The organism is Streptomyces sp. NPDC027663, from assembly GCF_055566415.1.
On sequence record NZ_JBVHSK010000003.1, the window covers coordinates 110,863 to 168,533 of the forward strand.

Below are 57,671 nucleotides of genomic sequence, written 5' to 3' on the forward strand. Positions count from 1 at the left end.
GTCAGCGCGGCGGTGGTGGCCTTGCTGGTGACCGTCCAGGCGGCGAGGGTACGGGTCACCCGGTCGGCCGGTGTCCGCTCGAGCCGCTCGGCGGCGAACACGGGGGTGTACACGCCGGCGCAGGTGATCAGGCCCAGTTCGACCACCATCACGAGCAGCAGTCCGGGCACGCCGGGGCGGACGAAGGCCAGCCCGACCGGCCAGCAGGCGCGCAGCACGCCGGCCGTGCGCAGCACCCGGTCCCTGCCGTGGCGGGCGGCCAGCGGGCGGGCCAGCCGGGAGCCGAGCAGGCCGCCCAGGCAGGGCACGGCGAAGGCGAGGCCGTACTGCCAGGGTGCGAGGCCGAGCGGGCCGAGCATGAGCACCGCGAGCAGCGGTGAGGTGGCCATGATCAGGCTGTTGACCAGGACGTGGTTGAGGAACAGCGGACGCAGGGCCGGGCTGGTGAGGATGTGCCGCCAGCCCTCCAGGAGGTCGCCGGCGCGGGGTGCCGTGGTCCGCTCGGGGCGGGGTTCGTGCGAGCCGATCGCCCGGATGCCCAGGGCGGACAGCAGATAGCTGACGGCGTCGGCGGCCACCGTCGTGACCGGTCCGAACAGGCCGACCGCGGCGCCGCCGAGCGGCGGTCCCAGCACGGTGGCGGTCCAGGTCGTGGACTCGAAGCGGCTGGTGGCGGTGAGCAGCCCGGAGGACGGCACGAGCGCCTTGAGGTGGGCGCCGGAGGCGGCGGTGAAGGCGATGTCGGCCGTCGCGACGAGCACGGCGACGGCCAGCAGCTGCCCGAAGCCGAGCGTGCCGAGCGCGTAGGCGGCGGGCAGCGTCAGCAGCGCGGCACAGCGCACGAGGTCGGCCGTGATCATCACGGGCCGCTTGCGCCGGAACTCCATCCAGGGCCCCAGCGGTACGGCGGCCATCGCTCCCGCGGCCACCGAGGCGGAGGAGAGCAGTGCCACCTCGGCGGAGCCGGCGTGCAGCACGAGGACGGCGATCAGCTGGAAGGCGTCGAAGGCGAGCCAGGTGCCGAAGGTGCTGGCAGCGTACGCGGCCCACAGCCGGCCGAAGTCCCGGCCCAGCTTCATGCACGTCCTCCCGTCGACCCGGGACATCCAATCCGGCGGGCCGGGCCCGGAGCAAACAACCGGCCCGGCGGCAGCCACAACCATCGGTTGTACCGTGGGAAGGCGGATCTCCAGGCCGTCGCCCCTGCGGGCAGCGACGGCGGGCAGCGGCCGTTCCAGTGGGCCGCGGCCGTCCCCGGCGTCACCCGGCAGCAGCCGCGTTCGGGCCGGTCCGCGGCCCGCCCAGGTCAGCGGACCGGGCCGTGCGTGGCGCCTTTCCTGGGGGGTCCCGCTGAGCCATCATGATCCGCCGTCAGCCGTTTGCCGTCGGCGAAGAGGTGAGGCGTATGGCCAAGCTCCGTATGGGTGAAGGGATTCTCCGCCGCAAACCCATCGAGCACATCGAGGAGACGGAGGTCGGCGAGGGACCCCAGCTGGACAGGTCGCTGGGGCTCTGGCAGCTCACGGCCATCGGCGTGGGCGGCATCATCGGTGCCGGCATCTTCACGCTGGCCGGCACCGTGGCCAACGGGACGGCCGGGCCCGCGGTGCTGGTGTCGTTCCTGATCGCCGGTGTCGCGAGTGCCTGCGCGGCTCTGTCGTACGCGGAGTTCGCGGGGCTGATCCCGAAGGCGGGTTCGGCGTACACGTACGGCTACGCGGTGCTCGGTGAGTTCGCGGGCTGGTTCATCGGCTGGGACCTGCTGCTGGAGTACACGGCGATCGTGGCCGTCGTGGCCATCGGCATCTCCGGCTACTTCAGCTTCCTGGTCCAGGAGACGGGCGCGGACCTGCCGGCCTGGATGCTGGGCGCACCCGGCACCGGCGGCGGCCACCGGATCGACCTGTTCGCGGCGGTGCTGTGCCTGCTGATCGCCTGGCTGCTGAACCTGGGCATCCGCAGCGCGGCCCGGTTCGAGACGTTCGTGGTGGCGCTGAAGGTGCTGGTGGTGCTGCTGGTGATCGGTGTGGGTGTGTTCCACATCACCTCGGCGAACTACCACCCGTTCTTCCCGTTCGGTGTCGGCGGGGCGTTCACCGGCGCGGCGACCGTGTTCTTCGCGGTGTTCGGCTACGACGCGATGTCGACGGCGGCCGAGGAGTCGAAGGACGCGCAGCGGCACATGCCGAAGGCGATCATCTACTCGCTGGCGATCTCGATGGTGCTGTACGTGGCGGCGTGCCTGGTGCTGACGGGCATGCAGAACTACAAGGACATCGACCCGGAGAGCGGCTTCTCCACGGCGTTCAAGTCGGTGGGCCTGAGCGGGCTGGCCGACGTGATCGCGGTGGGCGCGATCATCGGCATCCTGACCGTGATGTTCACCTTCATGCTGGGCGTGACTCGGGTCTGGTTCTCGATGTCCCGTGACGGACTGCTGCCCATCTGGTTCGCCAAGACTCACCCGACGCGGCACGTGCCGACCCGGGTGACCTGGATCGTCGGCGCGGCCTCGGCCCTCATCGCCGGTTTCCTCCCGATCGGTGAGGCGGCCGAGCTGACCAACATCGGCATCCTGCTGGCGTTCGTGGTGGTGTGCGTGGCGGTGATCGTGCTGCGCTACCGGCAGCCCGAGCTGCCGCGCACCTTCCGTACCCCGTGGATGCCGTTCGTGCCGGCGCTCGGTGTCGTCTTCTCGGTCTGGCTGATCACGTTCCTGCAGTGGCAGACCTGGGTGCGGTTCGCCGTGTGGTTCGCGATCGGCTGTGCGGTCTACTTCGGCTACTCGTACCGGCGCTCCGCCCTGGCCGGACGGCCGCCCGCCGGGTGACCGGCGGCTGATCACTCACCCATGGCCAGCCCGTCCTGGGCGGCACCCCGGCTGAGCACCACGTCCTTGATGCGGTCGCGGACCGCTTCCAGTTCGGCGCCCTGGGCGATGGCCCGGTTGAGGTCGACGACGCGGCCGGCGTCCAGGTCGTACAGCTGCGGGATGAACTCGGCCTTGGTGACCCGCCAGCCCTCGCCCGGCCGGAGCGGCGGGGCGAAGGTGAAGCGGCCGAGGGTGGACTGGTTGCCGCGCGGGTCCTGGGCGCCCTCGCCGTTGTACATCTCGCCGGCGATCTGGTCGCCCATGCCGTAGACCACCCAGGTGCCGTTGACCTTCTCGTACGCCTGCGGGATGTGGGCGTGGGTGCCGAGGATCAGGTCGATGTCCGGGTGCCCGTCGGTGGCCGAGGCGGTGAGCCGCTGGGCGAGGGTGAGCTGGAGCCGGTCGGGCTCGTCCTGCCATTCGGTGCCCCAGTGCACGGAGACCACGACCACGTCGGCGCCGGCCTGCCGGGCGGCGCGGGCGTCGGCGATCATCCGGTCCGGATCGATCAGGTTGACCGCCCAGGGCTGTCCGGGCGGCAGCGGGATGTTGTTGGTGCCGAACGTGTACGACAGGTGGGCGACCTTGGCGGAGCCCGCCCGGTGGACCGTGACCGAGCGGGCCTCGGTCTCGTCACGGGCGGTCCCCGCGTGCCGGAGCCCTGCCCGGTCCATGGCGTCCAGGGTGCGCCGGATGCCGGCGGCGCCGTCGTCCAGGGAGTGGTTGGAGGCGGTGGAGCAGCCGTCGTAGCCGGTGGCGACGAGGCCCCGGGCGATCTCCGGCGGGGATTTGAAGAGGGGGTAGCCGGCGTACTCGCCTTCGGCGCCGAAGACGGTCTCCATGTGACACAGCGCCAGATCGGCGTGGGAGACCACCGGTTCGACGCCGGCGAGCATGGGGCGGAAGTCGAAACCGTTGCCGCCCGCGTCGAACCCGGCCCGCTCGATGACCGAGGTGTGCGGCAGGACGTCCCCGGAGGCGACCAGGGTGAAGCCGCGGGCCGCGGTGGGCGCCGGCTGCCCCTGCGGAGCGGCCTCCTGCCGGTTGTGGTTCTGGCAGGCGGCCGCGGCCGTGAGGACGGCGGTCAGTGCCAGCGCCACCTGCTGTCTGCGTCCGATCATCAACTCACCCCAGAATTTGTCGTATCTACCGACAAAGCCGTGACGGGCATATGGGTATGAATATGACGAGCCGGATAAACAGACTGGGCGCCGTGATTAGCCCGTCCGGTGTCCTGCTTACCACTCGGCCGACCGTTCGCCGACCCGATCGACCGTCCGCCGCAGGGGCGGGTACGCCCTCTGTCCGCCCGCCGCGTCCTGCGCTGCCATACGGGCATGACGGCCGGAACCACACTCACCCACGGGACGACGACCGCCGAGCACGAGCTGGCCGCGCTCCAGCGTGAGCACGGCGGGTTTCTCCTCGCCCTGCTGCTCAGGCTCTGCGACGGGGACCGGCAGCGCGCCGAGGACCTGGCCCAGGAGACCCTGGTGCGCGCCTGGCGGCATCCGGAGGCGCTGCACGCCGACGGCTTCGACTCCGTACGGCCCTGGCTGCTCACCGTGGCCCGGCGGCTCGCGATCGACGCCCGGCGGGCCCGGCAGGCCCGGCCGCCCGAGGTCGGCGACGGGGTGCCCGAGAACGCGCGGGTGATCGCCGACCACGCCGAACGGGCCGCCGCGGTGCTCGACGTCCGGGAGGCTGTGAAGACACTCACGCCGGAACACCGTGACGTACTGGTACTCGTGTATTTCCTCGGGGCCAGTGTGACGGAAGCGGCGCAGACCCTGGGGATTCCACCCGGTACCGTGAAATCCCGTGCGTACTACGCACTGCGCGCCATGCGCCGGGTCCTTCCGGGTTATGCAGCCGACCTGCGGTGAAACCGGAAGTCTGGTCAAACCTCGGTAAAGCGCCTTGCTGTGGCCCCCGTTCGGGCAATGGGCTGTCCTCATCCGCGTTCCGGGCGGGCGAGGGCTGCGGCCCGACAGGACCCGGGCGACGCGCACGCACCGGAGGAAGGGCAGGAAAGGATGCTGCACAGAGGTCACGAGAGCACCGACGGCACCGACGGCGGTGAACTGGCCGTCCCCATGGCCTGGTTGTACGCCGAGTACATCGCCGACGAGCTGCTGCGCACCGGCGATCTGATGCCGCCGACGTCCTTCGAGTTCCGGGCCGGCCGGGACGCGCTGGCGCTGACCGTCTTCCTGTCCGACACCGACGGGGAACTCTCCGGCATCCGGGTGATCTCGCAGCTGGAGAACTGGCTGTCACTGACCGCCTACGACCAGCCGTGGCAGGACTGGGTGCGCGAACGCATGGCCGAGCTGACCGAGTGCGCGGCCGCCTCCGGGGCCCCCTCCCCCGACCTGGCGCTGGCGGCGGACGCCTGGCGCTGGCTGGAGGAGACCGAGCTGCTCGCGCCGGACCTGGACGCGGTGCCGGGTGGCGGCGCGGTGTACGGCGAGGACGACGGGCCGAAGGTGTGGACCCCGGCCTGGCGGCTCGGGCTGCCCCTCGGGCATCTCGCGATCCACCTCTTCTGAACCTTCCGGAATTCACACCAATCCGCGGGCCGGGCCGCTCCGAATCTCTTGTCCGTGATTCTGTGTGCGGCTTGAGTGATTCGGCCGTCGGCTGCGTACGGGTGGGAGCAAGGAGTAACCCTTCCCCCACCCTTCGGCACGAGGATTCGGCATGAGGTCCCTGGAAAGGCATCGCGACGTCGGCGCGTACGCGCTCGGCGTGCTGGACGAGGCGGAGGCCTTCCGCTTCGAGGACCACCTCATGGAGTGCCCTCGGTGCGCGGCACACGTGACCGAATTCGGGCCCACGACCCGGCAGTTGATGCTGTACCGCCGGGCCACACCGCGCTTCGTGCACCCCATGGCACAGCCCGGCCCCCGGCTGCTGGACCGGCTGCTCGGCGAGCTGGCGCGCCGGCACCGGGCGCGGCGCCGCAGGCTGCTGTACGGCCTGGCCGCCTCGGTGGTGCTGGCCGTCGCCGGCCCGGCGGTCGTGGCCTTCAGCGGCCACGCCCAGTCGACGACGGCGCAGGTCACCGCTGCCACCGATCCGGACACCGGGGTGTGGGCGCAGGTCACCTCGGCGGACGAGGACTGGGGCAGCGATCTGCGCCTGGAGATCAAGGACGGCTCCGGGGCGCACAACTGCCGGCTGGTCGCGGTCGGCCGGGACGGGACGGAACAGGTCGTCGCCGGCTGGACCAACTCCGGCGACGGCACCCGGCCCACCACCGCGATGGGCTCGGCCGCGATGCACCCCGGCCAGATCGACCGGTACGAGGTCCGCACGGAGGACGGAAAGCGGCTGGTCACAGTAGAGGCACGGTAACCGCACCAGGACTTGACCATGGATTCACATTAGGTAAGCCTTGCCTATGTTTTCTCCGTGAGTCCCCTAGGAGCAGTCCGTGTCCGCGCGCCCAGAGCCTTCCCTGTCCGCCTCGACGGCCTCCGCGTCGCGGCTGGGCCTGTACGACACCTGGTGGACGGTGGCAGCGGCGGCACTGGGCATGTGTCTGAGTCTCACGGCCTGTGCCTGGATCTCCCTGCATCTGCGCGTGGACGACACCCTGCACACCGCGGCGCTCTTCGTCCACCTCGCCTCCCTCGTGCTGGGCTTCGGGGCCGTGCTGTCCGCCGACTACCACGCCCTGCTCTGGCTGACCGGCCGGTGCACGCTGGCGGACGCCCTGACCGGCACCAACCGGCTGCACGTGCCGATCTGGGCCGGGCTCGCCGGGCTCGTGGCCAGCGGAGCCCTGCTCCACCCCGACCTCGGCTCCACCCTCACCCGGACCAAGCTCGCCCTGGTGCTCGCGCTCACCCTCAACGGCCTGCAGGCCGGTCTGCTCACCCGGCGTATGCAGGCCCGGCGTGACGACTCCGTCCCGCCGCGCCTGCTCGTCTGGGGCGCCGGTACCGCTCTCGTGTCCCAGGTGTGCTGGTGGGGCGCGGTGGTCATCGGTTTCCGCAACAGCCAGCGCTGATCCGCGGCGCCCGGCCGGGTCTCACTTCAGCAGCCGGGACAGCCTGCGGTCGGCCAGGGGTCTGCCGCCCGTCTGGCAGGTGGGGCAGTACTGCAGCGAGGAGTCGCTGAAGGAGACCTCACGGACGGTGTCGCCGCACACCGGGCAGGGTTCGCCGGTGCGGCCGTGGACGCGCATACCGCTCTTCTTCTCCGCCTTCAGCCGCCCGGCGGCCACTCCCCGGGAACGCTCGACCGCCTCGGCGAGCGTGCTGCGCAGCGCCTCGTACAGGTGGTGGGTCTCCTCGGCGCTCAGGGATGCCGCGAGCTTGAACGGGGACATCTTCGCCGCGTGCAGGATCTCGTCGCTGTAGGCGTTGCCGACGCCCGCGATCAGGGACTGGTCGCGCAGCGCGCCCTTGATCCGGCGTCTTTCGCCCTGCAGCAGGGCGGTGAAGCGGGCCTCGTCGAAGTCGGCGGCGAGCGGGTCCGGGCCGAGGCGGGCGATGCCGGGAACCTCCTGCGGGTCCCGGACGACGTACACGGCGAGACGTTTTTGGGTGCCGGCCTCGGTGAGGTCGAAGCCCTCGCCGGTCTCCAGCGCCACACGCAGCGCGAGCGGGCCCTTGCCGGGCTTCGGCGGGCCGTCCGGCAGGCGGTCCTTCCACTGCAGCCAGCCCGCCCGGGCCAGATGGGTCACGAGGTGCAGTCCGGTGTCCAGCTCCATGTCCAGGAACTTGCCGTACCGGCGCACGGCCGTCACCTCGCCGCCCTCGACGGCGGTGACAGGGGGGTCGTACGTCTTCAGGACACTGACGGCGACCGGCAGCACCCGCACCACCCGGCGGCCGGCCAGGTGCTCGGTGAGGAAGTCCGTCAGCGCTTCTACCTCGGGCAGTTCCGGCATACGTACAGAGTGCCACCCGGCACCGACAACGCCCCGCGTTCCGTCCGGGCCGGCCCTAAGGCGCCCGGAACTCGCACCACACCGCCTTGCCGCCGCCCCGTGCCTCCACTCCCCAGTTGTCGGCGAGCCGTTCCACGAGGAGCAGGCCGCGCCCGGAGACGCCGTCCTCCCCCGCCTCACGGCGGCGCGGCAGGGCGCTGGAGGAGTCCTCGACCTCGATGCGCAGTCTGCGGTCGTGGCCGTGCAGGGCCCGCAGGGTGACGATCGCGGAGCCCTCGGTGTGCATCAGGGCGTTGGTGATCAGCTCGTCGGCGACCAGTTCGATCTCGTCGGCACGGTCCCGGGCGCCCCACGCGCGGACCGCGGCGCCGATCATGTGCCGGGCCTGGGTGAGGGCCTCCGGGTCGCCGGGTGCCACGTGCTGCTGCAGCCGGCTGCCGGCCCGCGCGGCCTCCGGGACGCGACGGCGCAGCAGGAGCAGGGCCACGTCGTCGTCGCCGCCCTGCTCCTCGGCCGCCTGGATCAGCCGGTCGGCGAGGTCGCGCACCTCTTCGGGGCCACCGCAGATGAGGGCCGTGAGGCTGCGCATGCCGTCGTCCAGGTCGGCACCGGGCTGCTCGACCAGACCGTCGGTGCACAGCAGCAGGGTGTGGCCGGGATCCAGTTCGAGGGTGGCGACGGGGTATTCCAGCCGCCCGAACTCGGCGGACAGGCCGAGCGGCAGGCCGCCCTCGACGGGGACCCGGCGGCAGCTGCCGTCGCCGTGCCGGACCAGCGGGTCGATGTGGCCGGCGCGGACCACCTGGACGACTCCGGTGGACAGGTCGGCCTCGGCGTACAGGCAGGTGGCGAACCGGTCGGTGTCGAGTTCGTGCAGGAAGACGGAGGCGCGGGCCATGACGGTGGCCGGGGTGTGGCCCTCCGCGGCGTAGGCGCGCAGCACGATCCGCAGCTGTCCCATGACGGCCGCGGCATGCGTGTCGTGTCCCTGTACGTCGCCGATGACCGCGCCGACCCGGCCGCCGGGCAGCGGGATCAGGTCGTACCAGTCGCCGCCGATGTCCCGGCCCAGGGCGGCCGAACGGTAGCGCACGGCGATGTCGGCGCCGCGGACGCTGGGGATGGTGCGCGGCAGCATGGCCTGCTGGAGGCCCTTGGCGAGGTCCTTCTCCTGTTCGTAGAGCATGGCCCGCTGCAGGCTCTGCGCGATGGTGCTGCCGAGCGCGACCAGGACGGCGCGTTCCTCCGCCGAGAAGCCGCGCCGGTCGTCGTAGAGGAGGCCCATCGCGCCGATCGGGCGGGCCTGGGCGATCAGCGGCAGGTAGGCGGCCGAAATGATGTGCAGGTCGGTGAGGTGCGGCCAGAGGATCGGGTAGCCCTCGGCGAACTCCTCCGGGGACTCGATGAACCGGGGGCTGAGGGTGCGCACGACCTCGCTCATCGGGTAGGGCTCGTCGATGCGCGTGACCCGGGTTCCGGGGACGAAGCTGCCGACGGGGCCCTCGGCGATCAGCCGGATCCGGCCCGCCTCGACCAGGCCCATGACCAGGCTGGCCGCGCCGAGATGGCGGACGCCGTGGGCGTCCTTGAGGACGTCGATGACGTCCTGGGTGCTGCGGGCATGGGCGAGGGCGGCCGTGATGACCTGCACGACGCTGGTCTGCTGCCGGAAGGCCTCGTCCTGGGCGGCCCGGAGGCTGCGGGCCGCGCTGTCGGCGAGTTCCTCGGTGGCGTCACGGACGATGCCGACGACCCGGCGCGGGCGGCCCGACCCGTCGCGCCGGATGTAGCCCTGGGTGTGCGTCCAGCGCGGGGTTCCGTCGCGGCAGCGGATGCGGAAGTAGGTGCCGTAGTTCTCGCTGCCGTCCTTGATCGCCCGGGCGACCACCGCGTCGAGCCGGGCGGCCTCGGGAGGCGGCACTCGCAGGGCCAGGGATTCGGGCCGGCCGTCGTACTCCTCGGGGAGGAGGTCGAACACCTCGAAGGCCTGGGCGTCCATGTGGAAGAGACCGGCGTCCAGGTCCCAGTCGAAACTGCCCATGTGGTTGAGCGCGAGGATCGGGTCCGGATGGGCGGGCCAGTCCTCCGGGAGTGACAGGGCGCTCGCTCCCCGATCGGCCATGGGGCCACCTTGCCAGCATTTGCCTGATTCTTCGACCTGATCGACGGCGCTTTCCCCGGGCGGAGCCGCCGGAGTGCCGCACCGGGCACATCCGCAGCGCTCTCTTCACCTCACTGTGGGTGATGAGACCCTATGGTGGGTATCGCACACGTCCGGCTGGCAACTCGGGGACCGTCGTGACGAGGACGGCACCGAGGTAGCCGCACAGGAGGGCGCGCACAGCCGTGGAGTGGTTCACCGCACCCGACTACTGGCTGAGCCGGCTGGTGTTCCAGCGGGCCCTGGCCGCGTTGTACCTGTTCGCGTTCCTGACGGCGGCCCTGCAGTTCCGGGCACTGCTGGGCGAGCGCGGCATGCTGCCGATCCCCCGCTTCACCGCCCGGGTGCGGTTCCGGCGGGCTCCGAGCCTGTTCCAGCTGCACTACTCGGACCGCTTCTTCGCGGCCTGTGCCTGGGCGGGCTGCGCGGTGTCGGCGGCCCTGCTCGCCGGGGCCGACTCGGCGCTGCCGCTGTGGGCGGGGATCCTGCTGTGGCTGGTGCCGTGGGCGCTGTATCTGTCGATCGTGAACGTGGGGCAGACGTGGTACGCGTTCGGCTGGGAGTCACTGCTGCTGGAGACGGGGTTCCTGGCCGCGTTCCTCGGCAACGACGAGGTGGCGCCGCCGGTCGTCGTGCTGTTCCTGCTGCGCTGGATCCTGTTCCGGGTCGAGTTCGGCGCCGGGCTGATCAAGCTGCGGGGCGACGCCTGCTGGCGCAAGCTGACCTGTCTGTACTACCACCACGAGACCCAGCCGATGCCGGGGCCGCTGAGCTGGTTCTTCCACCGTCTGCCGAAGCCGCTGCACCGGGTGGAGGTGGCCGCCAACCACGTCACCCAGCTGGTCGTACCGGCCTTGCTGTTCACCCCGCAGCCGATCGCCTCGGCCGCCGCCGCCCTGATGATCGTCACCCAGCTGTGGCTGGTGCTCTCCGGCAACTTCTCCTGGCTGAACTGGATCACCGTCGTGCTGGCCCTGTCCGCGCTGCAGCTGCCCACGTCGGCGCCCTCCGTGCCGTCGGCGCCGCTGTGGTACGAGGTGGTGGTGCTCACGGTGGCCGCGCTGCTGCTCTTCCTGAGCTACCACCCGGTGCTGAACATGCTCTCCCGCCGCCAGGTCATGAACCGCTCCTTCGACCCGCTGCACCTGGTCAACACCTACGGCGCGTTCGGCAGCGTCAGCCGCGTCCGGTACGAGGTGGTGGTCGAGGGCACGCTCGACGACACCGCGCGCGAGGACTCCGACTGGCGGGAGTACGCGTTCAAGGGCAAGCCCGGCGATCCCCGGCACTGGCCCCGCCAGTACGCCCCGTACCACCTGCGCCTGGACTGGCTGATGTGGTTCGCGGCGCTGTCGCCCGCCTACGCCGGGGAGTGGTTCGGCGGTCTGGTGGAACGCCTCCTGGAGAACGACCGCGACACGCTGAAGCTCCTCCGCCGCTCCCCGTTCCCGCCGGACACGCCGCCGCGCTATGTGCGGGCACGGCTGTTCCGGTACCGGTACACGAGCTGGCGGGAGTGGCGGGAGACGGGGGCGTGCTGGGAGCGGACGTACGTCCGGGAGTATCTGCCGCCCACCCGGCTGGCGGGGGCGGTGCGGAGGTCGTGAGCGGCTTCGGCCCGTGGTGTGCGGAGACGGACTACGGGTTCTGCCGCTGGTCCGCGGGAGCGGGGTGGGACCGGGTCCGGTGGCGGCCGCGGAACTCGGCCAGCAGTTCGTCGGTGACCTCGGCCCCGGCGCCGACGGCCGCGTGCACCTCGCGGAAGTAGTCCTCGTAGCCGGCCGGGGTGTAGAGGCACAGGGCGCGGGCCGGTGCCTCGCCGGCGTTGCGGTAGCCGTGCGGGGTGCCCCGGGTGGCGGCGAGCAGGTCACCGGGACCGGCCGTCACCTCGCCGTCTCCGTCGTGCAGCGTCAACTCGCCTTCCAGGACGTAGAAGTACTCGTCGTGTCCGTCGTGCACGTGCGGCCGGGCCCCGATGACGCCGGGGGCGAGGGTGAACTCCTCGAAGGCGAAGTGTCCGCCCGTGTGCTCGCTGGTGAGCCGGAAGAAGTGCGCGACGCCGGCCACGTCGATGAGTTCACCGTCCTGGGCGCGACGCAGCAACGGCCGTGCGGGTGCGGTGGTCTGATGATCGGTCATGCTGCCATTGTGAACGGTCCACAGGGCGCAGACGGTGGTGCGGCGCCGGAGCCGGTCCTGGTCCCGGACGGTCCGGTCCCGTCGCCGCCGCCCCCGGACCACGGCTCCGGGCGGCAGCCGGCCGGGCGCTCCCGCCGGCCGGCCGGGCGCTCCCGGCAGCCGCGCGCTCAGCGCCTGCGCAGCCGCAGCGTCCTCAGCTCGAACGGCCGCAGCCGTACGGTGATCCGTCCGCCGTCGCACACCGGCGGCTCCGCATCGCCGTCCGGCCGCTCCAGCAGGTCCGTCGCCGTGACGTCCGCGACGTCGAATCCGGCCGTCAGGGTCGCCCGGGCCCGCCCGCCGTGTGCCTCGTGGAACCGGACGACCACGTCCCCGCTGCCGTCGTCGGCGAGCTTCACGGCCGTCACCACGACCGCGTCGTCGTCCACCGTGACCAGTGGGGCGACCTCGCGGGCGCCGGTGGTGTGCCGTTCCGGCAGGTTGATCCGCCAGCCCTCGCGAACCGCGTCGGCCACCGAGGCACCAAGGACCAGGGCGTGCCGGAAGCGGTGGACGCCCTGGTCGGTCTCCGGGTCGGGGAAGCGCGGGGCGCGCAGCAACGACACCCGGACCGTCGTGGTCGTACCGCGGTCGCCGTCCGTGCGCACCGTGCGGGTCACGTCGTGGCCGTACGTCGAGTCGTTGACGACCGCCACGCCCCAGCCGGGCTCCTCCAGATGGACGAAGCGGTGGTTGCAGGCCTCGAACTTGGCCGCCTCCCAGGAGGTGTTGGTGTGGGTGGGGCGGAAGGCGTGCCCGAACTGGGTCTCGGACGCGTACCGTTCGGCGTGCAGGTCGAGCGGGAAGGCCAGCTTCAGGAACTTCTCCGTCTCGTGCCAGTCGGCCTCGGTGTCGATGGCCAGCCGCCGCTCCCCCGGCGGCAGCGACAGCACCTGGGTGACCCGCGACGAGCCGAAGGCCCGGACGACCCGCACCGACGTACCGTCCTCACCGGCCGTGACCGACTCGGCGTCGGTGAGGTCGGTGACGGTGTTGCGGTAGAAGGAGTCGACGTCCCAGGCGTCCCACATGTTCGGGAAGTCCGGGTGGAGCTGGAGCAGGTTCGCGGCACCGCCGGGGGCGATGGTCTCCCGGTCGGCGACGGGGTCGTAGGCGGAGACGACGAGACCGCGGGCATCGACGGTGATCCGGAGCAGGCCGTTGTCCAGCGTGAATCCGCCGTCCTCGCGGGCCGCGACCGCGGTGTGGCCGGCCGCGGCCGGGGTGGCGGCACCGCCTGCCGGGACGCCGTGGCGGGCGTGCGGGGCCGCGTTGAAGACCAGCGGGGTCGTGCCCTGGCCGGCGAGCGCACGCTGGGCGCCCTCGATGATCGCGGTGAGTTCGGCGGCCAGACGCTCGTACGTCGCCCGGGCCTCGCGGTGCACCCAGGCGATGGACGAGCCGGGCAGGATGTCGTGGAACTGGTGCAGCAGGACCGTCTTCCAGATGCGGTCCAGCTCCTCGTACGGGTAGCGGAATCCGGTACGCACGGCCGCGGTGGCCGCCCACAGTTCGGCCTCGCGCAGCAGGTGTTCGCTGCGCCGGTTGCCCTGCTTGGTCTTTGCCTGGCTGGTGAGGGTGGCGCGGTGCAGTTCGAGGTACAGCTCGCCGACCCAGACGGGCGGTTCGGGGTACTCGGCCTCGGCCTTCTGGAAGAAGGCGCGCGGGGTCTCCCACACGACGGTGGCGGAGCCTTCGAGGTCACGCAGCCGGGCCGCCTTGGCGACCATCTCCCGGGTGGTGCCGCCGCCTCCGTCGCCCCAGCCAGAGGGCGCGAGCGAGTGCCGGGCCCGGCCCTTGTCCCGGAAGTTCCTCGCCGCGTGGGCGATCTCGCTGCCCTTCATGGAGCAGTTGTAGGTGTCCACGGGCGGGAAGTGCGTGAAGACCCGGGTGCCGTCGATGCCCTCCCAGTGGAAGGTGTGGTGCGGGAACCTGTTGGTCTGCGACCACGAGATCTTCTGGGTGAGCAGCCACTTGGAGCCGGCCGCCCTGATGATCTGCGGCAGGCCCGCGGCGAAGCCGAAGGTGTCCGGCAGCCAGGCCTCCTCGTTGTCGATGCCGAACTCGTCGAGGAAGAACCGCTTTCCGTGCACGAACTGCCGGGCCATCGCTTCCGATCCGGGCATGTTGGTGTCCGACTCCACCCACATCCCGCCGGCCGGCACGAACCGCCCGTCGGCCACCGCCTTCTTGACCCGCGCCCACACCTCGGGCCGGTGCTCCTTCACCCAGGCCCACTGCTGCGCCTGGGACATGGCGAACACGAACTCCGGTTCGTCCTCGATGAGGGCGGTCATGTTGGACGTCGTACGGGCCACCTTGCGCACGGTCTCACGCAGCGGCCACAGCCACGCCGAGTCGATGTGCGCGTGTCCGACGGCGCTGATCCGGTGCGCGGACGGCACCGCCGGGGCGGCGAGCACGTCACTGAGCCGGGCCCGGGACCGGCCGGCCGTGCCGCACACGTCCTGGAGATCCACGGCGTCCAGGGCCCGTTCGACGGCGCGCAGGATGTCGTGGCGGCGAGCCGAGTCCGCGGGCAGCTCGGCCATCAGCTCGCCGAGCACCTCCAGGTCCAGCACCAGCTGCCACACGGTCTCGTCGAAGACGGCGAGGTCCATGCGGGTGAGCGTGTACTGCGGTTCCCGCCCGGCGGTGTCCTTGTCGCCGAGCGAGGTGGGGCGGAAGGGATGGTAGTCGAGGATGACCGGGTTGGAGGCGGCCTCGATGTGCAGGCGCACCTCCTCACCGCCCGCGACGGGCGCGCCGATGCGCACCCACTGGTTGCGCGGGTTGAGGCCCTTCACCGGGGTGCCGTCGGGCCGGTAGACCAGGCCCTCGCACTGGAAGCCGGGCATGTTCTCGTCGAAGCCGAGGTCGAGCAGCGCCTCGACGGTCTTCCCGGCCCATGCCTCGGGGACGGTCCCGGTCACCCGGAACCAGCTGGTGCCCCAGGGAGCACCCCACCGGGCGCCCACCGTGATCGGCTCGGGCTCGGCGGCGAGCCCTTCCGCGACGGGCACGGGTTCGCCGGGCGCGTGCCACACCGCGACCTCCAGCGGCACGGACTCGGGGTACACGGCAGGGCGGATGCGCTCGTCGAGGACGCGCCTGAGGCGGGCTTCCACCAGAGTGCGGTCGTCATGCATGCGGGGTGCTCCGTTGCTGTGTCGGAATCGGGACCGGGCGGATCGTTACCAGGGGTGCGTGACGGCGGCGGGGGCCGACGAGGTGTACAGCTCCCCTACCGCGCGCACTTCGAACCGTGCCGCCTGCTCGCCCTGCTCGGGCTGGAGGCCGGTGAGGAAGTACGCCCGCTGGCAGGTGGCCCCCAGGAAGCGGCGGGTGCCGTCGGCGAGCAGTCGGTGCAGGGTGTAGTGGCGGACGGTGCCGGGGGCGGCGTTCCAGGCGAGGCGGAGGTCGCCGCCGTTCGCCGCGGTGACGCGGGGGCCGGAAGGGGCGGACGGTGTGGTGACCGCGTTCCGGACGGCGATCGCGCCCAGCCGCCAGCGCACCGGCCCTTCGGTGGCGGTGAGCCGGACGCCGAGGGCGCGGACAGTGCCGGCGAGGCCGGTGAGCGGGAGGGTCACGGTCTGCCAGCCGTTGATCGGCTTGATGTCGGCCGAGTTCACGGCCAGATACGTGTACGGCGGCGTCGCCCCGGGCGCGCCCGGTTCCGCCGTTGCCACCGCCAGCTCGACGTCCACACCCCCAGCGTCGGTCCGATACGTCAGCTCGACAACCGTGCCCGCACCGATCGGCAGCCGGGTCGCGTAGAGATCCACCACGGCCGGCTGATCCAGTCCACCCGCCACCAGCACACTGCTCCCGCCCCGCCAGGCGTCGGCGAAGTCGAAGGAGACCGCCGGCCGCTCCCCCGCCGTCCGCACCACCCACCGCCGCGACGGCAGCCGGTCCTGCAGCCCGAGGTGGTTCCAGGGCACGTCCGAGGCGACGGCCCCCGCCTCGTACCAGCGCAGCCCGTGCCCGGTGTTGAACACGCTCGCGAACGGCACCGAGGCCACCGTCGACCGGTCCGCCACGGACACCGCGGGCGCCCGCCACGGGTCGCTCGCGTCGGGCCGCGACGGGTCCAGTGACCGCCCGGTCCAGAACCGGTCGTCGGCCGCGTGGAAGTCCTCGGGGGCGCGCCGGCCGGCGGGGAGGTGGTTGCGGGTCCACTCGGGCCGGTAGAAGCCGACCGACGTGACATGCGGTTTCCCGGTCGGCACGATCGCGTCCCAGTTCACGTACGTACCGGAGCCGTTCGACTCGACGTCCACGCCGGCCCACAGCTCGTACCGGCTGCGCCCCAGCTGCTGTGCCCTCGTGCCGGAAGAGGCGAGCGTGGCCGCGCTCCAGCGGAAGTCCACGAACATGTCGTCGGCGGTCTGGAAGAACGCCTGGTTCTGGCTGTTCAGGGCGCCCTGCCAGCTGACCGTGCCGTTCACGGTCATCGCGTCGTACCAGGTCACCCGCTGCCCCTGCGCCGCCGCGAGCGCCTTCAGCTCCTTGAGGAAGCCCAGCATGGCCGTGCCGAGTGCGCTGTTCCCGCCGCTCGTCTCGGCGTTGACGAACCAGCCGTCGAAGCCGTACGCGGCGGCGACGGCGACGAGTCGGGCGGCGAGCGGATAGTGCCCGGAGGCGTCCTTCTGCACCAGTTCGCGGGTCCACTGGAGCTGTCCGCCGTACGCCACCGGTGGCAGGAAGATGTTGCCGAGGACGGGGACGCCGTGCCGGTGGGCCGCGTCCACGACCGGCGCGTTGGGCGCGAGGATCAGGCCCTCGCCGGCAGAGCCGCCCCAGAACACCAGCTCGTCCAGGTACGCCCAGTGGGTCAGGGCGTAGTAGTCGGCGGTGGCCGAGCCCTGGGCGGGGTTGGCGGACGTGGGTCCGAAGGAGACGAGGGCCTGGATGCGGGCCTGGCCGGAGCGGGCGGTGGTGTTGGCGGGGGCCGGGGTGAAGCGGGGGGCGAGCGGCACGGAGGCGGCGTTGAAGGCGAGGTCGGGGTCGTCGGCCGCGCGCCAGGCCTTCAGGCTGCGCCAGGTGATGCCGGGGCCGGGGCTGCCGGACGGGAACGAGTCCGGGTACCAGTACGAGGCGTACGGCGGGGTCGCGGCGGCGGCTCGCGGGGCCGCCGCCGCGGGAAGCGACGGGGCGAGGGCCGCCGCGGTGGCGGCGATCAGGACGGTGCGTCTGGTGGGGTTCACGAGCGGGTGCCTCCTTGGGGGGTGGGGAGTACCTGGCCGGGAGTGACGACGTCGGTGATGCCGCGCGCGGCGAGGTGTTCCTTGTCGTCGGCGCGGGTGTCGAGCACGGTGGTGGGGCGGGCGCCGTCGGCGACGAGCCGGAAGAAGGCGTCGAAGACCTGGCCGCCGGGTGCGCAGCGCGAGCGGTGGGCGGGGCCGGCGGGAACGACGAGGGCGGTGCCGCGCACGGGCGGGGTACGGCGGGCCCCGCGGGCCGCGTCGGCGAGGACACGGGCGATGTCCTTCGGCTGCCGTTCGCCGGTCAGCAGGCCGAGGGAGTATTCGAGTTCGGGGAAGTCGGCGAGGGTGCGCGAGACGTCGTAGGAGCACCACCAGGTGATGCCCCACAGGTCCGGGCAGTCCAGCACGTTTCCGATCGTCGCCTCGGCGAAGGCGGCGGCGTGCTCGGCCGGCACCAGCGGCGCGGGCGCGCCGACCTCCTGGAGCCACACCGGCCGGTGCGGCTCGTCCGCCCAGGCCTTGCTCAGTTCGACCAGGTAGGCGGCGTGGTGCTCGGTGGGCACGGAGGTACGGCCGTGGCGCTGGGCGGTGCCGTTGAACACCCAGGAGTGCACGGCGGTGAGGTCGCCGAGCCGGGCGGAGTGCCCGGGGGTGAAGGGCTGGTCGTGCTGGTACCAGGCGGCGTCGTAGGAGGCGTGCAGGTGCGGCCGGCCGGGGGCGCCCTCGGCGCAGGCGGCGAGCATCCGGGTGAGCCACCGCTCGGCCTCCTCGGCGGTGATCCGGTCGGGGTCCGGGTGGGGGGCGGCGGCGAACTGGTTGACCTCGTTGCCGACGGTCATGCCGAGGAAATTGGGCCGGTCGGTGAGGGCGGCGGCGAGGGTGCGCAGATAGGCGGCCTGGCCGGCGATGACGTCCGGGTCGGTGAAGAGGTTGCGGCGGTGCCAGGTGCGGGTCCAGGCGGGCAGGTGGTCGAAGCTGCTCAAGTGGCCCTGCAGCCCGTCCACGCTGACGTCGAGGCCGCGTTCGGCGGCTGCGTCGGCGAGCGCCACGAGCTGCTCGACCGCGCGCGGGCGGATCAGGGTGCGGTTGGGCTGGAAGTACGGCCACAGCGGGAAGACACGGATGTGGTCGAGGCCGAGCGCGGCGATCGCGTCGAGGTCGGCGCGCACGAGGTCGAGGTCGAAGTCGAGCCAGTGGTGGAACCACCCTTCGCTCGGGGTGTAGTTGACGCCGAAGCGCACGGCAGGAGGCATGGGTGTCCTTGCGGAGGCGGTTGACGTGGTTCAGCCCTTGACGGCGCCCTCACCGACCCCGCGGAAGAAGTACCGCTGCAGGCAGGCGAAGAGGACGATGAGCGGTGCCACGGCGATCACGGTGCCGGCGGCGACGAGGCGTTCGTCGCCCGCGAAGGTGCCGTGCAGATAGTTGAGGCCGATGGTCAGGGTGAACTTGGACGGGTCGCTGAGCACGATCAGCGGCCACAGGAAGTCGTCCCAGGCGCCCATGAAGGCGAAGACGGCGACGACGGCGAGGGTGCCCTTCACCGACGGCAGGGCGATCCGCCAGAACCGCTGCCAGACGTCGGCGCCGTCGACGTAGGCGGCCTCCTCGATCTCGTAGGGCAGGTTGCGGAAGGCGTTGCGCATCAGCAGCACGTTCATCGCGCCGATCGCGCCGGGCAGGACGACACCGATCAGCGTGTTGTTCAGGCCGAGTTCACGCATGGTGGTGAACTGGGCGATGACGATGCCCTCGACGGGCACGAGCATCGCCAGCACGAAGACGAGCGTGGTCACGCGCCGGCCGCGGTAGCGCAGCCGGGCCAGGGCGTATCCGGCGAGGGCTGAACCGACGCAGTTGGTGACAACGCTGGCGGAGGCGACCTTCAGGGAGTTGAGGGCGTAGTCCCAGACCGGGATCGTGTCGGCGACCCGGCTGTAGTTGTGCAGGGTGGGGTGGCCGGGCAGGAACGTGGGCGGTGAGCTGTAGATGTCCTCGGTGGGGCCCTTGAGCGAGGTGGACAGCTGCCAGAGGAACGGGCCGACGGTCAGGGCGAGTACGGCGAGGAGCAGCAGGTAGCGCAGGGCCAGCTCGCCGATGCGGATGCGGCGGCCGTGTCCGTCGGTGACGCGCGGCGCCCGCTCCGCGGTGGCCGGCCGCTCGGTCCGTGCCTTCTCCAGGACGCTCACGGCTCCTCCTTCCGGTCGGCGCGCAGCACGAGCAGCATCAGGACGACGGTGACGGCGAACACGACGACGGAGAGGGCGGAGGCGTAGCCGACGCGGCCGGTGAGGCCGGTGCCGGTGCGCTGCACGAGCATCACGAGGGTGGTGTCCTCGCCGGCCGGGCCGCCGCTCGGGCCGGCCATCAGGTACACCTCGGAGAACACCTTGAAGGCGGCGACCGAGGAGAGCGCGGCGACCAGCACCATCGTGGACCGTACGGCGGGGACGGTGACCGAGAGGAAGCGGCGCACCGGCCCGGCGCCGTCCACGGCGGCGGCCTCGTGCAGTTCGCGCGGCACGTTCGCCAGCGCGGCCAGGTAGATGATCATGTAGTAGCCGAGGCCCTTCCACACCGTGACCGCCATGGCGCTCAGCAGGAGCAGCCACTGGTCACTGAGGAACCCGACCCGGCCGGCCCCCACGGTCTCCAGCAGCGAGTTCACCAGGCCGCGTTCGTCCAGCAGCCACACCCAGATCAGTCCTACGACCACGATCGAGGCGACGACGGGGGTGTAGAAGGCCGACCTGAAGAACGTGATGCCTGGAATGTTCTTCTGCACCAGCAGCGCGAGCAGCAGCGGCAGCACGACCAGCGCCGGCACGACCCCGAGGACGTACAGGGAGCTGTTGCGCAGTCCGGTCCAGAACATGTCGTCGTGGAGGAGTTCGCGGAAGTTGGCGAGGCCCACGAAGTGTCCGGGCACCAGGGTGCGGCGGTCGGTGAAGGAGTTCACCAGGGTGGAGACGAAGGGGTGGAGCACGAAGGCGCCGGTGACCAGCAGTCCTGGTGCGGCGAACAGCCAGGGGCTGAACCCACGCTGGCGTCTGATGCGCAGGGGCGTGGTCATGACGGGTCAGCCCTGCCGGAGCAGCCGGTCGGCAGCCTCGACAGCGTTGTCGAGGGCTTCCTCCGGGCTCTCCTTGCCCTGGAGCGCCTTGGCGACCTCGTTGCGCAGCGCGGTCTTCATCTGGTCGCTGAACAGCACGGGCGTGTAGTTGACGGCGTTCTTCAGCGACTTGGCGGCGGCGATCCGCACCCGGGTCTCGTCGGTGCCGTCCTCCTTGGTGAAGTACGGGTCGTCGAGGGATCCGGCGGTGCTCGGGAAGATGGCGACCTTCTTGGCGAAGGACATCTGGTGCTGCGCGTCGGTGACGAAGTGCGCGAAGGCGACGGCGGCCGGGGCGTGCCTGGTGCGGGAGTTGACCATCACGCCCATGACGTACATGTTGACGTGCCCGGTGCTGGTGATCTGGTCGGTGATGCCGATGTTCTTGTACAGGCCGGGTGCGTTCTTCTTGAAGTTGCCGAGGTCCAGGGCGCTGCCGGGGTTCATCGCGACGGCACCGGTGAGGAACTTCTTGCCGGAGGACTCCGGGGTGGCGGTCAGCGCCTGTGCATCGAGGGCCCTGGCGTCGTACAACTGCTTGTACCTGGTGAGCAGTTCGACCCCCTTGTCGTCGTTGAAGGCGAACCCGGTGCCCTCCTTGTTCATGAGCGGGACGCCGTAGCGGCCGAAGTCCTCGATGGTGGGCACGTTGGCGAGGGTGGCGACCTCGCCGTCGCTCTTGCGCGCCATCGTCATGGCGTCGGCGAAAAGATCGCCGTACGTCTTCGGCGGCTGCTCGGGGTCGAGCCCGGCCTTCGTGAACAGGGCCTTGTTGTAGAAGAGCGGGCCGGTGTTCAGGTACCAGGGGAAGGCGTACGTGCCGCTCATGCCCGGTACCCGGTGGCTGGCCCAAGCGCCTTGCAGGTACTCCGGCTTGTACGTGGCGGCGGCCTTGTCGAGATCGAGGGCGAGGCCGGCCTTGGCGAGCGGGGCGACGAGGTCCGGGGAGACGTTGACGACGTCGGGCAGGGTGCCGCCGCCGGCGTCGGCGCTGAGCTTGTCGGGGTAGCCCTCGGCGGGCTGGTCGACCCATTTGACGTGCGTGCCGGGGTACTTCTGCTCGAAGTCGGCGATCAGGCCCTCGAAGTACGCCTTGAAATCGGCGCGCAGGTTCCAGGTCTGGAAGGTGATGTCACCCTCGACCTTTCCGGAGGCGTCGGCCGTGCCGCCGTCGCCGTCTCCCGAACCGCAGGCACTCAGCGGAAGGATCAGGGCGACGGCAGCGGCGGCGAGGGTTCTGCGGGACATGGGCACGGACACGGCTCCCTTGCTGTGTCGGGCTGTCGGTGGCGCCGAAGACCTTGCCCCCGCCGTTCGGAGGAAGTCAATGCATGCGTCCGAGCTAAAGAAATCCAGCCTTCATCAGTGCAGGTCAGACGTGTTTGGCCGAGAGCTTGCGGTCAATTGCTAATGCGCTTTAGGGTCTTGACACTCAAGCGCATTAGCGAGCACCCTTCCGAAGGGGAAGAATCGTGCCGACCAAACGGTCCCCCGCTCGCCGGCCCACGATGAAGGACATCGCCCGGCGGGCCGGAGTCTCCGAGAGCGCCGTCTCCTTCGCGCTCAACGGCCGCCCCGGCGTCTCCGAGGCCACCCGCGCCCGGGTCCGCCGGGTCGCCGAACAGCTCGGCTGGCGGCCCAGCACGGCCGCCCGGGCCCTGTCCGGCGAGGGCGTGGCGACGGTCGGCTTCGTCCTCGCCCGCCCCGCCCACACCCTCGGCGTCGACTCGTTCTTCCTGCAGCTCGTCTCCGGCATCCAGGAGGTACTGGCCGAGCGGCACCTCGGCCTGCTGTTCCAGATGGCGCAGGACGTGACCGACGAGTGCGCGGTGTACCGGCGCTGGTGGGCGGAGCACCGGGTGGACGGCGTCCTCGTCGCCGACCCGCGCGCCGAGGACCCGCGCCCCGGCCTGCTGGACGAACTCGGCCTGCCCGCCGTGGTGATCGGCGGCGCACCGGACGAACGGCACCCCGGGCCGTCCACCGTGTGGGCGGACGACGCGGGCGCGATGGCCTCGGTGGTGGACGAGCTGACGGCCCTCGGCCATCGCCGGATCGTCCACATCGCCGGACCGGCCGACCTGGTCCACACCCGGCGCCGTATCGCCACGCTCCGCGCGGAGGCGGAGCGGCGCGGCCTGACCGAGGTCCGCTCGGTGACCACGGACTACTCCGACACCGAGGGCGCCGCGGTGACCCGCCGGGTACTCGGTGGTCCGCATCCTCCGACGGCCCTCATCTACGACAACGACGTGATGACCGTGGCCGGCGTGGCCGCGGCGGCCGAACTGGGCGTCCGCGTCCCCCGGGACGTGTCGGTGGTCTCCTGGGAGGACTCGGCGCTGTGCCGCATGGTCACACCCCAGCTGTCCGCCCTGTCCCGCGACAGCGCCGAGTTCGGCCGCACGGCGGCCCGGGAACTGCTGGCCCTGCTGGACGGCGGCCCCGCCCGGACCGTACGGGTGCCGGTCCCCCGCCTGATCGAGCGCGACAGCACCGGCGCCGTGCGGTCCGGATGACGGCCGCCTTGCCGTTCTCCGGAGCGAAAGATGACGCATCGGGAGAAATGCGCATCCAGGTTGAAGGAAGCGTGAAGGACACATCATCCTTCCTTCATGTCTCTCGCACCTTCAGCCGTCGCCCCGTCCCGCCTGACCGAGTACGCCCTGGACTGGGCGTTGGTGGACGTGGAGACCTCCGGTCTGGTGCCGCGCCGCGACCGGGTGCTCTCCGTCGCCGTGGTGACGCTCGGGCCGGACGGTGAACAGACCGGGGAGTTCTCGACCCTGCTGAATCCGGGCTGCGATCCGGGTCCCGTGCACGTGCACGGGCTGACGGCCGAGCGACTGCACGGGGCGCCGACGTTCGACCAGGTGGCCGGGCACATCGGTGACATGCTCCGGGACCGGGTGCTGGTCGCGCACAACGCCCAGTTCGACTACGACTTCCTCGCGCACGAGTTCGCCCGCGCGGGGGTCCGGCTGCCCGTCGCCCGGCGGCTGTGCACCCTGGCGTTGAACCGGCGCGTCGATCCGCCCACCGAGGACCTCAGGCTCGGCACGCTCGCGGCGCACTACGGCGTGCGGCAGCTCAAGGCGCACGACGCGCTGGACGACACCCGGGTACTGACCGGCGTGCTGCGGGCGTCGCTGCGCGAGGCGGCACGGCTCGACGTTCCGTTGCCGCTGGTGGCCTGCCCTCCCCGGCAGGATCCGCGGTTCGAGCCGAAGCCGCCGAAGACGCCGTGCGCCTTCCGCAACCCGGGACGGCTCGCGACGGGCGCGCCCCTGGTCCAGGGCATGAAGATCGCCGTCACCGGTGAGACCCGCACCTCGCGTGCCGAGCTGGCCGGACGGGCCGTCGCCGCCGGGCTGAACATGATGACCTCCGTCAGCCGCCACACCAGCGCGCTGGTCACCAACGACACGTCGTCCGGGTCCGCCAAGGCCCGCCGGGCACTGGCCGAGGGCGTGCCGGTTCTCGACGAGGACGCCTTCCTGCGACTGCTCGGCGACGTACGCCCCGGCACGCCGCACGAGACGGCCGGGCCCGCGTCGACCGCGAGCAGGCCCACCGCCACGGAACCGGCGCCCGCACCCACCGCCACGGCACCCGCACACGCACACGCGACGCCCGAACCCCGTGTCGCGACCGCTCCCGCGCTGCCGGCGGTACCGGCACCCCGCACGCCCGCACCGACGCCCGCGTCCTCTCCCACACCCGCTCCCACCGAGAGCGCGGACGGACCGAAGCCGGGCGGGTGCTCCGCGAGGCCGCGTGGGCTCCTGGCCGGGCGGCGCGTGCTCGTGCTCGGCGGTACGCATCCGGAAGCGGTGGCCGGCCGGGTCCGTGTCGTCGAACTCGGCGGGGCCGCGGCGATCAACCTGTCCGCGAGCGTCACGGACGTCGTCCTGCTCGACGGGGGCGAGCGTGACCGCCGCATGGCGCGGATCGGCTCCCTCTGTCTGCCCACCCACGCGGCCGACTGGCTCGACGCCCCCGTCATCACCCCGCTGCCGCGCCCCGCCGGCAACGGCGGCGCGCTGGTGCTGCCCCGCGGCGGTGTGCTCGACCTGCCGTACCGCCCCGGGCAGTCCGGCGGTGGCCGGTGGACCGTGACCGCGAGCTGGGCTCAGCAGTCGACGTGCGAGATCGACGTGGTCGCCTTCGTCCTGGACGAGGACGACCAGGTCTCCTTCGACGAGGACTTCGTCTTCTACGGCGCCCCCGAGAACCCCGGCGGCACGGTACGGCTCCTGAGCGACGGCCCGACGGAGCAGACCATCAGCGTCGACCTCGCCGCGCTCGCGCCCTCGGCACGCAAGGTCGTCGTCGCGGCGGCGGTCGACGGCGACGCCACGTTCGGGGAGGTGGGCGCGGTCCAGATCAGTGCGGGGCCGGGCACCAGCTCGGCGTCCCTGGTGCAGGCCACCCTGGATGCCGCGACCACGGAGCGCACGATGATCCTCGCCGAGGTCTACCGCCGCGGGCCCCTCTGGCGCCTGCGCGCCGTCGGGCAGGGGTACGACGACGGACTCGGCGCCCTGGCCGGCCGCTACGGCGTCGACGTCACGGACTGAACGCCCGGGCACCGCACCGGCCTCCGGCCACCGCAGGACCCGGCCGCCCTGGGCCGGACCTCCTCCGGCTGCTCCTGCTCCGGCTGCTCGTACTCCTGCTGTTCCTGGTCCTGCTCTTCCTGCTCCGGCTGCTCGCACTCCCGCTGTTCCTGCTGCTCCTGCTCCGTCGTGAGACTCCACCTCGAGCACCCATGGGAGGGCAGGACTGCGGTGCCTCCGAATCGTCGGACGACCTGTGATGACGGGGCTGGTGCCATCACCCGGCCGGGTGAAAGCGACTGCGCGAGGTCGCCCTGTCGGTCGGATGACCCGCCGGGCCGCCTCCGCCCTCTCGACGTGCGGTCCCCCGAACGGGCAGAGTTCTCCGTACGTGCCGTCCGTACCGACGAGTAACGAGGAGCGCCCGTGAGCAGCTGGGTCGGCCGGAGTGCCGCCGAGATCGCCGCCGCCGTCCGAGAGAAGCGGGTCACTCCACGGGAGGTGGTGGCCGGGCACCTCGCGCGGATCGAGCGGCTCGACGGCCGTATCGGCGCGTTCCGCAAGGTGCGGGCGGAGGCGGCCCTCGCCGAGGCCGACGAACTGGGCGCCCGTACCGACCTGACCGAACTCCCGCTCGCGGGCGTGCCGTTGGCGGTCAAGGACAATCTTGCGGTACGCGGCGAGTCGCACCGCAGCGGCTCGGCGGCCACCGCGGACACGCCGGCCGCCGAGGACCACGTCACGGTGGCTAGGCTGCGGGCGGCCGGTGCGGTGGTCGTCGGCCTGACGAACGTGCCCGAGCTGTGCGTCTTCGGCACCACGGAGGGCCCGTACGGCACCGCCCGCAACCCGTGGGACCCCAGCCGCACGGCGGGCGGGTCCTCCGGCGGCAGCGCGGCGGCGGTGGCCGCGGGCCTGGTGCCGCTGGCGCTCGGCAACGACGGTATGGGCTCGCTGCGCATCCCGGCTGCGAACTGCGGACTGGTCACGCTGAAGCCCGGGTACGGGGTGGTGCCGGCGGGGATCGGCAACGGCGACTGGTTCGGCATGTCGGAGAACGGCCCGCTGGCCACGACCGTCGAGGATCTTCGGCTGATGCTGGCGGTCCTGGCGGACACGGAGTTCGTACGACAGGAGGAGCGGACGCCCCGGAAGATCGCCGTAGCCTTGCGCAGCCCCGTCGCCGGGGTGAGCGTGAGCCGGCCGTACACGACCGCGGTCCGGCAGGCGGCCGGCGTGCTGGCGCGGGCCGGGCACCAGGTGCGGCGGGCCGAGCCGCCGTACCCGCTCTCTCTCAGCGTGACCTCGCTGCAGCACTGGACGGCTGGTACGGCGGTGGATGCCGAGGGCCTGGACCCGGCGCGGCTCGCACGGCGAACCCGGGTGCATGCGGGCGTGGGGCGGCGGTTCGTCCGCGCGGTGCGCACCGGTGACAGCCGCGAGCGGCTGCGCGAGCGGCTGACGCCCTTCTTCACCGAGCACGACGTGCTGCTCACCCCGGCGCTGGCCCGCCGCTCGCCGCAGGCGGGGCCGTGGCACGAGCGCGGCTGGCTGCGCAACGTCCTTGCCAACACGGCCTATTCGCCGTTCACCCCGCCCTGGAACCTGACGGGCTGGCCCGCGATGTCCGTCCCCTCGGGCACCCTGCCCTCGGGCGCGCCCTGCGCGGTGCAACTCGTGGGCCGCCCGGGCACGGAGGCGGTTCTGCTGGGCCTGGCGGAGGAGTTGGAGGGGCTGCTTCCGTGGCAGCGGACGGCACCGGTGGCGGACCGGCCGTAGCGCGGGGCCGGTGGGCCGCGGCCGGGGCCATGCTGTCGGGGTCCAGGACGCAGGTCTCGGCGGCGGTGACGAGGCGATGCCGGAAAGGCCGGGTCCGCGGCCGGTTGGCGGCCGCGCTCTCTTGGATCGGCATGAGCGTGAGTCCGTCACGCCCATGCGTGGCGATCGCGACGGTCCGGCCCGGGGGTCAGTCCACGCTCGGCAGGATGTGGGGCTCGGCGAGGTCGTCCTCGTATCCTGCGAGGCGGATGGGGGCGGACCGGGCCCACACCTCGAGGCTGCCGAGCTCTCCCGGCCGGCGGCCTCCGCGCTCCGCACGTTCCTTGGGGCGCTGTTCGCGATTCGTCTTCTCCGGTGTCACCGCGCACTCCTTATGTGTCGGTCACCCTCGGGGCGTACCGGACAGTCTGCGCTCCGGCGCTCGACGCCCGCTCGGGTCTGGGTCAGGCCAGTCGGACGCGGTGGCGCCGGCACTTCATGGCAGAGCAGGCCGTTGTCGACCGGCTCGCCCCAGGACGGACGGTGGGTGTGGGTGGGACCCCGGTGCTGCTGCCCGTCCGCTCCAGATTAACCAAATGAGCGGGCATCCGCTCGATAGGGAGTGCAAACATGGTGTAAGCAATACGCTTCACCCTCCCCCTCAATACCCCCCAATATGGGGCTCTTTACGATGAATCGCATCACTCGCGCGGCCCGGCGATTCACCCACTCGGCCTACGAAGGCGAACGCCTCTGCGAGTCGGGCCCCGCCCGCCGGCCGGACCCGGCGCAATTCAGGTGCCGTTGGCCGGGCGGAAAGCTCGCCATGATCTGCTGGCGCGGCAACGGCTGTCTCGCGGAAGGACTGACGCATGGAGCTGCGCAGCGTCGAGGAGCTGATGGATCTGCTGTACGCCGGTCGGCACCAGCATGCGCTGCGGACCGCGGCGCTGCTGCGCCGCGGTCGCCCCGCCGACAAGGAGCTCCAGGTGGCGGGCCTGGTGCACGGCATCGGGCCGGTGCTGTGCCCGGGCGACCAGGCGGCGCAGGCCCGGAGCACGGCGGAGGCGGTGCGCTCCCTGCTCGGCGAGCGGGTCTTCCGGCTGGTGCGCGGCGACGCTGGCCCCGCCGACGACGATGTGCTGAGGTTGCGCCAGGCCGACGAGGAGGGCCGGACGGCGGGATTCGACGCCGGCGTACTGGAGGACTGGCGCACGGTGCTGGAACTGGTGGCGGCCCGGCACGCGCGGCTCGGCGCCGTCGACTGACGTGGCGCCGTCGGCCGAGGACCGGGCCGCGCGCGTCACGCGGGCCGCGTCACCACCTGCCGGGCACGTAGTCCTTCAGGAAGACGCCGTACACGTCCTCGCCGGCCTCGCCGCGCACCACGGGGTCGTAGACGCGCGCGGCGCCGTCGACCAGGTCGAGGGGAGCGTGGAAGCCGGCCTCGGCGAGGCGCAGCTTGTCGAAGTGGGGCCGCTCGTCGGTGATCCAGCCGGTGTCGACGGAGGTCATGAGGATGCCGTCGGTCCGGAACATCTCCTCGGCGCTGGTCCGCGTCACCATGTTGATCGCGGCCTTGGCGGCGTTGGTGTTCGGGTGGCCCGCACCCTTGTAGCCGCGGTCGAAGACGCCTTCCATGGCGGAGACGTTCACGACGTACGCGCGTCCGCTCGGCGCCTTCTTCGCGGCATCGGCCATGGCCTGGCGGAGCTTGCTGATCAGGATGAACGGCGCCGTGTAGTTGCACAGCTGGGTCTCGAGGAGTTCCACCGGGGAGATCTGCTCGATGGTCTGCACCCAGGTGTTGGTGTCGACGACGTCGGGGAGCAGGCCGCCCGCGTCGATCGCGGTGCCGTCGAGGTGCCGGGCGACGCTCGCGTTGCCCGCGACCAGGGCGAGGTCGGCGACCTTCTGTGCATCCAGACCGCTGGTGCCGAGGGGCAGCGCGGCGAGACCGTCCACCGCACCGGAGTTGAAGGCGCCGATGACGTGGTGGGCGGGGAGTTCACCGGCGGGCAGCGGAGCGGTCTCGCCCTCGACCAGGGCGGCGTAGGCGGAGGGCAGACGACGCACGGTCTGCGTGGCGTTGTTGATGAGGATGTCGAGCGGCCCGGCCTCGGCCACCTGCTCGGCGAGGGCCACCGCCTGGGCGGGGTCGCGCAGGTCGATGCCGACGACCTCCAGGCGGTGCATCCAGTCCGCCGAGTCGTCCATGGCCTTGAAACGACGGATGGCGTCCTTGGGGAACCGGGTGGTGATCGTCGTGTGGGCGCCGTCCCGCAGCAGCCGGAGCGCGATGTACATGCCGATCTTGGCCCGGCCGCCGGTGAGCAGCGCACGCTTGCCGGCGAGGTCGGCGCGGGCGTCCCGCTTGGCGCGGTTGACGCGGGCGCAGTCCGGACAGAGCTGGTGGTAGAAGTAGTCGACTTCCACGTACCGCGTCTTGCAGGTGTAGCAGGAACGCGGGCGCTGGAGTATGCCCGCGAGACGGCCGGCCTCGATCTTCGAGGAGGGCAGGATGCCCTCGGTCTCGTCGTCGATGCGCTCGGCGGAGCCGGTGGCGGTGGCCTCGGTGACGGCGCGGTCGTGCGCGGTCTTGGCGGCCCGGCGCTCCTGGCGGCGGCGCTGCTTGACCACACGGTAGATGTGCGAGGTGGCCCTGCGTACCTTGATCGCGTCGGGGTGGTCGACCTCGATCCGGTCCAGTTCCTCGAGCACGCTCAGGCACACGGCCAGCCGCTCCGGGTCGATGCCGGGCCCGTAGACCATCTCGTCCACGGAGGCGTCCGTGGGGACGTCCATGGGGACCTCCATGGACGCAGACCCGTCCTCTGTCACCGTCATCGCGCTGCCGCTTCCCTGATCACCCGCGCAGCGCTCCGACTCGCGCCCGCCCTCGAACGCGGAATTTTACGGACCACACGGGCCTGCGGCCAAACCCGTTCGGCCCCGTCACAGAACGCGACAGACATCACCGTGCCCGCCGGCCACACCGGCCACGCCCGCCCCACAGGTATCCGAACCACGAGGCACAGGCCCGGTGCTCAGTGGCCGCACACCGTGAGCAGCGTCTCCACCTCGTCCGACACCGCCCGTGCGAACACGTCCAGGTCCGGCACCGCCTTCGCGTCGGCGACCAGCCCGTAGTGCACGTGCCCGCGGTACGTCGAGATCGCGACCGCCAGCGCCTGTCCGGGCGCGAGCGGGGCCAGCGGATACACCTCGGTCAGCTCGTGGCCGCCGAGCCGGAGACCGAGGCCGGGCAGCGGCACGCTCGTGACGAGGATGTCGAACCACAGCCGGGCGGCCTGACCGAGCAGCGGCCCGCCGAGCCGGTGCCCGAGGGCCGGGACGTGGTCGGCGAGCAGGGCGACCGCCCCCGCGCCCCGGTCGGGTCCCGCGTCCTTGTTGCGGACCATGGCCGTGCGCACGGTGTCCAGGCGCCCGAGTGGATCGGGCTCGTCCACCGGGAGCCTCATCAGATACCCGGAGAGCCGGTTGCCCTGCGGGTGCGCGGTGCGCGGGCGGCGCCGGGAGACGGGGATCAGGGCGCGGGGCGCGACGCCCTTGCTGCCGTCGCCGCGCTCGTCGAGCCAGCGCCGAAGGGCACCGGCGACGACGGCGATGAGGACGTCGTTCACGGTGCCGCCGACGCTCTTGCGCACGCGGTGGACGTCGTCGATGTCGACGACGACGCCGGCGGTGCGACGGGTGCCGCTGGGCGCGGAGGCCAGTGCGGTGGACGGCCGCATGCCGAGGGTGGACCGGGCGAGCGAGGTGCCGATGTCCAGGGCCCGGCCCACGTCGGACAGTGCGCCCCTGACCAGGCCGGGGACCAGCGCGGGCAGCCGGCGCACGTCGGACAGCAGGCCGCGCGGCGGCTCGATGACGCGCGGCGCGCGCTCCGGCAGGTCCACGGGGTCGAGGACGCCGGCGGCGAGCTTGAGGGCGCGCAGTCCGTCGGCGAGGGCGTGGTGGAACTTGAACAGCACCGCGAAGGACATGCCGTCCTCGCCGGGCAGCACATGTGCCTCCCACGGCGGCCGGCCGCGCTCCAGCGGACGCTCCATCAGCCGTCCGGCCTCGGCGTGGAAGTCGGCGGTCGGGGCGTGCAGCCGTACGTGGTCGAGCGGGTCGAAGTCCGGGGCGGTCTCGCGCAGGGCGCCGCCGAAGGCGAGCGGCTGCCAGACGTCGCGGATGCGCAGGCGCAGGCCGGGCACGGCGGCGGCGCGGGCGGCGAGCAGGTCGGCGGCGTGGGCCCCTGCGGTGGGCGAGTGCGCGGCGAAGACACCGAGCGCGCCGAGGTGCATCGGGTGGCGGTCGGACTCCATGTTCCAGAACGCCAGGTCGAGAGGAGCGAGCAGGTCGGAAGTCAAGGGCTTGCCTCACGCGTCGACGACGGGTGGACCATCAGCAGTCAAACCCCGCCAGGCGATTACGGTCAAGTATGATCAGGCTACGCTCAGTTAACAGCAGATTACGTCCCGCCCCCTCCGGGAGGGGCGGGACACAGGACAGAGCCGGATCACCTCAGAACGGGCGGCGCCGCCTCGGGTGACGTACCCCACCCTGACGGGCGCGGGCCGACCGTGAAGGCGAGGGACCGCAGGGAGCGCAGCGCACGGGTCGTCAGGTAGGTCCGGTCGTGCCGGGTCCCGTCCGTGCGCACGGCCTGGACGTAGCGGTCGGTGGCCGTGGTGCCGGGGGCGGTCACCGTGAGCCGGCCGCTGGGCCAGTGGCTGCGGTCCAGGATCAGGTCGACGCGGTCGAAAACAGGGGTGGTGAGGCCCCAGGTGTCGTAGCCGGGCTGGACCGGGAAGAGGCCGATGGACGACAGGACGTTCCAGGCGGACATCGTGCCGAGGTCGTCGTTGCCGGTCATGCCGGTGGGCGTGTCCGTGAACAGGGTCAGCGCCGCGTGCACCACGTCGGTGGTCTTCCAGGGCTGGCCGGTGGACAGGTAGGTGTACGGCGCGATCAGGTCGGGCTCGTTCATCGGGTTGTACTGGGCGGCGTTGTAGTACCCGTACGGGTCGCCGTGCACCCACACCTCGCGGGCGGTCTTCGCGGGGTCGGCGAGCAGCCGGTCGTACGCGAAGAAGGCGTCCAGGCGGTCGTTGGCCGCGCGCGTGCCGCCGATCAGGCCGACCATGCCGGGCACGTCCTGCGGGACGAGCCACTGGTACTGCCAGGCCGTGCCCTCGTGGAAGCCGACGCCGCGGGCCGGGTCGGCCGGGCCGGTGAAGGCGCCGGCGGTGTCGCGGGCCCGGAAGAAGCCGGTGCCGGGGTCGAAGACGTTGCGGTAGTTGCGCGAGCGGGCGGCATAGCGCGCCGCGTCGTCGTCGTGCCCGAGGCCGCGGGCCATCTGGGCGAGCATGGCATCGGCGAGGGCGTACTCCAGGGTGACGGAGGCACCGAAGCGGTAGTCGGTGTCGCCCATCTTGGCGTACGGGCGGCCCTTGATGTACGGGGCGAAGCCCTGCGCGACGTACTCGGCGTTGGCCTCCCGGCCGATGCCCGGGTGCGCGGCGGGCGGGATCCCGTCGGCGTTCTTCTTCAGCGCCCGGTAGGCCCGCTCCTCGAAACCCTTGAGGAGGCCCATCTGGTAGGCGGTGGTCAGGAACGGGGTGACCGGGTCGCCGGTCATGATGTTCGTCTCGACCGGGCCGTAGCCCCATCGGGGCAGCCAGCCGCCGTCCTCGTCGATCGCGACGACCGACCGGGCCATGTCCCGTGCCTCGCGCGGAGCGAGCAGCGCGAGCAGCTGGGCCTGCGTGCGGTAGGTGTCCCACAGCGACCAGTTCTGGTAGTACGTGAAGCCCTCGGCGCGGTGGGTGCGCCGGTCCCAGCCGAAGTAGCGGCCGTCGGCGTCGCTGCCGATGTTGGGCGCGAGGTACGACCGGTACAGCGAGGAGTAGAAGGTCCGGCGGAGCGCGGGCGTGCCGCCCTGCACCCGGACGCTTCCGAGCCGGTGCTCCCACTGCTCGCGGGCGCGGTGGCGTACGGCGTCGAAGGACCGGCCGCCCTCGGCACGCAGGTTGGCCGCGGCGCCGCGCGAGTCCACGTACGACAGTGCGGTGGTGGCCTCGACCGTACGGTCCTTCGTGGTGTCGAAGCGGACGTAGGCGCCGCCGTGTCCGCTGCGGGCGCCGGGGGTGACGGCCGGGCCGTCCCAGGTGCCGTGGGCGGCGAAGGGCCGGCTGAAGCGGGTGATGGCGTAGACGGTGTAGGGGCCGGTGTCCCGGCAGAAGCCGTGGCCGGTGATCTCGGTGCGGACGGTGCGGTCGTCGAGGATCTCGATCGTGCTGCCGACGGCCTTGTGCAGCGACTGGGCCGCGTTCAGCAGGACGTTGGCCTTGTCGGTGGCCGGGAAGGTGTAGCGCTGCACGCCGGTGCGGGCGGTCGCGGTGAGTTCGGCGCGGATGCCGGAGGCGAGGCCGACGCGGTAGTAGCCGGGGCTCGCCTCCTCGTCCTCGTGCGAGAAGGCGGCCGCGTACTGGGCGTAGTCCGTCTGTGTGACGTCACCGGTGGTGGGCAGGACGGGCAGGTCGCCGCCGATGCGGCAGCCGACGCCCGAGAGGTGGACCAGCGAGAAGCCGCGGATGCGGTTCTGCGTGTAGTCGTAGCCGGTGCTGTGCCCGGTGTCCGGGGAGAGCTGCACCATGCCGAAGGGCACGGCCGCGCCGGGAAAGGTGTTGCCCTCGTTCTGGCTCCCGATGAAGGGGTTGACCAGGTCGGTGAGGTGGCCGTCGGTCCGCTCGGCGGCCCGTGCGACGGGGGTGGCGATCAGCGCGGACGCTGCCAGCACCCCGGCCAGGCACAGCCGTGTGCCACGGGTCCCTCTCATCTCGGATGACCTCCGAAGGTTCGACATCGTTGCCTGCATCGTGAAGGGCGAACGGTGTGAACCCGGGCATTCCAGGTCGCCGGCGTGGAACGCGTCGCGGCGGGAGGCCGGCTGACGGCGTGTCCGTCAGGACACCCGCTGTCCCTTCCCGAGCGCGATGACGCCGCCTTCGGAGACGGTGTACAACTCGGCGTCACGGTCCGGGTTGACACCGATCGTCGCCCCCGGCGGGACCTCGACGTTCTTGTCCAGGACGGCGCCGCGGACCACCGCGCCCCGGCCGATGCGGACGTTGTCGTGCAGGACCGAGCCCTGGACGACCGCGCCCTGGTCCACGCGGACGCCCGGGGAGAGCACCGACCGGCTGACCTGGCCGCGGATCAGGCAGCCCGCGCTGATGATGGACTCGCTCGCGATGCCGCCGGCGTTGAAGCGGGCCGGCGAGAGCTGGTTGGAGTGGGTGTAGACGGGCCACTGGCGGTTGTAGAGGTTGAAGGCGGGGCGCTCGGCGATCAGGTCCATGTGGGCCTGGTGATAGGCGTCCAGGGTGCCCACGTCCCGCCAGTAGCCCTGGTCGCGGGTGGTCTCGCCGGGCACGTGGTTGTCGCTGAAGTCGTACAGCCGGGCCTCGCCGCGCGCGGTCAGCTGGGGCAGGATCGAACCGCCCATGTCGTGCACGGACTGCTCGTCCTCGGCGTCCCGCTGCAGCGCCTCGATGAGGGCCTTGGTGCTGAAGATGTAGTTACCCATCGAGGCGAACACGCACGCTGGGTCGTCCGGCAGGCCCGGGGGGTCCGCGGGCTTCTCCAGGAAACGCTCGACGGTACGGCCGTCCGGGCCCGGCGTGATCACCCCGAAGGCGGAGGACTCCGCGCGTGGCACCCGGATGCCGGCCACCGTCACCCCCGCTCCGCCCTCGATGTGCTGCCGCAGCATCTGCCGCGGGTCCATGCGGTAGACGTGGTCGGCGCCGAACACCGCCACGTAGTCGGGCTGTTCGTCGTACACGAGGTTCAGGGACTGAAGGATCGCGTCGGCGCTGCCCAGGTACCAGCGCGGTCCGAGGCGCTGCTGTGCCGGGACCGGGGTGACGTAGTTGCCGAGCAGGCTGGACATCCGCCAGGTGGTCGTGATGTGCCGGTCCAGCGAGTGCGACTTGTACTGGGTCAGTACGCAGATGCGCAGCACGTCGGCGTTGACGAGGTTGGACAGGACGAAGTCGACGAGGCGGTACGTGCCGCCGAAGGTGACCGCGGGTTTGGCACGGTCCGCGGTGAGCGGCATCAGACGCTTGCCCTCGCCTCCCGCCAGGACGATCCCGAGAACCGACGGCCCTCCCCCAAGAGCCCGACTCCGCTCGCTCAGGGGGTACCCCCATCGACGCATGGCCGCTCCCCTCACCCCGGTAGAACCATGGCTGCCCCGAGCGGGGCGGACTAAGCCTGCTTGAGGATCTCCTCGTACAGCCCGGCCGTGCGGCGGGCCACCGCGTCCCAGCCGAACTCGCCGACGGCACGGGCCCGTCCGGCCTCCCCCATCCGCCGGGCCGTCTCCGGATCACCGAGCACGGTGTCCAGGGCCGCGGCGAGGCGCGCCGCGAAGGCGTCGGGGTCGTCGTCCGCATCGACCAGCAGCCCGGTACGGCCGTCCGCGACGACCTCCGGGATGCCGCCCACCCGGGAGGCCACCACCGGCGTGCCGCAGGCCATGGCCTCCAGGTTGACGATGCCGAGCGGCTCGTAGACCGACGGGCACACGAACACGGCTGCCCGTGTGAGGAGCTGGATCACCTCCGGGCGCGGCAGCATCTGCGGTATCCAGAACACACCCGCCCGCACCCGGCTCAGTTGTTCGAACAGTGCGCGGAACTCCCGGTCCGTCTCCGGGGTGTCGGGCGCGCCCGCGCACAGCACGACCTGGGCTCCGGGGTCGATGTCCCGTACCGCGTGCAGCAGATGGGGCACGCCCTTCTGCCGGGTGATCCGGCCGACGAACAGGACGTACGGGCGGGCGGGGTCGATGCCGTGCCGGGTGAGCGCGTCCGTGCCGTGGTCGGGCCGGTAGAGCCGGGTGTCGATGCCGTTGTGCACGACGTGGACCCGGGCCGGGTCCAGTGCCGGGTAGCAGCCGAGTATGTCCTCGCGCATGGCGCCCGAGACGGCGATCACCGCGTCGGCGGCCTCGATCGCGGTGCGCTCCGCCCAGCTCGACAGCGCGTATCCGCCGCGCAGTTGCTCCGCCTTCCAGGGCCGCAGCGGCTCCAGCGAGTGCGCGGTCAGCACGTGCGGGACGCCGTACAGGAGCTTGGCGAAGTGCCCGGCGAGATTGGCGTACCAGGTGTGGGAGTGCACGAGTTCGCGGCCTTCGAGGGCGGCGGCGACGGACAGGTCCACGGAGAAGGTGCGCAGGGCGTCGTTGGAGCCGTCGAGGACGGGCCAGGGGCGGTGGCGTACGACACCGACGCCGCGGCCCTCGCCCCAGCAGTGCACCTCCAGGTCCACCAGTGAGGTCAGCTCCCGGGCGAGGAACTCCACGTGGACACCGGCGCCGCCGTACACGTCCGGGGGGTACTCCCGGGTCAGCAGTCCCACACGCACCTGGCAACCCCCTGGTTCCGGCGGCAGGTTCATCTCATGGTCACTCAGATGGGGCCCGCGGGGAAGAGCGCGGCGGCCGGGCGAAGCAGCAGTCGCCGCAGAGTCCGCCGCCGGGGACGCGGTAGTACAGGCAGCAGCTGCGGCGGCGGAAGGACGTTCCGGTGCGGATGCCGGTGGTGCGCAGCAGGGGGTGGTCGAAGAGTTCGCCGGTGAGGATGCGGGTGCGGGCCGCGACCTCGGGACGTCCCTGGGTGCGGGCCCAGCGGCTCAGCTCCCGGGCGGTCGCGGCGAGCGCGGAGCCGGCGTTGCCCCACAACAGACCCGCCGCGACGCCGTACCGGGCGCGCAGGGCGGCCGTCAGCGGCTCCAGGTGGGCGTGCAGCACGGTGCCGGCCATGGCGTCCGCGGTGCCGGGCAGCGGACGCAGCTCGGTGAGCCACAGGTCGTCGGGGGCCGGGGCGAGGGCGTCCCAGCGCAGCAGGCGCGGGTCCAGGTCGGGCACCTTCCCGTACAGGACGGCGCAGCCCAGCGCCGCCGACCACAGCCGGGCGGCCAGGCCCTGCTGGGCGATGGAGGCGGCGACCCGCGGCTCGGCGGTCCGCAGGCGTTCCGCGACCGTGGCGACGCGCACGTTCACCGCATCGCGGAAGACCTCCGCCGGCAGGCCTTCGCGGCACTCGTCCGTGACGCCGCGGTAGGTCTGTTCGAGGGTCGGCGGCCGCCGCGGGCCGGAGCCGCCGTCCGTGTCCTGCGGCACGGACGGCCCGGTGCGCAGGACGAAGAAGCCGCCGAGCGGGCGGAGTGCGGCGAGTTCGGGGTCGAGGTCCACGACAGGTACTCGTACCAGGCGCGTTCCGGCGGTGTTTGCGCGGGGCTCCACCCTGTGTCGCCCGCCCAGGGGATGATCGCCCGGCCGGTGTACTCCATCGGCAGTAGGACGCAATGCGTGCTCAGGAACGACGACGGGAAGGCCGCGGACGGGCAGAGTGTTCGCCATGGAAGCCGATCGTCCGCCGCGCCGGGCCCAGGACGCCCGTCGCACGTCGAGGAGACAGCGATGAGCGCCCTGGCGTTGTCCGTGCTCCTGTCGTTCGTCTCCGCCTTCGCGTACGCCGGCGGAGCGATCGTGCAGGAGCAGGTCGCCGTGTCCTCCTCCGACAGCGCGTACCTGCCGGTGCGCCGCCCGGGCTGGTGGGGCGCGCTCGCGCTCAACGGTCTGGGCGGTGTGCTGCACGTCGTGGCGCTGGCCTACGGACCGCTCAGCCTCGTCCAGCCGCTCGGTGCGCTGACCATCGTGTTCGCGCTGCCCATGGCGGCGCTGTTCGTCGGCCGCAGGTCCGGTGTGACCGCCTGGCGCGGCGCCCTGATGTCCACGGTGGGTCTCGCCGGTCTGCTCTCCCTGGTCGGCTCCGCCGACGCGCACTCCCTCGCCCCGGCTCAGCGGGTCGCCGTCGCCCTGGTCACCGGCGGGGCCGTGGTGGCGCTGCTGTGCGCGGGCCTCGCCGCACACCGGCATCCGGCGGTGCGCAGTGTGCTGCTCGCCGTCGCGTCCGGCATAGCGTTCGGCATGTCCTCGGTGTTCACCAAGACCGTCGCCGTCGACTGGACCAAGGGCATCGGCCTCGCCGAGCTGCCCTCGCTCGCGGTGATCGGGCTGTTCTCGGTCGCCGGCGTCCTGCTGTCCCAGGCCTCCTACCGGGGCGGCGGCCTCGCGGCCCCGCTGGCCACCCTGACGGTGGTCAACCCGGTGCTGGCCGCCGCGGTCGGCATTCTCATGTTCGGCGAGACGTTCCGCCACGGCACCACGGGCTCCGTGCTCGCCCTGGCCTGCGGAGTGGTGGCGGCAGGCGGCCTGATCATGCTGACGACGGAGCGGCTGGAGCCGACGACCGCGGATCCGACGGCAGGAGTGCCGACGGGCGACTCGGCCAAGGCCGAGGCGGCGATGGCCGAGGCGGCGATGGTTCTGGTGCCGTCGGCCACGGGTGCAAGGGCAGGGATGCCGACGAGCGAGGAGACCACCATCGAGGCAGCCATGGCCGAGGCGGCCATGGTCCTGGTGCCGTCGGCCACGGGTGCGAGGGCAGGAGTGCCGGCGGGCGAGGCGACGTCGGTCGGAACGGCTGTCTTGCCGGATGCCGCAGGCGTGTTCCTTCCCCTGCCGCGGCGCAGCGAGGACCTGGGCGCCGGGGCGGACCTGGCCGGGCGTGGCGAGACCGCCGCCGGTTCCGGCCTGCGCGGACTGCTGGTGCCGAGCCAGGGCGGCGGGGCCGAGCCGCCGGCCTGCGGTGCGTCTTCCGCCTCGTACACCGCGTTGCCCGTGGGCGCTCCCGGTGCGCTGCCGGTCCTCGACCGGCAGCGCACCGGCGTCAGATCCTGACGCCGCCGGCCCGCAGATAGGCGAGCGGGTCGATGTCCGAGCCGAATCCGGGCCCCGTCCGCACCTCGAAGTGCAGATGCGGGCCCGTGACGTTCCCGGTGGAGCCGGAGCGGCCGAGGCGCTGGCCCACGGTGACGTTCTGGCCGATCCGGACGGAGATGGCCGACAGATGCGCGTACTGCGTGTAGCGGCCGTCGGCATGCCGCAGGACCACCTGGTAGCCGTACGAGCCGCCCCAGCCCGCGGCCACCACCTGCCCGCCGGCCGCCGCCTTCACGGAGGTGCCGGTCGGTACGAGGAAGTCGACGCCCGTGTGGTAGCCCTTCGACCAGTGCGCCCCCGCCACGTGGTAGCCGGTGCCGACGGAAGCCGTCACCGGGGCGACCAGCTTGTGCGTCGCGGGTGTGGTGTGGTGGGTGGTGGGGTGCTCCGAAGGGGTCTTCTGCTTCGGTGATTTGGGCTTCTTCGGTGACTGGGGCGGCACGGGCCTGGTGGGGGTGCCACCGATGCTGAGCCGCTGCCCGGGCATGATCAGGTCCGGGTCGGCACCGATGGTGGCGCGGTTGCCGGCGTAGAGCGCGCGCCAGCCGCCCGGCACATGCTGGTCACCGGCGATGCCCGACAGGGTGTCGCCGTGCACGACCGTGTACATCTCGGCCCGGCCCGCGCGGGATTGCGGGGTGGTCTGCGGCTGCACGTCCTCGACGTAACCGGACTTCGGCGTGGCGGACTTCCTGGTGGTGGTCTGCGCCGGGCGTGCCGATCCGGAATCCGGGTGCACGTCGGGGCTCCCGCCGCCACGGGCCAACCCGGCCCGCACCGAGCACACCGGCCAGGCGCCCGGTCCCTGTCCGTCCAGGACCTTCTCGGCGACCGCTATCTGCTGGTCCCGGGTGGCCAGGTCGGCGCGCGGGGCGTACCGGGTGCCGCCGTACGCCTCCCAGGTGGACAGGGTGAACTGCAGCCCGCCGTAGTAGCCGTTGCCGGTGTTGATGCTCCAGTTGCCGCTGGACTCGCAGGCGGCGACCTTGTTCCAGGTGGCCGCGTCGGCTGCGTTCGCGGTGCCGGCGGCGACCAGCGGGATCGCGAGGCCGGCGCCGCCCGCCGTGACGGTGAGTGAGGCGCGGTTGATCCTGTTCGGCTGGTACCGGCGGTGCCGGCCGCGTACGGCCATGTGCGGAATCCCCTCGGCATGCGTCAGGAGGGGCAAAAGTAAGCGCAGCGAACAGGCCATGACAAGACACGTATTCGGACTGCGCGTGCGGCCAAGTGGCCGGGAACGGACCCTCCTTGAGCCGGTGGGCCGGTGAGTGAGGCAGATGCCGCCCTCGCTGCGTACACATGCGTGGCGGGTCGGATGTGCGCTCGCCGTAGCGGCACGTCAGGATGGGCAGGGGCCCGTACTGACGGAGCCGTAGTCACGAAGCAGCTAGGGAGCAGGCGGTATGAGCACTTCAGCGCAGATCGGCGTCACCGGGCTCGCGGTCATGGGCCGCAACCTTGCCCGGAACTTCGCGCGCAACGGCTACACGGTCGCCGTGCACAACCGTACGGTGTCGCGGGCGCAGGCGCTGGTGGAGGAGTTCGGGGACGAGGGCGACTTCGTCCTGGCAGAGACCGCCAAGGAATTCGTCGCGGCCCTGGAGCGCCCGCGCCGCCTGGTGATCATGGTCAAGGCCGGCGATCCGACGGACGCGGTGATCCAGGAGTTCGCACCGCTCCTCGAGCCCGGTGACATGATCATCGATGGTGGCAACGCGCACTTCGCGGACACCCGGCGCCGGGAGCGGGAGCTGCGTGAGCGGGGCATCCACTTCGTCGGTACCGGCATCTCCGGCGGCGAGGAGGGCGCGCTGCACGGGCCGAGCATCATGCCGGGTGGCTCGAAGGAGTCGTACGAGTCGCTGGGCCCGATGCTGGAGAAGATCTCGGCGAAGGCCAAGGACGGCGCACCGTGCGTGACGCACGTGGGCCCGGACGGGGCCGGGCACTTCGTGAAGATGGTGCACAACGGCATCGAGTACGCCGACATGCAGCTGATCGGCGAGGCCTACCAGTTGCTGCGCGACGTGGCCGGGTACTCCCCCGCCCAGATCGCGGACATCTTCCGCACCTGGAACACCGGCCGGCTGGACTCGTACCTGATCGAGATCACCGCCGAGGTGCTGTCCCACGTGGACGCGGCCAGCGGCAAGCCGTTCGTGGACGTGGTGGTCGACCAGGCCGAGCAGAAGGGCACCGGCCGCTGGACCGTGCAGATCGCGCTCGACCTGGGTGTTCCCGTGTCCGGCATCGCCGAGGCCGTCTTCGCGCGCTCCCTGTCCGGGCACGCGGCCCTGCGGGAGGCCTCGCGAGGACTGGCCGGACCGACACCGGCCGCGCTGAGCGAGTCGGAGGCCGGGGCCTTCGCGGACCGGGTGGAGCAGGCGCTGTACGCGTCCAAGATCGTGTCGTACACCCAGGGCTTCCACGAGATCGCCGCGGGCAGCGAGGAGTACGACTGGGACATCGACCTCGGCAAGGTCTCCTCCATCTGGCGCGGCGGCTGCATCATCCGCGCGGCCTTCCTGGACCGCATCCGCGCCGCGTACGACGCCCGCGCCGACCTGACCAGCCTGCTCTCGGACGAGACCTTCGCGCAGGAGATCGCCGCCGCGCAGGACGACTGGCGAGAGGTCGTGATCGCCGCGACGCGGCAGGGGGTGCCGACGCCCGGGTTCGCGGCGGCGCTGGCGTACTACGACGCGCTGCGCGCGGAGCGGCTGCCTGCGGCGCTCACGCAGGGACAGCGGGACTTCTTCGGGGCGCACACGTACCGGCGGGTCGACCGGGACGGTGCGTTCCACACGCTGTGGGGCGGGGACCGTTCGGAGGTCTCCGCGTAGTCGGAGTGCGGTCGGAGTGTGGCCGGAGTGATATCCGGGGGCGGTCGCCTGGCGAACGCCCCCGCGGTGTGTGCGGGGCCTGGCCGTCCGGCGGCCGTAGCCGGAATGCGTCCGGGAGTCTGCTCGTCCGGCGGCCGTAGCCGGGATGCGTCCGGGAGTCTGCTCGTCCGGCGGTCGTAGCCGGGGATGCGCCCAGGAGGCCGGTCCCCTGGCGACCATAACCCCGGTTCGCCGGGGCCTGGGCGCCTGGCGGGCGGTGCGCCGGGGGGCCTGCTCGCCCACCGATCCAGTCCGCCCGGGCGGTGTGCGGGTGCGGGCCCGTTATGGCTTGTCGCGCAGTTCCCCGCGCCCCTGAAGAGCGGGCGCTTCGCGCCCTGCTCTTCAGGTGAGGGGTGCCCTCTTCAGGTGAGGGGTGGGCCTGGCTCCGGGTTCGGTACGGGCTCCGGGCCCGGGGGGATCGGGGACGGGGACGGTTCCGGCGGGCCCGGGGCGGGCGGGGCCGGGGGCGGGGTCGGGTCCGGGCCCGGCGCGGGCGGGGCCGGGTCGGGGCCCGGCGGTGGTGGGGTGGGCTGGGGGCCCGGTTCCGGGGGCGGGACCGGGCTGGGATACGGGTCCGGCGGGGTCGGGCCGGGACCGGGTGCCGGGCCGGGCGGGGCGGGGTCAGGATACGGGTTCGTCATGAGTGTCCTCCGGCAGTTACGGGTCGTCGCCACTGGACTACTCCCCCGCGTACCCGACCGCCGCGCGGCCACTCACCCGACGGCAGCACCGCACGGGTCCAGCCGCGTACCCGACCGCTGCCACTCACCCGACGGCGCACCCCGCGGATCCGGCCGGGTCGCAGGGAACCCGCTGCCCGACCGCGCGGGTTCGACCGGGCCCGCCGGGGACCCGATGCCCGACCGCTCGGGTCCTGCCGGGTCGACGGGAACCCGATGCCCGACCGCTCGGTCAGAACCGGTCCGGGTGGGCGCGCAGCCAGTCCTTGGCGGCCGACAGCAGGTCCGGATCGGCCGGCGGGGCGGTCTCGGGGTGGCGTTCGGCCCACTTGGCGACGTACGGGCACAGCGGGGCCACCGGCACGCCCTCGCCCTCGGCGAGGGCGTACAGCTCGCGGGCGAGGGAACCGGCGATGCCCTTGCCCTCGTGGGCGGGCTCGACGATCGTGTGGACGGGGACCAGGGCGCGCGCGGGCGACTCCAGCACGAAGTACTCGATGTGCCCGACGACTTCACCGTCGCCGACGGCCTCCAGGCGCCCCGCCGCCCGGTCGTCGCGGATCTCGATCTCGCTCATGGGCACGCACGCTCCTGGTCCTGCTCCGCCGGTCAGGCCGTCGCGACGGCCTGCGGGCTGCGCTGCTGGTCGGAACCGGGCACCGGCTCGGACGGGTCGGCACCGAGGGACACGATCCGGTTGTCCGCATCGACGTGCACGACCCGGGGCCGCAGCTCGCGTGCCTCGGCATCGGTGACCTGAGCGTAGCTGATGATGATCACCAGGTCGCCGGGGTGGACGAGATGGGCCGCCGCACCGTTGATCCCGATGACCCCGGATCCGCGTTCGCCCTCGATGACGTACGTCTCCAGACGGGCGCCGTTGGTGATGTCGACGATGTGCACCAGTTCCCCGGGCAGCAGGTCGGCGGCGTCGAGCAGGTCGGCGTCGATGGTCACCGATCCCACGTAGTGCAGGTCGGCCTGGGTGACCGTGGCGCGGTGGATCTTGGACTTGAACATTGTACGAAGCACGGAGAAGCTCCCGGTTTGTCTGCTCCCTGCCTGCTTCTGCAGGTCAAGGGCGGTCTTCGGAGGCTACATCGTTTCGCATGTGTGGTCAGCTGTCGCCGGGTGTTCGAGGACTCACACTGACCCGTTGCTGACCTTTCTCATGCCGCGCCAGAAGCAGGAGAAGTGCGTCACGGGATCTCGGTGCCCATTCCTTCCAGTCGATACCGAAGGGGATCTGATCCGGCACCAGGCAGCGGTACAAGGCTCCCTCGCGCGAGCTTCGGGTGCAGTGCGACGGACGCCGACGCTGACCTCCGGCCGGCGCCAGGCGCCGCCCGCCCGGAAACCGAAGCGGCGGGGCCCCTGCGTTCGGGGTCGGCCGCAGGCGTCCCCCAGCAGGATGGTCGCGGAAGGACAAGGCGAGAGCCGGCCTGGTCAGGTCATGTTCCCTGTCACGGGGTACGGCACGAACGTGCTGGTGTTCTGATCGATCCGGAGCGGATGGCCAAGGGGTGGCGCGGCACGTTGGGGACAGTCGAGGCGTTCACAGACGCGGCACCCCATGCCGATGGGGGTGGCGGCGGAGGCGTTGGTGAGGTCGAGGCCCTCGGAGTAGACGAGACGGTGGGCGTGGCGGATCTCGCAGCCGAGGCCGATGGCGAAGGTCTTGCCGGGTTCGCCCCAGCCACCGCGGTGCCGGGTGACGGCTCGCGCGGTCCACAGGTAGCGCTGCCCGTCGGGCATTTCGGCGATCTGTACGTGGATGCGGCCGGGGGCGGCGAACGCCTCGTAGATGTTCCAGAGCGGGCAGGTGCCGCCGGCGCGGGAGAAGTGGAAGCCGGTCGCTGACTGGCGCTTGGACATGTTGCCGGCGCGGTCGACGCGGACGAAGGAGAAGGGCACGCCGCGCAGCCGGGGGCGCTGGAGGGTGCTCAGGCGGTGGCAGACGGTCTCGTAGCCGAGCCCGTAGCGGTCGGTGAGGCGTTCGATGTCGTAGCGCACCTCTTCGGCTGCCGCGTGGAATGCGCCGTACGGCAGGATCAGGGCCGCCGCGAAGTAGTTGGCGATGCCGATGCGGGCCAGGTGGTGGGCCGGTGAGCCGGATGCGAAGTCCTCGGCGGCCTGACGGTCCAGTTCGTCGCCGTACTCGAGCAGCGCGAGGTGAGTCGCCATGCGGAAGGCTCGCTGGCCGGGACGCAGGCGACTGGACAGGCGGAGGGTGCGGCTCGCCTCGTCGTAGCGGTGCAGGTGGTCGCCGGTGTCGGCCGAGAGGTGGATGCCGTGGGCCTTGGCCAGGCGGTTCGTCAGGGCCTGTACGACCTCGCCGGGCCGGATGCCGACCTCCTCGGCCAACTGCTCGGCCGCGAGGTCGGTGTCGTGGAGGTAGTTCTGGCGGCGGTAGAAGAAGTCCCGGATCTCCTCGTGGGGTGAGTGGGGCGTCTCCCCTGCCGTGTCGCGGCCGTCGGCTGTCCCGGTGAGCCGCTCGGTCAGGAGTTGGTTGCGGCGGCCGAGGTCGAGGAGGACCTGCGCGACCTCGGGCAGGCGCGAGGCCAGTTCGGCGAGGTCGGACGGGGAGATGCGGGCGGTGGCGATTTCTCGTGTCAGCGCCTCGCGCAGGTCGGCGACGAGGCGGGTCGTGTCGCGTTCGGAGAAGAAGCCCGGGTCGACGCCGAACGTCTCTGTCAGCCGGAGCAGTACGGGCACGGTGAGCGGGCGGGAGTCGTGCTCCATCTGGTTGAGGTAGCTCGGGGAGATGCCCAGGACGCGGGCGAGTTCGGCCTGGCTCATGCGGCGCTCCTCTCGCAGCCGCCGCAGGCGCGCTCCCGCGTAGGTCTTGCTCACCGTGTGATCCTCCGTGGCCGGGTGACCGCGAGTGTAGGCCAGGTCCGGCCCCACGACGCCCTTCGCAAGGTTGGCAAAAGGCGGCGGGAAGATTCGCAGAAGTTGGCAGACGTCCACGGTTGTTGGCACTCAGTGCCAGTGCCAGAGTTTCAGTGCGGCCCGCCGGACCCGGCAGACACCGCCCGGAACCGGGGCCCGATTCATCGCCCTGACATCGGAGATCCCGGCAGTGGCGGCGTCCGGCACCGGCAGCATTGCTCACTGTCGCCCTTCGAGGTGACGGCGGGCCGCATCTGAACGAGACGACACACAGTGCCATCCCCACCTCGAGCAGCACGGGCTTGGCAGACGCCACAGATCGAGGAGACGTGACAGTCATGGCAGAGGCAAGGACGCAGGCGGCCGAGGAACTCGCGCGGCGCTGGGCCACCGACCCCCGGTGGCAGGGCATCGAACGCACCTACAGCGCCGAGGACGTCGTCCGGCTCTCCGGCAGCGTCCGTGAGGAGCACACCCTGGCCCGGCGCGGCGCCGAGCGGCTGTGGCGCCAGTTGCACGAGCGGGACTACGTCCACGCACTCGGCGCGCTCACCGGCGGCCAGGCCGTCCAGCAGGTCAAAGCGGGCCTTCAGGCCATCTACCTGTCCGGCTGGCAGGTCGCCGCCGACGCCAACCAGGCCGGCCACACCTACCCCGACCAGAGCCTCTACCCTGCCAACTCCGTTCCCCAGGTGGTCCGTCGGATCAACAACGCACTGCTGCGCGCCGACCAGATCGCCACCGCCGAGGACGCGGGCGACACGACGGACTGGCTGGCGCCGGTCGTCGCCGACGCGGAGGCCGGGTTCGGCGGTCCGCTGAACGCCTTCGAGCTGACCAAGGCGATGATCGCGGCGGGCGCCGCCGGCATCCACTACGAGGACCAGCTCGCCTCGGAGAAGAAGTGCGGCCACCTCGGCGGCAAGGTTTTGGTGCCGACCTCGCAGCACATCCGCACCCTGAACGCGGCCCGCCTCGCGGCCGACATCGCCGACGTGCCCACGGTCGTCATCGCCCGCACCGACGCGCTCGCCGCCAACCTGCTCACCAGCGACGTCGACGAGCGCGACGCCGAGTTCGTCACCGGCGAGCGGACGGCCGAGGGCTTCTACCGAGTGCGCAACGGCATGGCGCCGGTCATCGCCCGCGGTCTGGCCTACGCCCCGTACGCCGACCTGATCTGGGTGGAGACGGGTACGCCCGACCTGGCGCAGGCCCGCGAGTTCGCCGAGGCGATCCACGCGCAGTACCCCGACCAGATGCTCGCCTACAACTGCTCCCCGTCCTTCAACTGGAAGGCCGCGCTGGACGACGACCAGATCGCCAAGTTCCAGCGCGAACTGGGTGCGATGGGCTACCGGTTCCAGTTCATCACGCTGGCCGGCTTCCACTCCCTCAACCACGGCATGTTCGACCTCGCCCGCGGCTACGCCGAGCACGGCATGACCGCCTATGTCGACCTGCAGGAGCGGGAGTTCGCAGCGCAGGCGCAGGGCTTCACCGCCGTGAAGCACCAGCGCGAGGTCGGCACCGGCTACTTCGACCTGGTCTCCACCGCGGTCAACCCGGCCTCCTCCACGACCGCCCTGGCCGGCTCCACGGAGGAGGAGCAGTTCCACTAGGCCGGCCCTTCGGCACCTGCCGGTCCGTTGCGGGCGAGCGGGGGTCGTACGACCGTCCCCGTCCGGTCCCCGCTCCCGCTCCCGCGGCCGCCCTGCCCCGCCCCACAGGAGAAGCGATGTCCACCAGTGCTCCGACCCACCACGTCCGCGTCCTCGCGCCCTTGGGCGACCGGCACGACGAGATCCTCACGCCCGCCGCCCTGGACTTCGTCGGCCGTCTGACCGCAGCCTTCGGGACACGCCGGCTGGACCTGATGAGAGAACGCCGCCGGCAGGTCCTGCGACTGGCATCGGGCTCCCCGCTCGACTTCCCGATGGTCACCTCCGCCATCCGTGCCGACCCGACCTGGCGCGTCGCACCACCCGCCCCCGGGCTGACCGACCGCCGCGTCGAGATCACCGGCCCACCGGACCGCCGGATGACTGTCAACGCCCTCAACTCCGCCGCCAAGGTCTGGATGGCCGACTTCGAGGACGCCACCGCACCCACCTGGGACAACGTGATCGGCGGCCAGCTCAACCTGCTCGACGCCATCGAGCGCCGCATCGGCTTCACCACACCTGAGGGCAAGGAGTACCGGCTCGGCGACCGGCTCGCCACCATCGTGGTCCGGCCGCGCGGCTGGCACCTCGACGAGGAGCACCTGGAGTACGACGGACGTCCCGTGCCCGCCGCGCTGGCCGACTTCGGCCTGTACTTCTTCCACTGCGCCCAGCGGCAGATCGACGCCGGGTACGGCCCGTACTTCTACCTGCCCAAGCTGGAGAACCGCTACGAAGCCCGGTTGTGGAACGACATCTTCGTCACCGCCCAGGAACTCCTCGGCATCCCCCGCGGCACCATCCGCGCCACCGTCCTCATCGAGACGATCACCGCCGCGTTCGAGATGGAGGAGATCCTCTACGAGCTGCGCGAACACAGCGCGGGCCTCAACGCGGGCCGCTGGGACTACCTGTTCAGCCTGATCAAGACATTCGGCCACCGCACCGACTTCCTGCTGCCCGACCGTGCCGAGGTCACGATGACCGCCCCCTTCCTGCGCGCCTACACCGAACTGCTCGTGCGCACGTGCCACAAGCGCGGCGCCCACGCCATCGGCGGCATGGCCGCACAGGTGCCCGGCAAAAACCCGGCCGCCCACGCGGCGGCACTCGCCAAGGTCCGGCTGGACAAGGAGCGCGAGGCAGAAGACGGCTTCGACGGCTCCTGGGTCGCCCACCCCGAACTCGTCCCCGTCTGCCGCCAGGTCTTCGACGGCGTCCTCGGCGAACGGCCCCACCAGATCGACCGGACCCGGGACGACGTGGAGGTGACGGCGGCCGATCTGCTGTCGATACGCCGCATCAGCAGCCCTCCGACCCCCGAGGGCGTCCGCACCAATATCGCCGTCGCCCTGCGCTACTTCGCCGCCTGGCTGCGCGGACAGGGCGCCGTGGCCCTGTACGGCCTGATGGAGGACGCGGCGACCGCCGAAATCGCCCGCGTGCAGATCTGGCAGTGGCTGCGGCACCGGGTGATCGACCGGGAGACGGTTCTCGCACTGCTCGAAGACGAGGTCGCCGCGCTCGGCTCGGAGTATCCCTGGGCGCCGGTCGAGGAGATCCGCGCACTCTTCGAACGAAGCGCGCTGGCCGGTGAGTTGCCGCTCTTCTTCACCCCGGACGCCTACACCCGCCACCTCGTGCGCCGGACGGAGGCCGGGGCATGAGCGGGGACATCCGGCGCGTCGGCGTCGTCGGCGGCGGTCAGATGGGAGCCGGCATCGCCGAGGTCTGCGCACGGGCCGGGCTCGACACCGTGGTGTGCGAGGTGGACGCGGTGGCGGCCCGGGCCGCGCGGGGCAGGGTGGCGGCATCGCTCGACCGGGCCGTACAGCGTGGCAAGCTGGCGAAGGCCGCCGCGCAGGACGCCTTCGCCCGGCTCGTCTTCACCGGGGATCTGGAGGACCTGGCCGACCGGCAGCTCGTCGTCGAAGCCGTAGTGGAGAACCCGGACGTCAAATTGGAGGTGTTCACCGCCCTCGACAAGATCGTCGAGGATCCTGCCGCTGTTCTCGCCACCAACACCTCCTCCCTCCCGGTCATGCGACTCGGCATGGCCACGAGCCGCGCGGACAAGGTCGTAGGACTGCACTTCTTCAACCCCGTCCCCGTGCTGCCGCTCGTGGAGGTCGTGACCTCGCTGCACACATCGGCCGCAACGGCCTCCACGGTCGAGGACTTCACAGTTCGCGTGCTCGGCAAGACCGTCATCCGGTCCCAGGACCGGGCCGGCTTCGTCGTCAACGCGCTTCTCATCCCGTACCTGCTGTCCGCGATACGGATGGCGGAGTCCGGCTTCGCCACGGCCGCCGGCATCGACACGGGCATGGAACTGGGCTGCGCTCACCCGATGGGCCCGCTGAAGCTGGCGGACCTGATCGGCCTGGACACCGTCGCCTCGATCGCCGAGTCGCTGTACGACGAGTTCCGCGAACCGCTCTACGCGCCGCCGCCGCTGCTCCAGCGGATGGTCGAGGCGGGACTGCTCGGCCGGAAGACCGGCCGGGGGTTCCACTCCTACGACCAGGTCCGAGGACCTGGTACAGCGCGGGCTGAGGGGCCCGCGCCGCCGCGGGGGTGAGGGTTCCCGCGCGGCACGACAGGGGAAGGGCGGGAAGCGCGGGTGCGACGCTTCCCGCCCTGTGGCCTGCCCGGCCCGACGCGTCCCGCCTCACCGTCCGGATGACGGACGTCCCGCTCCCCTCTCACACGGCGACCCCGTAGGCCGGCCGGTGCAGCGGGGTCCCACCGTCCGCCAGGCGGGATGCGTCGCAAGAGCGATGCGAAGGCACTCACCGGCCTCCTCGCCGGCGTGCAGGCTCTCACAGAATGCTCGGCGGCATGGTGCGGAGCGCCCCTGTCATCGGACGGGGCCCAGGACAGCTGTGTAGTTCTCTCCGCCATAGAGGGACTCGTAGCGGATCTTGAGCGTGAGCCGACGATTGATCAGGTCCTCGACTTCGGCGTGACTTTGCGGGTCGTAGCTCGCCACACTCAACAAGTACTGCTCATAGTCGGTGGCGATGACCTCTCCTTGGTTGAAGGTCACAGCGGATGGGCGCACCGACAGGGGGCCTCGAACGCGGTCGACACTGGGTGCGTTCCAGGCGCCGAGCACTTCGTCATCGACGGTGAGCGTGCTGTCGACGATGACCGCCGGCCCGAGTCCGGAATTGGTGAGCCGGATCCCTGCCCTGCCTCCCGGCGGCCAGCCACGGTGCAGTTGGAGTATCGGGCGCACCGAGTGGCGGTTGTGTTGCCGGATGGCATGCGTCTGGTAGACCGAGACGATCAGCGACGCGACGGCGATCACGACCGCGCATATCGCGGTGACGGTTTCTGCGTTCATCCCATCCCCCTGGTGAAGTCTGATCGCTCGGACGGTATCCGACCCGATCATCCTGTCCCGGCCCGGCCTTCATCGGTCGGTCGGGGCATGAGGGCGTCTCCGTGGGTCGTGTCGGACGAACTGCGGGAGCGGATCGAACCGCTGCTGCCGAGGAAGGAGCGGCGCTTCCTTGGCGGTGGCGTAGCGCTCGGCCGCATACCGTCAGTTGACGACCAGCCACATCGCCTCGATCTTCGCTCGTGATCCGCCGTACAGTCCTTGACGGAGTGACGGGCCGGGCTGAGGTGGGGGAGATTGTGCCATCACCGTGGACCGGGCCAGCCGCACCGCCTGCTTCCGGGGTGGCACACTCCTGCCCCGTGGCTGACATAACAACTCAAGTGGTGCCGGTGGCCTCCGCGCTTGCGGCAGTCGCCCTGACACTCGCAGGCAACATGTACGTGGAGCGCAGCAAGTGGCGGCGGGCTCGGTACGCCGAGCAGGAAGCCAGGTCGCTCCAGTCGTACACCGACCTGCTGCAGGCGGCCACGGACATCGCACGTACGCTCCGGCAGACGGCTGAGCAGCTGGACGAGGGTCGCGAGGTCGACATGCAGGAGGTTGTCGCGGTTGTCGACGGCCACATAGGCCAAGTGCGGCGGCAGGGGACAGTCGTGCGCCTGGTGGGGCCGCGTAGCGCCTTCGACCTCGTCAAGTCGTTGGAGGACCAGGTCGCCCCCGTCTACCGGCTGCTCGCTGAGGTCGCGCGGTCGCGCGACAGTTCTGCTCTGGTCGAGCCCGCCCGGCGGTTGATGAGGACCCGGGACGCGATCACCGATCATTTGAGGGAGGTCGGAGGGCTCACCTGACCCGACCCATCGGACAGGATCTGAGCCGGGGTCACTGAGCAGCGCGGCGATCTCTCCGGGAATGCGGGCGTCGGCGCTGAGACGAGGAGACGCCGGCCGTCGTGGAGGGCGGCGGCAAGGCGGGCGCTTGCAAGGTTGCGCTGGAAGTTCTCGCCGGTGAAGCGCGGGTTGCCGCGCCGGAAGTCGTCCTCGTCGAACTGCTCGGTGGAACGCACGGTGCCCGTCAGGAAACCGCGTCCCAGCGGGGAGAACGGCACCAGCCCGATGTGCAGCTCGCGCAGGACCGGCAGGATGCGCTCCTCGATGCCGCGCGTCCACAGCGAGTACTCGGACTGCACCGCGGTGACCGGCTGGACGGCGTGGGCGCGGCGGATCGTGTCCGGGCCTGCCTCGGACAGGCCGAACGCGCGGACCTTGCCCTCGGTGATCAGCTCGCCGACGGCACCGGCGGTCTCCTCGATCGGCGTGTCCGGGTCCACCCGGTGCTGGTAGTACAGGTCGCTGTGGTCGGTGCCCAGCCGCTTCAGGGAGCCCTCGACGGTCGTGCGGATGTTGGCCGGGCCGGAGTCCAGGTTCCACGCGCCGTCGCCGCCGTGGGAGACCAGGCCGAACTTGGTGGCCAGCACCACCTTGTCCCGGCGGCCCTTCAGTGCCCGGCCCAGCAGTTGCGCAGACCCGCCGGCAAGACCTTCCACCACCCCCAGGTCGGCACGGTCACCCTGACCTCGCAGTCCCTGCACGCGGAAGGCACACCCGGCCAGCGCATCGGCGTCTACACCGCCGAACCCGGCACGCCCGACCACGACGCCCTCCTCCTGCTCGACATGACCGCACCGCGACCGCCGCAACGCCCCGCGCCCGCACCGAGGGCCACCGGTCAGCAGCCGTGAGCCGCCGTGCCCGTGCGGGGCGGCTCAACTTGCGAAGTGACCCTGCTCCGGCGTCAGTCCCACTGTGGACATGAGCGATTCCGCGGCCTGCTCGGTGGCTTCCGGTGGCACGACCAGCAGATCCCGGCGCCCATGGGCGGGGGCCATCAGAACGATGGTGCTCGGCGTGCGGGCCGTGGTGGTCCTGCGCAGCCGGACGACCTCGTTGCAGACGAGCATGCGGCCCGGGGCCCCGGCCCACCCTGTGCCGTTCACCAGGACACTGACGACCTGGCCCCAGGCACGGGGCAGACCGGAGAGCAAGGACGGGAGTTCCGCCAGGAGGTCGAAGGTTCGCGGCCACCAGGCCCCGTCGATACGGCGTGGCACGGTGCTCTCGGGCGCGAGGTACAGACGAAGGAGGGGCGGGGCCGGCGGCGGGCGCCGTAGCTGGTTGCTCATGAGGTGTCCTGTCGGGTGGTTCGGCGCGGGCATGTCGTCCTCGGCCGGACGGTGCGTCCCGGCGGCAAGGAGCGAGCTCGCGGTGGGGCGGGGCGGGTGGATCGGGGTGTCGTCGGCCGTTCGTCCCTCCCAGGCGTCCTGTGCGTTCGCGTAGACGGGGAAGCGGTCGAGCAGGCCGGTATGGCGGTCGTCCAGGCCGGTCCTGTGGTTGTCGTACACGATGCGCATCCAGCCGCCGCGGGCGCGGCAGTCGGACCACGCCTCGCACAGGGGCGGCAGGATGCCGGAGTCGGTGAAGGTCGCCCCGCTCAGGTCCACGATCAGGAGGAGCCGTCCGGGCCTGGCCGCGCGGGCCTCGGCCAGGGCGCGGACCAGTCGGGCCACGGTCCGCGTGTCCAGTTCGCCGTGTGCGCGGACGATGCGGCACTCCTCGAAGAGCGCAGGCGCTTCACCCTGAGCGGGCAACGGCCCGCGCGAGGGTAGGGGTTGAGGCCGGCCGGTCGTCTCTGCCGTGGACTTTCCGGGGGGCCCGTGCCTCATTCCACCTCCCCGGCCGCGCCCACCGGGCGACCTTCTTCGGCGAGCGCCAGCATGCGCGCGGCGGTCAGCGGGTTCTCGGGGTCTGCGGCGGCGGCCAGCAGCCGGACGGCGGTTCCGGCGGGCTCCTCGGGCGGGACGACCAGGAGCACCCAGCGTCCCACGGTGCCGCAGTCCAGGGTGATCACGTGCGCGTCACTTCCGGGTCCGGCCGGCTCCACCGCGATCATCCGGCCGGGCGCCATGACCGTGTGCGGGGCGCCGGGCCATTCGGCGGGGTCCACGGTGACCCGTATCGCGGCCCACGGGTCCGGCTCCAACGAGCCGACGAGCGAGGGAAGTTCGAGCTCCAGCGCATCGCTGCGCGGCCACCAGGCCCCGTCCAGCGGGCCGTGGCTGACGTCCGGGGTGAGGGTCAGGCGGGGCAGGGGCATGTGGTAGACGCCTGCGTCGGCACCGGACACGCCTTCGGCCGGCGTTCTGGTGGGTTCCATCGTGCGGTCCCGTCCGGGGAGCCGTAGGACGACTGCCCGTTTCGTGCCTCGCCGGGAACGGCACCGCCGGAAGCGCTGCACGAAAAGCTCTCGGTACGGTCAGGCTACTCCAGGGCCGAGGAGAATCGGACGGGTCGGTCGTCCGGGTCCGTCTTCTCTGCCGTCCCGAAGGCTCTCGTCGGCCGGATGGGCGCAGGCGGCCGAGAGGTCCTCGTCGCCCGGTTCGGCGCGGAGCACCGACCCGCTGGCCTCGGGGCGATTGCGTTCGCGCAGGGTATGCCGGGTACGGGCGACCGGCCGCCTTCCGGTCGCCCGGCCGAGCCCGGTGGTCACGCGAGCCGGCCTGGGCCGGAGGACAGCGACCGCTCGCGGACGGCCGGCGCCTTTCCCGGCGTCGGCGACCGCCGGGCCGCCGAGGCGGGCCCGGCCCGGAGTACGGTGGAGATACCGAGGGCACGCCGCGCACCGCCTCAGGCACCGGTGCCGTTCTCGGGGATCGACGACGCCGGGGCGGCTTTCGTCCGCCCCCGGGGCAGGGTTGGCCATGACCGCGCAGGTGTTCCTCCCGACGACCTTGGCCCTCCCCGCTCTCCGGCCCGCACGGGGCAGGCCGCGTACGTGCGTGCCGGGCCCGCCGAAGAGCGAGTGCAGGTCGTCGCCCCAGGTCGCGGAACGCGTCCGCCCGCTGACGCGTGGTCAGGTCGCGGACCGTCTGCAGGAGCTGGGTGACCTGTACGCGGAGACCTCCGGTGGCGACCCATGGGCGTGGAACCAGGCTCGTGGCGCCTTCCTGGGCCATCTCGCGGCCGACACACGACGGCCGGGGTTCTCGCTGCTGATCGCGGAGACCACCGCCCTGACCGGATACGCCTATGGCTTCCCCGCGGGTGGCGCAGGTCCATGGTGGGCGGGCTTCGACCGGCGTATTCGGGCGAATCTGCTCCGCCGCGCCACCTCCGGTCGGCTCTTCGTCGTCTCCGGGATGGTCGTCCCGGCCCGCGTGCGCCGGGAGTACCGGGACCATGTCTGGAACCTCGCCCGGCGCCTGCAGCGACGGCTGCTCGCCGACCACGGCGCTGCGCTCGGCGTCGCGCTGGTGGACGTCCGGGACGACAGGACCGTCGAGACGATGCGGTCCTGGGGCTGGCGGTGTGCCGAAGACGACGCCCTCCAGGCCGTGCCGCCCGGTCCGTTCCGCATCCTGGTGCTGGCTCCGGGGGCGTGAGCAGCCGCCCCGTCCTGGCTCCGGGGACGTGAGCAGCCACCCCGTCGTGGATCACGCCTCGGCCCCGGTCAGGGCACGGGCAGACGCAGGGCGAGAAGGGCGACGTCGTCGGTGCTGCCAGGGAGCATCCGGGCCGACAGCTGGTCGCACAAGGTGTCCAGTGGTTCGTGGGCGAGGGCGAGGGCGTGGCGGCGCAGCCGGCCGAGTCCGCTGTCCAGGTCGCTGCCGCGGACTTCGATCAGGCCGTCGGTGTAGAGCAGGAGCGTGGACCCCGGCGGCAGGGCGTGGGCGGCGCTCGGCCGGGGATCGCCGGCGCCCGGGTGGGTTCCGAGGATGAGTCCCTGCCCGGCTTCGAGGTACTGCGCGTTCCCGTCGGGGGTCAGCAGCAGAGGCGGCGGGTGCCCGGCACTGGTCCAGTGCAGCGTCCATGGGCCGGTCTCCGGACCTTCCACCCGGGCGAGGACGAGGGTGGCCATCGACACGGTGGTGATGGCGTGCATGGCGTCGTCGAGGCGGTCCACGACGGCACCGGTCGGCCCGGAATGGTCCCAGGCGAGGGAGCGCAGGATGCCGTGCAGCTGTGCCATGCCGGCCGCGGCGGTCAGATCGTGGCCGACGACGTCGCCGATCACGAGGGCGAGCGTGCCGTCCCTCAGCGGGAACGCGTCGTACCAGTCACCACCGACCTGGGAGCCGGGCGGAGCGGGCTGGTACCGGGCGGCCAGCTGGAACCGGCCGTGCGCGGGCAGCGGGGGGAGGAGGTTGCGCTGCATGGCCTCGGCGACCGCGCGCTGCCGGCCGTACCGGCGCGCGTTGTCGATGACCAGGCCGACCCGGCGGCCGATGTCGCTCACCACGTCCAGATCGCCGGGGCCGAAGGGCCGTGCCGGGTCGGTGCGCACCAGTGTCAGCGCACCGGTGACCTGCCGTGTGCTGCCGAGCGGCACCGTGATGACGGATGCCGCGCCGGTTGCTCCGAGGAAGGCGCTGTGGACGGTGGCCAGCGGGGAGTCGGGCGGTGCGTCCAGGTCCACCCGCTCCTGCAGGACGGGACCGCCTCCGTTCAGTACCTGGACCAGGGCCGAGTGGGTCGCCTCCCCGGCCGGGGGCAGCTGACCGCGCCAGTCCTCCTGCCCGGCTTCTCGGCCCTCCGGACCGGTCACGGCCACTCGGTGCACCTGGCGGGAGCCGACCCGCAGGTCCACCGCGGCCCAGTCGGCGAGGCGGGGAACCAGGACGCGGCTCAACCGGGCGAGGGCCTCGTCCACCTCCAGTGTCTGACCGAGCACGTCGGTGATCTCCGCGACGAGTGTCAACCGCTCTGTGAGATTCTCCAGAGCGCTCGTACGAGCGGCTCGTTCCGCCTGTTCCAGCCGCTCGGACTGCTCCGCACGTTCCGCGCGTTCCCTGCCGGCACGGCGGTCCGCCGCGGTCTCGACGATCAGCACGACCATGCCCGGGCAGGCGCCGGAGACGCCGTCGTCCGCCAGAGGGGTGGCCGACCAGGAGACCGGGACCAGCCGTCCGTCACCCCGCAGGCACCTGTCGTCGTCCCCGCGTGCCGAACGCCTCTCGGCCAGTGCCCGCAGCAGCGGGCAGCGCTCCCGCGGGATGAGGGCACCTCCCGGGTCCCGATGGCACAGGTCGTGCAGGTCCTGCCCGTACACCGACGCTGCCGCGCGGTCCAGTAGCCGCTCGGCTGCCGGGTTGACCGCGACGATCCGCCCGGCCGGGTCGATCACGGCAAGGGCCGTGTCCAGCTGCTCGACCACCTGCTGCCACAGGGCCGGCTCCACCGCCGACAGCCGGCGCTCGTGCTCTCCGCCGGACCTCAAGCCCTCCACCACGTCGCCGCCGTCCTTTCCGCACAGACCACACCGCCGCCGTCCTTTCCGCACAGACCACACCCCGATCCGGGGACCTCGTCCTGCCGCGGCGGGACGAGGCGCCGAGGCTAGGCGGCTTCACAACTGGACGGGCAGGTGGCGGGGTCCGCGGAGCATGGCGTTCTGCCGGTACGGGGGCGGGTCTTCCACCAGGCGGGCGCTGCCGAGGCGGGGAAGCAGCGCGCCGAGCGCGGCGTACGCCTCGACGCGGGCAAGGGGGCTGCCGTAGCACACGTGAATACCACTGCCGAAGCCGAGGTGCTGGTTGTCCGCACGGGTGGGGTCGAACCGGTCGGGCTCGTGGAATCGCATGGGATCGCGGTTGCCCGAGGCCAGCACCAGGATGACGGACGCGTGTTGCGGGATCTTGGTGCCGGCGACGTCCATGTCGGCGCGCGGGATGCGCTCGCGCATGTGGACCGGAGGCTCGTAGCGCAGCAGCTCTTCCACAGCGCGCGGCAGCAGGTCCGGTTCGCGGCGCAGGAGGTCCAGCTGCTCGGGCCGGCGCAGGAAGGTGAGCGCCCCGTTGGTGATCAGGTTGACCGTCGTCTCGTGCCCGGCGATGAGCAACAGTACGGCGGTTTCCGCGAGTTCCTCCTGGGTGAGTCGCAGGGCCGGGTCCGGTTCGTTGATGAAGGCGGAGAGCATGTCGTCGCCCGGATCGCCGCGACGCTGCTCGGCAAGGTTCACCAGGTACCCGCCCATCTCCATCCGTGCCTGGTCGCCGGCTTTGTCCGTCTCGGTGGAGTCGTCGTCGGGCCTGACGTCGGCGGCGGCGACCAGCGCGTCGGACCAGGCCCGGAACAGCGGCTCGTCCTCATGCGGCACGCCGAGCAGCCGGCAGATCACCGTGACGGGCAGCGGGTAGGCGAAGTCGTCGACGATGTCGATCTGCCGGCCGGCCTCGAAGGACGCCATGAGTTCGCTGGTGATCCGGTCGATCTCGCCGCGCATGGAGTCGACCCGGTCGGGGCTGTGCGGCGGTCCGAACGGCCGCATGGCCAGGGTGCGCAGTCTGTGGTGTTCGGGGTCGTCGAGCCGGAGGAACGGAGGTTTGTGGGTCACTTGCCCCCGGGTGCGGGGGTCGGCACTCATGCGGGGGTCGTGGAGCAGAGCGGCGATCTCGTGGTAGGTGCCGATCAGGTAGCTGCCATTCGTCTGCTGTACCACGGGACCGGCCCCGCGGAGCTCCGCGTACAGCGGGTAGGGGTTCGGGCGGCTGGCGTAGTCGCTGATCCGGGCCAGCAGGGTTTCGGATTCC

At 72.0% G+C, this 57,671-nt stretch carries 44 protein-coding genes and 2 pseudogenes (2 of these 46 only partly in view); 18 read left to right on the top strand and 28 right to left on the bottom strand.

Going from position 1 to position 57,671, the window contains the following annotated elements:
* On the bottom strand, positions 1 to 1,079 hold the 5' portion of the coding sequence (locus ACZ4SF_RS09880; RefSeq protein WP_468380757.1) for an MFS transporter. Its footprint begins 166 nt before the window's first position; the window shows 1,079 of its 1,245 coding nt (coding positions 1-1,079); it begins with the start codon at positions 1,077 to 1,079; its stop codon lies beyond the left edge, outside the window.
* 326 nt (positions 1,080 to 1,405) lie between these two features.
* Between ACZ4SF_RS09880 and ACZ4SF_RS09885 the strand changes: the two genes are divergently transcribed.
* Complete coding sequence (locus ACZ4SF_RS09885; protein ID WP_468380759.1) at positions 1,406 to 2,830, top strand: amino acid permease; 1,425 nt, start codon at positions 1,406 to 1,408, stop codon at positions 2,828 to 2,830.
* A gap of 11 nt (positions 2,831 to 2,841) precedes the next feature.
* Here ACZ4SF_RS09885 and ACZ4SF_RS09890 read toward each other — a convergent pair whose 3' ends face one another.
* The gene (locus tag ACZ4SF_RS09890) at positions 2,842 to 3,993 is read right to left on the bottom strand and encodes a CapA family protein (RefSeq protein ID WP_468380761.1); all 1,152 of its coding nucleotides are present in this window, start codon (positions 3,991 to 3,993) and stop codon (positions 2,842 to 2,844) included.
* 216 nt (positions 3,994 to 4,209) lie between these two features.
* On the opposite strand from ACZ4SF_RS09890, the gene ACZ4SF_RS09895 reads away from it, so the two are divergent.
* From ACZ4SF_RS09895 to ACZ4SF_RS09910, 4 genes are all read left to right on the top strand, one after another.
* On the top strand, positions 4,210 to 4,758 hold the full coding sequence (locus ACZ4SF_RS09895; protein ID WP_468380764.1) for a sigma-70 family RNA polymerase sigma factor: 549 nt from the start codon (positions 4,210 to 4,212) through the stop codon (positions 4,756 to 4,758).
* Positions 4,759 to 4,908: 150 nt separating this feature from the next.
* Complete coding sequence (locus ACZ4SF_RS09900; protein ID WP_468380767.1) at positions 4,909 to 5,424, top strand: hypothetical protein; 516 nt, start codon at positions 4,909 to 4,911, stop codon at positions 5,422 to 5,424.
* Between the two features lie 151 nt (positions 5,425 to 5,575).
* The gene (locus ACZ4SF_RS09905; RefSeq protein WP_468380770.1) at positions 5,576 to 6,232 is read left to right on the top strand and encodes a zf-HC2 domain-containing protein; all 657 of its coding nucleotides are present in this window, start codon (positions 5,576 to 5,578) and stop codon (positions 6,230 to 6,232) included.
* Positions 6,233 to 6,311: 79 nt separating this feature from the next.
* Complete coding sequence (locus tag ACZ4SF_RS09910; RefSeq protein WP_468380772.1) at positions 6,312 to 6,890, top strand: hypothetical protein; 579 nt, start codon at positions 6,312 to 6,314, stop codon at positions 6,888 to 6,890.
* A gap of 21 nt (positions 6,891 to 6,911) precedes the next feature.
* Here ACZ4SF_RS09910 and ACZ4SF_RS09915 read toward each other — a convergent pair whose 3' ends face one another.
* Positions 6,912 to 7,775, bottom strand: coding sequence for an Fpg/Nei family DNA glycosylase (locus tag ACZ4SF_RS09915; protein ID WP_468380775.1), 864 nt, complete (start codon positions 7,773 to 7,775; stop codon positions 6,912 to 6,914).
* Between the two features lie 55 nt (positions 7,776 to 7,830).
* On the bottom strand, positions 7,831 to 9,897 hold the full coding sequence (locus ACZ4SF_RS09920; protein ID WP_468380778.1) for a SpoIIE family protein phosphatase: 2,067 nt from the start codon (positions 9,895 to 9,897) through the stop codon (positions 7,831 to 7,833).
* A gap of 224 nt (positions 9,898 to 10,121) precedes the next feature.
* Between ACZ4SF_RS09920 and ACZ4SF_RS09925 the strand changes: the two genes are divergently transcribed.
* A complete protein-coding gene (locus ACZ4SF_RS09925; RefSeq protein WP_468380781.1) occupies positions 10,122 to 11,543 on the top strand; it encodes a lipase maturation factor family protein in 1,422 nt (473 codons plus the stop codon).
* A 31-nt stretch (positions 11,544 to 11,574) separates the two neighbouring features.
* Here the strand turns inward: ACZ4SF_RS09925 and ACZ4SF_RS09930 are convergent, their stop codons facing one another.
* The 7 genes from ACZ4SF_RS09930 to ACZ4SF_RS09960 form a co-directional block, all read right to left on the bottom strand.
* A complete protein-coding gene (locus ACZ4SF_RS09930; RefSeq protein ID WP_468380784.1) occupies positions 11,575 to 12,075 on the bottom strand; it encodes a cupin domain-containing protein in 501 nt (166 codons plus the stop codon).
* 167 nt (positions 12,076 to 12,242) lie between these two features.
* A complete protein-coding gene (locus tag ACZ4SF_RS09935; protein WP_468380786.1) occupies positions 12,243 to 15,263 on the bottom strand; it encodes an alpha-mannosidase in 3,021 nt (1,006 codons plus the stop codon).
* A 45-nt stretch (positions 15,264 to 15,308) separates the two neighbouring features.
* On the bottom strand, positions 15,309 to 17,324 hold the full coding sequence (locus tag ACZ4SF_RS09940; RefSeq protein ID WP_468380789.1) for an endo-beta-N-acetylglucosaminidase: 2,016 nt from the start codon (positions 17,322 to 17,324) through the stop codon (positions 15,309 to 15,311).
* A complete protein-coding gene (locus ACZ4SF_RS09945; RefSeq protein WP_468380792.1) occupies positions 17,321 to 18,577 on the bottom strand; it encodes a glycoside hydrolase 5 family protein in 1,257 nt (418 codons plus the stop codon). Before ACZ4SF_RS09945 ends, ACZ4SF_RS09940 begins: the two co-directional genes overlap by 4 nt.
* Before the next feature lie 30 nt (positions 18,578 to 18,607).
* Positions 18,608 to 19,513, bottom strand: coding sequence for a carbohydrate ABC transporter permease (locus ACZ4SF_RS09950; protein ID WP_468380795.1), 906 nt, complete (start codon positions 19,511 to 19,513; stop codon positions 18,608 to 18,610).
* Positions 19,510 to 20,397, bottom strand: a complete 888-nt coding sequence (locus ACZ4SF_RS09955) for a carbohydrate ABC transporter permease (protein WP_468380798.1) — start codon at positions 20,395 to 20,397, stop codon at positions 19,510 to 19,512. The genes ACZ4SF_RS09950 and ACZ4SF_RS09955 overlap by 4 nt, the downstream gene beginning before the upstream one ends.
* A gap of 6 nt (positions 20,398 to 20,403) precedes the next feature.
* On the bottom strand, positions 20,404 to 21,690 hold the full coding sequence (locus ACZ4SF_RS09960) for an ABC transporter substrate-binding protein (protein WP_468382441.1): 1,287 nt from the start codon (positions 21,688 to 21,690) through the stop codon (positions 20,404 to 20,406).
* Positions 21,691 to 21,908: 218 nt separating this feature from the next.
* Between ACZ4SF_RS09960 and ACZ4SF_RS09965 the strand changes: the two genes are divergently transcribed.
* From ACZ4SF_RS09965 to ACZ4SF_RS09975, 3 genes are all read left to right on the top strand, one after another.
* On the top strand, positions 21,909 to 22,955 hold the full coding sequence (locus tag ACZ4SF_RS09965) for a LacI family DNA-binding transcriptional regulator (protein WP_468380801.1): 1,047 nt from the start codon (positions 21,909 to 21,911) through the stop codon (positions 22,953 to 22,955).
* A gap of 96 nt (positions 22,956 to 23,051) precedes the next feature.
* Positions 23,052 to 25,016: a DEDDh family exonuclease gene (locus ACZ4SF_RS09970; protein ID WP_468380804.1), complete on the top strand. Its 1,965-nt coding sequence runs from the start codon at positions 23,052 to 23,054 to the stop codon at positions 25,014 to 25,016.
* A 405-nt stretch (positions 25,017 to 25,421) separates the two neighbouring features.
* On the top strand, positions 25,422 to 26,774 hold the full coding sequence (locus tag ACZ4SF_RS09975) for an amidase (protein WP_468380807.1): 1,353 nt from the start codon (positions 25,422 to 25,424) through the stop codon (positions 26,772 to 26,774).
* Between the two features lie 187 nt (positions 26,775 to 26,961).
* Here the strand turns inward: ACZ4SF_RS09975 and ACZ4SF_RS09980 are convergent, their stop codons facing one another.
* Positions 26,962 to 27,135, bottom strand: a complete 174-nt coding sequence (locus ACZ4SF_RS09980) for a hypothetical protein (protein ID WP_468380810.1) — start codon at positions 27,133 to 27,135, stop codon at positions 26,962 to 26,964.
* A gap of 490 nt (positions 27,136 to 27,625) precedes the next feature.
* On the opposite strand from ACZ4SF_RS09980, the gene ACZ4SF_RS09985 reads away from it, so the two are divergent.
* A complete protein-coding gene (locus ACZ4SF_RS09985) occupies positions 27,626 to 28,021 on the top strand; it encodes a hypothetical protein (RefSeq protein ID WP_468380812.1) in 396 nt (131 codons plus the stop codon).
* Between the two features lie 49 nt (positions 28,022 to 28,070).
* On the opposite strand, the gene ACZ4SF_RS09990 is transcribed toward ACZ4SF_RS09985, so the two are convergent.
* From ACZ4SF_RS09990 to ACZ4SF_RS10015, 6 genes are all read right to left on the bottom strand, one after another.
* Positions 28,071 to 29,600 (bottom strand): SDR family NAD(P)-dependent oxidoreductase, encoded by a 1,530-nt coding sequence (locus ACZ4SF_RS09990; protein ID WP_468380815.1) that lies wholly within the window; start codon positions 29,598 to 29,600, stop codon positions 28,071 to 28,073.
* 200 nt (positions 29,601 to 29,800) lie between these two features.
* On the bottom strand, positions 29,801 to 31,132 hold the full coding sequence (locus ACZ4SF_RS09995; protein ID WP_468380818.1) for a wax ester/triacylglycerol synthase family O-acyltransferase: 1,332 nt from the start codon (positions 31,130 to 31,132) through the stop codon (positions 29,801 to 29,803).
* Between the two features lie 149 nt (positions 31,133 to 31,281).
* Entirely contained in the window at positions 31,282 to 33,603 is a 2,322-nt protein-coding gene (locus tag ACZ4SF_RS10000) for a GH92 family glycosyl hydrolase (protein WP_468380821.1), read from the bottom strand.
* 126 nt (positions 33,604 to 33,729) lie between these two features.
* Entirely contained in the window at positions 33,730 to 34,989 is a 1,260-nt protein-coding gene (glgC, locus tag ACZ4SF_RS10005; RefSeq protein ID WP_468380823.1) for a glucose-1-phosphate adenylyltransferase, read from the bottom strand.
* 50 nt (positions 34,990 to 35,039) lie between these two features.
* The gene (glgA, locus tag ACZ4SF_RS10010) at positions 35,040 to 36,200 is read right to left on the bottom strand and encodes a glycogen synthase (protein WP_468380825.1); all 1,161 of its coding nucleotides are present in this window, start codon (positions 36,198 to 36,200) and stop codon (positions 35,040 to 35,042) included.
* A gap of 40 nt (positions 36,201 to 36,240) precedes the next feature.
* Positions 36,241 to 37,029 carry a (2Fe-2S)-binding protein gene (locus ACZ4SF_RS10015; protein ID WP_468380828.1) on the bottom strand — a complete coding sequence of 263 codons (789 nt, stop codon included), beginning with the start codon at positions 37,027 to 37,029 and terminating at the stop codon, positions 36,241 to 36,243.
* A gap of 228 nt (positions 37,030 to 37,257) precedes the next feature.
* Between ACZ4SF_RS10015 and ACZ4SF_RS10020 the strand changes: the two genes are divergently transcribed.
* On the top strand, positions 37,258 to 38,580 hold the full coding sequence (locus ACZ4SF_RS10020) for a DMT family transporter (RefSeq protein WP_468380831.1): 1,323 nt from the start codon (positions 37,258 to 37,260) through the stop codon (positions 38,578 to 38,580).
* On the opposite strand, the gene ACZ4SF_RS10025 is transcribed toward ACZ4SF_RS10020, so the two are convergent.
* On the bottom strand, positions 38,570 to 39,754 hold the full coding sequence (locus ACZ4SF_RS10025; protein WP_468380834.1) for a transglycosylase family protein: 1,185 nt from the start codon (positions 39,752 to 39,754) through the stop codon (positions 38,570 to 38,572). The genes ACZ4SF_RS10020 and ACZ4SF_RS10025 overlap by 11 nt on opposite strands.
* A gap of 271 nt (positions 39,755 to 40,025) precedes the next feature.
* Between ACZ4SF_RS10025 and gndA the strand changes: the two genes are divergently transcribed.
* Positions 40,026 to 41,465 carry an NADP-dependent phosphogluconate dehydrogenase gene (gene gndA, locus ACZ4SF_RS10030; protein ID WP_468380837.1) on the top strand — a complete coding sequence of 480 codons (1,440 nt, stop codon included), beginning with the start codon at positions 40,026 to 40,028 and terminating at the stop codon, positions 41,463 to 41,465.
* A 951-nt stretch (positions 41,466 to 42,416) separates the two neighbouring features.
* Here gndA and ACZ4SF_RS10035 read toward each other — a convergent pair.
* The 3 genes from ACZ4SF_RS10035 to ACZ4SF_RS10045 form a co-directional block, all read right to left on the bottom strand.
* Positions 42,417 to 42,761 carry a GNAT family N-acetyltransferase gene (locus ACZ4SF_RS10035; protein WP_468380840.1) on the bottom strand — a complete coding sequence of 115 codons (345 nt, stop codon included), beginning with the start codon at positions 42,759 to 42,761 and terminating at the stop codon, positions 42,417 to 42,419.
* Between the two features lie 32 nt (positions 42,762 to 42,793).
* Entirely contained in the window at positions 42,794 to 43,216 is a 423-nt protein-coding gene (gene panD, locus ACZ4SF_RS10040) for an aspartate 1-decarboxylase (RefSeq protein WP_468380843.1), read from the bottom strand.
* A gap of 414 nt (positions 43,217 to 43,630) precedes the next feature.
* Complete coding sequence (locus ACZ4SF_RS10045) at positions 43,631 to 45,037, bottom strand: short-chain fatty acyl-CoA regulator family protein (protein ID WP_468380846.1); 1,407 nt, start codon at positions 45,035 to 45,037, stop codon at positions 43,631 to 43,633.
* Between the two features lie 377 nt (positions 45,038 to 45,414).
* Here ACZ4SF_RS10045 and aceA point away from each other — a divergent pair, with 377 nt between their 5' ends.
* The 3 genes from aceA (at position 45,415) to ACZ4SF_RS10060 (ending at position 49,321) form a co-directional block, all read left to right on the top strand.
* Complete coding sequence (gene aceA / locus ACZ4SF_RS10050; RefSeq protein ID WP_468380848.1) at positions 45,415 to 46,698, top strand: isocitrate lyase; 1,284 nt, start codon at positions 45,415 to 45,417, stop codon at positions 46,696 to 46,698.
* Positions 46,699 to 46,814: 116 nt separating this feature from the next.
* Positions 46,815 to 48,407, top strand: coding sequence for a malate synthase A (gene aceB / locus ACZ4SF_RS10055; RefSeq protein WP_468380851.1), 1,593 nt, complete (start codon positions 46,815 to 46,817; stop codon positions 48,405 to 48,407).
* Positions 48,404 to 49,321, top strand: coding sequence for a 3-hydroxybutyryl-CoA dehydrogenase (locus tag ACZ4SF_RS10060; protein WP_468380852.1), 918 nt, complete (start codon positions 48,404 to 48,406; stop codon positions 49,319 to 49,321). The genes aceB and ACZ4SF_RS10060 overlap by 4 nt, the downstream gene beginning before the upstream one ends.
* A gap of 279 nt (positions 49,322 to 49,600) precedes the next feature.
* On the opposite strand, the gene ACZ4SF_RS10065 is transcribed toward ACZ4SF_RS10060, so the two are convergent.
* Complete coding sequence (locus ACZ4SF_RS10065) at positions 49,601 to 50,089, bottom strand: hypothetical protein (protein WP_468380855.1); 489 nt, start codon at positions 50,087 to 50,089, stop codon at positions 49,601 to 49,603.
* Between the two features lie 359 nt (positions 50,090 to 50,448).
* On the opposite strand from ACZ4SF_RS10065, the gene ACZ4SF_RS10070 reads away from it, so the two are divergent.
* Complete coding sequence (locus ACZ4SF_RS10070; RefSeq protein WP_468380858.1) at positions 50,449 to 50,937, top strand: hypothetical protein; 489 nt, start codon at positions 50,449 to 50,451, stop codon at positions 50,935 to 50,937.
* A 104-nt stretch (positions 50,938 to 51,041) separates the two neighbouring features.
* Here the strand turns inward: ACZ4SF_RS10070 and ACZ4SF_RS10075 are convergent.
* Positions 51,042 to 51,698 (bottom strand): annotated as a pseudogene (locus ACZ4SF_RS10075) (aldo/keto reductase); the annotation flags it as partial.
* On the opposite strand from ACZ4SF_RS10075, the pseudogene ACZ4SF_RS10080 reads away from it, so the two are divergent.
* Positions 51,606 to 51,827: pseudogene (locus ACZ4SF_RS10080) on the top strand (MmyB family transcriptional regulator); the annotation flags it as partial. The pseudogenes ACZ4SF_RS10075 and ACZ4SF_RS10080 sit on opposite strands and share 93 nt — an antisense overlap.
* 24 nt (positions 51,828 to 51,851) lie before the next feature.
* On the opposite strand, the gene ACZ4SF_RS10085 reads toward ACZ4SF_RS10080, so the two are convergent.
* Together ACZ4SF_RS10085 and ACZ4SF_RS10090 are read right to left on the bottom strand one after the other, a co-directional pair.
* Positions 51,852 to 52,733, bottom strand: coding sequence for a DUF5994 family protein (locus ACZ4SF_RS10085; RefSeq protein ID WP_468380860.1), 882 nt, complete (start codon positions 52,731 to 52,733; stop codon positions 51,852 to 51,854).
* 71 nt (positions 52,734 to 52,804) lie between these two features.
* The gene (locus ACZ4SF_RS10090) at positions 52,805 to 53,299 is read right to left on the bottom strand and encodes a DUF5994 family protein (RefSeq protein WP_468380863.1); all 495 of its coding nucleotides are present in this window, start codon (positions 53,297 to 53,299) and stop codon (positions 52,805 to 52,807) included.
* A 544-nt stretch (positions 53,300 to 53,843) separates the two neighbouring features.
* Here ACZ4SF_RS10090 and ACZ4SF_RS10095 point away from each other — a divergent pair.
* The gene (locus tag ACZ4SF_RS10095) at positions 53,844 to 54,524 is read left to right on the top strand and encodes a hypothetical protein (RefSeq protein WP_468380865.1); all 681 of its coding nucleotides are present in this window, start codon (positions 53,844 to 53,846) and stop codon (positions 54,522 to 54,524) included.
* Positions 54,525 to 54,592: 68 nt separating this feature from the next.
* Here ACZ4SF_RS10095 and ACZ4SF_RS10100 read toward each other — a convergent pair whose 3' ends face one another.
* Both ACZ4SF_RS10100 and ACZ4SF_RS10105 read right to left on the bottom strand, forming a co-directional pair.
* Positions 54,593 to 56,371 (bottom strand): PP2C family protein-serine/threonine phosphatase, encoded by a 1,779-nt coding sequence (locus tag ACZ4SF_RS10100; protein WP_468380868.1) that lies wholly within the window; start codon positions 56,369 to 56,371, stop codon positions 54,593 to 54,595.
* A gap of 117 nt (positions 56,372 to 56,488) precedes the next feature.
* Positions 56,489 to 57,671 carry the 3' portion of a cytochrome P450 gene (locus ACZ4SF_RS10105; protein ID WP_468380871.1) on the bottom strand. The gene runs 2 nt beyond the window's last position, so 1,183 of the gene's 1,185 nt are visible here — the last part of the coding sequence; its start codon straddles the right edge of the window (only 1 of its three bases is visible, at position 57,671); its stop codon occupies positions 56,489 to 56,491.

What these genes read in the sequence shown, in the direction of transcription:
- ACZ4SF_RS09905 (WP_468380770.1), top strand. Translation starts at nt 5,576, where the DNA reads ATGAGGTCCCTGGAAAGGCATCGCGACGTCGGCGCGTACGCGCTCGGC.
- aceA (WP_468380848.1), top strand. Translation starts at nt 45,415, where the DNA reads ATGGCAGAGGCAAGGACGCAGGCGGCCGAGGAACTCGCGCGGCGCTGG.
- ACZ4SF_RS10095 (WP_468380865.1), top strand. Translation starts at nt 53,844, where the DNA reads ATGACCGCGCAGGTGTTCCTCCCGACGACCTTGGCCCTCCCCGCTCTC.
- ACZ4SF_RS10065 (WP_468380855.1), bottom strand. Translation starts at nt 50,089, where the DNA reads ATGAACGCAGAAACCGTCACCGCGATATGCGCGGTCGTGATCGCCGTC.
- ACZ4SF_RS10025 (WP_468380834.1), bottom strand. Translation starts at nt 39,754, where the DNA reads ATGGCCGTACGCGGCCGGCACCGCCGGTACCAGCCGAACAGGATCAAC.
- ACZ4SF_RS10090 (WP_468380863.1), bottom strand. Translation starts at nt 53,299, where the DNA reads ATGGAACCCACCAGAACGCCGGCCGAAGGCGTGTCCGGTGCCGACGCA.
- ACZ4SF_RS09890 (WP_468380761.1), bottom strand. Translation starts at nt 3,993, where the DNA reads ATGATCGGACGCAGACAGCAGGTGGCGCTGGCACTGACCGCCGTCCTC.
- aceB (WP_468380851.1), top strand. Translation starts at nt 46,815, where the DNA reads ATGTCCACCAGTGCTCCGACCCACCACGTCCGCGTCCTCGCGCCCTTG.
- ACZ4SF_RS10020 (WP_468380831.1), top strand. Translation starts at nt 37,258, where the DNA reads ATGAGCGCCCTGGCGTTGTCCGTGCTCCTGTCGTTCGTCTCCGCCTTC.
- ACZ4SF_RS09915 (WP_468380775.1), bottom strand. Translation starts at nt 7,775, where the DNA reads ATGCCGGAACTGCCCGAGGTAGAAGCGCTGACGGACTTCCTCACCGAG.
- ACZ4SF_RS09970 (WP_468380804.1), top strand. Translation starts at nt 23,052, where the DNA reads ATGTCTCTCGCACCTTCAGCCGTCGCCCCGTCCCGCCTGACCGAGTAC.
- ACZ4SF_RS09945 (WP_468380792.1), bottom strand. Translation starts at nt 18,577, where the DNA reads ATGCCTCCTGCCGTGCGCTTCGGCGTCAACTACACCCCGAGCGAAGGG.
- ACZ4SF_RS09920 (WP_468380778.1), bottom strand. Translation starts at nt 9,897, where the DNA reads ATGGCCGATCGGGGAGCGAGCGCCCTGTCACTCCCGGAGGACTGGCCC.
- ACZ4SF_RS09895 (WP_468380764.1), top strand. Translation starts at nt 4,210, where the DNA reads ATGACGGCCGGAACCACACTCACCCACGGGACGACGACCGCCGAGCAC.
- ACZ4SF_RS09985 (WP_468380812.1), top strand. Translation starts at nt 27,626, where the DNA reads ATGGAGCTGCGCAGCGTCGAGGAGCTGATGGATCTGCTGTACGCCGGT.
- ACZ4SF_RS09900 (WP_468380767.1), top strand. Translation starts at nt 4,909, where the DNA reads ATGCTGCACAGAGGTCACGAGAGCACCGACGGCACCGACGGCGGTGAA.
- ACZ4SF_RS09990 (WP_468380815.1), bottom strand. Translation starts at nt 29,600, where the DNA reads ATGACGGTGACAGAGGACGGGTCTGCGTCCATGGAGGTCCCCATGGAC.
- ACZ4SF_RS10000 (WP_468380821.1), bottom strand. Translation starts at nt 33,603, where the DNA reads ATGAGAGGGACCCGTGGCACACGGCTGTGCCTGGCCGGGGTGCTGGCA.
- ACZ4SF_RS09955 (WP_468380798.1), bottom strand. Translation starts at nt 20,397, where the DNA reads ATGACCACGCCCCTGCGCATCAGACGCCAGCGTGGGTTCAGCCCCTGG.
- ACZ4SF_RS10035 (WP_468380840.1), bottom strand. Translation starts at nt 42,761, where the DNA reads ATGAGCGAGATCGAGATCCGCGACGACCGGGCGGCGGGGCGCCTGGAG.
- gndA (WP_468380837.1), top strand. Translation starts at nt 40,026, where the DNA reads ATGAGCACTTCAGCGCAGATCGGCGTCACCGGGCTCGCGGTCATGGGC.
- ACZ4SF_RS10060 (WP_468380852.1), top strand. Translation starts at nt 48,404, where the DNA reads ATGAGCGGGGACATCCGGCGCGTCGGCGTCGTCGGCGGCGGTCAGATG.
- glgC (WP_468380823.1), bottom strand. Translation starts at nt 34,989, where the DNA reads ATGCGTCGATGGGGGTACCCCCTGAGCGAGCGGAGTCGGGCTCTTGGG.
- ACZ4SF_RS09885 (WP_468380759.1), top strand. Translation starts at nt 1,406, where the DNA reads ATGGCCAAGCTCCGTATGGGTGAAGGGATTCTCCGCCGCAAACCCATC.
- ACZ4SF_RS09930 (WP_468380784.1), bottom strand. Translation starts at nt 12,075, where the DNA reads ATGACCGATCATCAGACCACCGCACCCGCACGGCCGTTGCTGCGTCGC.
- ACZ4SF_RS09935 (WP_468380786.1), bottom strand. Translation starts at nt 15,263, where the DNA reads ATGCATGACGACCGCACTCTGGTGGAAGCCCGCCTCAGGCGCGTCCTC.